Annotated in this window: 34 protein-coding genes (1 of these 34 only partly in view); 22 read left to right on the top strand and 12 right to left on the bottom strand. The window is 72.3% G+C overall.

The window, feature by feature from the left end:
- Nucleotides 1-226: 226 nt before the first annotated feature.
- Nucleotides 227-751 (top strand): flavodoxin domain-containing protein, encoded by a 525-nt coding sequence (locus ACIBUY_RS25305; RefSeq protein WP_399153791.1) that lies wholly within the window; start codon nucleotides 227-229, stop codon nucleotides 749-751.
- An 82-nt stretch (nucleotides 752-833) separates the two neighbouring features.
- Here ACIBUY_RS25305 and ACIBUY_RS25300 read toward each other — a convergent pair whose 3' ends face one another.
- Complete coding sequence (locus ACIBUY_RS25300; RefSeq protein ID WP_399153790.1) at nucleotides 834-1,916, bottom strand: ABC transporter substrate-binding protein; 1,083 nt, start codon at nucleotides 1,914-1,916, stop codon at nucleotides 834-836.
- Nucleotides 1,917-2,134: 218 nt separating this feature from the next.
- Between ACIBUY_RS25300 and ACIBUY_RS25295 the strand changes: the two genes are divergently transcribed.
- The 3 genes from ACIBUY_RS25295 to ACIBUY_RS25285 are packed head-to-tail and all read left to right on the top strand — an operon-like array spanning nucleotide 2,135 to nucleotide 6,877.
- Nucleotides 2,135-3,031 (top strand): oxygenase MpaB family protein, encoded by an 897-nt coding sequence (locus ACIBUY_RS25295; protein WP_399153802.1) that lies wholly within the window; start codon nucleotides 2,135-2,137, stop codon nucleotides 3,029-3,031.
- Nucleotides 2,992-5,283, top strand: coding sequence for a tetratricopeptide repeat protein (locus ACIBUY_RS25290; RefSeq protein ID WP_399153789.1), 2,292 nt, complete (start codon nucleotides 2,992-2,994; stop codon nucleotides 5,281-5,283). The genes ACIBUY_RS25295 and ACIBUY_RS25290 overlap by 40 nt, the downstream gene beginning before the upstream one ends.
- A 37-nt stretch (nucleotides 5,284-5,320) precedes the next feature.
- Complete coding sequence (locus ACIBUY_RS25285; RefSeq protein WP_399153788.1) at nucleotides 5,321-6,877, top strand: phytoene desaturase family protein; 1,557 nt, start codon at nucleotides 5,321-5,323, stop codon at nucleotides 6,875-6,877.
- Nucleotides 6,878-6,880: 3 nt separating this feature from the next.
- Here the strand turns inward: ACIBUY_RS25285 and ACIBUY_RS25280 are convergent, their stop codons facing one another.
- Nucleotides 6,881-8,674, bottom strand: coding sequence for a serine hydrolase (locus ACIBUY_RS25280; RefSeq protein WP_365579624.1), 1,794 nt, complete (start codon nucleotides 8,672-8,674; stop codon nucleotides 6,881-6,883).
- A 170-nt stretch (nucleotides 8,675-8,844) separates the two neighbouring features.
- On the opposite strand from ACIBUY_RS25280, the gene ACIBUY_RS25275 reads away from it, so the two are divergent.
- Together ACIBUY_RS25275 and ACIBUY_RS25270 are read left to right on the top strand one after the other, a co-directional pair.
- Entirely contained in the window at nucleotides 8,845-9,951 is a 1,107-nt protein-coding gene (locus ACIBUY_RS25275; protein ID WP_365579626.1) for a nitronate monooxygenase family protein, read from the top strand.
- Nucleotides 9,952-10,164: 213 nt separating this feature from the next.
- Complete coding sequence (locus tag ACIBUY_RS25270; RefSeq protein WP_399153787.1) at nucleotides 10,165-11,721, top strand: acyl-CoA synthetase; 1,557 nt, start codon at nucleotides 10,165-10,167, stop codon at nucleotides 11,719-11,721.
- Nucleotides 11,722-11,751: 30 nt separating this feature from the next.
- On the opposite strand, the gene ACIBUY_RS25265 is transcribed toward ACIBUY_RS25270, so the two are convergent.
- On the bottom strand, nucleotides 11,752-14,166 hold the full coding sequence (locus ACIBUY_RS25265) for a penicillin acylase family protein (protein WP_399153786.1): 2,415 nt from the start codon (nucleotides 14,164-14,166) through the stop codon (nucleotides 11,752-11,754).
- Nucleotides 14,167-14,283: 117 nt separating this feature from the next.
- On the opposite strand from ACIBUY_RS25265, the gene ACIBUY_RS25260 reads away from it, so the two are divergent.
- On the top strand, nucleotides 14,284-15,795 hold the full coding sequence (locus ACIBUY_RS25260; protein WP_399153785.1) for an acyl-CoA synthetase: 1,512 nt from the start codon (nucleotides 14,284-14,286) through the stop codon (nucleotides 15,793-15,795).
- A 6-nt stretch (nucleotides 15,796-15,801) separates the two neighbouring features.
- Here ACIBUY_RS25260 and paaK read toward each other — a convergent pair whose 3' ends face one another.
- The 3 genes from paaK to ACIBUY_RS25245 all read right to left on the bottom strand — a co-directional run bounded on the left by paaK (nucleotide 15,802) and on the right by ACIBUY_RS25245 (nucleotide 18,843).
- Nucleotides 15,802-17,103, bottom strand: coding sequence for a phenylacetate--CoA ligase PaaK (gene paaK, locus ACIBUY_RS25255; protein WP_365579634.1), 1,302 nt, complete (start codon nucleotides 17,101-17,103; stop codon nucleotides 15,802-15,804).
- A 419-nt stretch (nucleotides 17,104-17,522) separates the two neighbouring features.
- A complete protein-coding gene (locus ACIBUY_RS25250) occupies nucleotides 17,523-17,930 on the bottom strand; it encodes a YciI family protein (RefSeq protein ID WP_365579636.1) in 408 nt (135 codons plus the stop codon).
- 118 nt (nucleotides 17,931-18,048) lie between these two features.
- Nucleotides 18,049-18,843: a GNAT family N-acetyltransferase gene (locus ACIBUY_RS25245; protein WP_399153784.1), complete on the bottom strand. Its 795-nt coding sequence runs from the start codon at nucleotides 18,841-18,843 to the stop codon at nucleotides 18,049-18,051.
- A gap of 53 nt (nucleotides 18,844-18,896) precedes the next feature.
- Between ACIBUY_RS25245 and ACIBUY_RS25240 the strand changes: the two genes are divergently transcribed.
- The 4 genes from ACIBUY_RS25240 (at nucleotide 18,897) to ACIBUY_RS25225 (ending at nucleotide 23,142) form a co-directional block, all read left to right on the top strand.
- A complete protein-coding gene (locus tag ACIBUY_RS25240; protein ID WP_399153783.1) occupies nucleotides 18,897-19,697 on the top strand; it encodes a class I SAM-dependent methyltransferase in 801 nt (266 codons plus the stop codon).
- A 165-nt stretch (nucleotides 19,698-19,862) separates the two neighbouring features.
- Nucleotides 19,863-21,020 (top strand): aKG-HExxH-type peptide beta-hydroxylase, encoded by a 1,158-nt coding sequence (locus tag ACIBUY_RS25235; RefSeq protein ID WP_399153782.1) that lies wholly within the window; start codon nucleotides 19,863-19,865, stop codon nucleotides 21,018-21,020.
- Nucleotides 21,013-21,291, top strand: a complete 279-nt coding sequence (locus ACIBUY_RS25230; RefSeq protein ID WP_365579644.1) for a hypothetical protein — start codon at nucleotides 21,013-21,015, stop codon at nucleotides 21,289-21,291. Before ACIBUY_RS25235 ends, ACIBUY_RS25230 begins: the two co-directional genes overlap by 8 nt.
- A gap of 294 nt (nucleotides 21,292-21,585) precedes the next feature.
- A complete protein-coding gene (locus ACIBUY_RS25225; RefSeq protein WP_399153781.1) occupies nucleotides 21,586-23,142 on the top strand; it encodes an FAD-dependent monooxygenase in 1,557 nt (518 codons plus the stop codon).
- 10 nt (nucleotides 23,143-23,152) lie between these two features.
- Here the strand turns inward: ACIBUY_RS25225 and ACIBUY_RS25220 are convergent, their stop codons facing one another.
- Nucleotides 23,153-24,775, bottom strand: coding sequence for an acyl-CoA synthetase (locus tag ACIBUY_RS25220; RefSeq protein WP_399153780.1), 1,623 nt, complete (start codon nucleotides 24,773-24,775; stop codon nucleotides 23,153-23,155).
- 182 nt (nucleotides 24,776-24,957) lie between these two features.
- Here ACIBUY_RS25220 and ACIBUY_RS25215 point away from each other — a divergent pair, with 182 nt between their 5' ends.
- The 6 genes from ACIBUY_RS25215 to ACIBUY_RS25190 all read left to right on the top strand — a co-directional run bounded on the left by ACIBUY_RS25215 (nucleotide 24,958) and on the right by ACIBUY_RS25190 (nucleotide 30,708).
- Complete coding sequence (locus ACIBUY_RS25215; RefSeq protein ID WP_365579650.1) at nucleotides 24,958-25,758, top strand: crotonase/enoyl-CoA hydratase family protein; 801 nt, start codon at nucleotides 24,958-24,960, stop codon at nucleotides 25,756-25,758.
- 269 nt (nucleotides 25,759-26,027) lie between these two features.
- A complete protein-coding gene (locus ACIBUY_RS25210) occupies nucleotides 26,028-26,993 on the top strand; it encodes an OB-fold domain-containing protein (RefSeq protein ID WP_365574463.1) in 966 nt (321 codons plus the stop codon).
- Nucleotides 26,994-28,070 (top strand): thiolase domain-containing protein, encoded by a 1,077-nt coding sequence (locus ACIBUY_RS25205; protein ID WP_399153779.1) that lies wholly within the window; start codon nucleotides 26,994-26,996, stop codon nucleotides 28,068-28,070. It begins immediately after the preceding gene.
- Nucleotides 28,070-29,236, top strand: a complete 1,167-nt coding sequence (locus tag ACIBUY_RS25200) for a thiolase domain-containing protein (RefSeq protein WP_365574468.1) — start codon at nucleotides 28,070-28,072, stop codon at nucleotides 29,234-29,236. The genes ACIBUY_RS25205 and ACIBUY_RS25200 overlap by 1 nt, the downstream gene beginning before the upstream one ends.
- Nucleotides 29,237-29,342: 106 nt before the next feature.
- Complete coding sequence (locus ACIBUY_RS25195) at nucleotides 29,343-29,585, top strand: DUF397 domain-containing protein (protein WP_365574471.1); 243 nt, start codon at nucleotides 29,343-29,345, stop codon at nucleotides 29,583-29,585.
- 205 nt (nucleotides 29,586-29,790) lie between these two features.
- Entirely contained in the window at nucleotides 29,791-30,708 is a 918-nt protein-coding gene (locus ACIBUY_RS25190; protein WP_399153778.1) for a universal stress protein, read from the top strand.
- A gap of 6 nt (nucleotides 30,709-30,714) precedes the next feature.
- Here ACIBUY_RS25190 and ACIBUY_RS25185 read toward each other — a convergent pair whose 3' ends face one another.
- Nucleotides 30,715-31,452 (bottom strand): leucine-rich repeat domain-containing protein, encoded by a 738-nt coding sequence (locus ACIBUY_RS25185; protein ID WP_399153777.1) that lies wholly within the window; start codon nucleotides 31,450-31,452, stop codon nucleotides 30,715-30,717.
- A gap of 86 nt (nucleotides 31,453-31,538) precedes the next feature.
- Between ACIBUY_RS25185 and ACIBUY_RS25180 the strand changes: the two genes are divergently transcribed.
- From ACIBUY_RS25180 to ACIBUY_RS25165, 4 genes are all read left to right on the top strand, one after another.
- A complete protein-coding gene (locus ACIBUY_RS25180) occupies nucleotides 31,539-32,171 on the top strand; it encodes a CGNR zinc finger domain-containing protein (RefSeq protein WP_399153776.1) in 633 nt (210 codons plus the stop codon).
- Between the two features lie 100 nt (nucleotides 32,172-32,271).
- Entirely contained in the window at nucleotides 32,272-35,175 is a 2,904-nt protein-coding gene (locus tag ACIBUY_RS25175) for an AAA family ATPase (protein WP_365574483.1), read from the top strand.
- 87 nt (nucleotides 35,176-35,262) lie between these two features.
- Nucleotides 35,263-35,760, top strand: coding sequence for a hypothetical protein (locus tag ACIBUY_RS25170; protein ID WP_365574486.1), 498 nt, complete (start codon nucleotides 35,263-35,265; stop codon nucleotides 35,758-35,760).
- A gap of 145 nt (nucleotides 35,761-35,905) precedes the next feature.
- Entirely contained in the window at nucleotides 35,906-38,233 is a 2,328-nt protein-coding gene (locus tag ACIBUY_RS25165; RefSeq protein WP_399153801.1) for a glycosyl hydrolase family 95 catalytic domain-containing protein, read from the top strand.
- Nucleotides 38,234-38,309: 76 nt separating this feature from the next.
- On the opposite strand, the gene ACIBUY_RS25160 is transcribed toward ACIBUY_RS25165, so the two are convergent.
- Complete coding sequence (locus ACIBUY_RS25160; protein WP_399153775.1) at nucleotides 38,310-40,289, bottom strand: N-acetylmuramoyl-L-alanine amidase; 1,980 nt, start codon at nucleotides 40,287-40,289, stop codon at nucleotides 38,310-38,312.
- Nucleotides 40,290-40,581: 292 nt separating this feature from the next.
- A complete protein-coding gene (locus tag ACIBUY_RS25155) occupies nucleotides 40,582-41,733 on the bottom strand; it encodes an aminoglycoside phosphotransferase family protein (protein WP_365574491.1) in 1,152 nt (383 codons plus the stop codon).
- A gap of 233 nt (nucleotides 41,734-41,966) precedes the next feature.
- Between ACIBUY_RS25155 and ACIBUY_RS25150 the strand changes: the two genes are divergently transcribed.
- On the top strand, nucleotides 41,967-43,457 hold the full coding sequence (locus tag ACIBUY_RS25150) for a hypothetical protein (RefSeq protein WP_365574494.1): 1,491 nt from the start codon (nucleotides 41,967-41,969) through the stop codon (nucleotides 43,455-43,457).
- A 36-nt stretch (nucleotides 43,458-43,493) separates the two neighbouring features.
- Here ACIBUY_RS25150 and ACIBUY_RS25145 read toward each other — a convergent pair whose 3' ends face one another.
- Both ACIBUY_RS25145 and ACIBUY_RS25140 read right to left on the bottom strand, forming a co-directional pair.
- Nucleotides 43,494-44,924 carry a SpoIIE family protein phosphatase gene (locus ACIBUY_RS25145; RefSeq protein WP_365574497.1) on the bottom strand — a complete coding sequence of 477 codons (1,431 nt, stop codon included), beginning with the start codon at nucleotides 44,922-44,924 and terminating at the stop codon, nucleotides 43,494-43,496.
- A 245-nt stretch (nucleotides 44,925-45,169) separates the two neighbouring features.
- On the bottom strand, nucleotides 45,170-46,223 hold the 3' portion of the coding sequence (locus ACIBUY_RS25140) for a CARDB domain-containing protein (RefSeq protein WP_399153774.1). Its footprint extends 1,937 nt past the window's final position; 1,054 of the gene's 2,991 nt are visible here — the last part of the coding sequence; the start codon falls outside the window, past its right edge — the gene reads right to left on this strand; the stop codon is at nucleotides 45,170-45,172.

Raw genomic sequence — 46,223 nt, 5'->3', positions numbered from 1 at the left:
CGTACTGGATGTACTTGGGTCTGCGCCCGGTGAGGCGAGAGTGCGTGCCAGGCGTCGCGGGGCAGGAGGGATCTGAGAGACAGGCCCTAGGCGGCACCTCCCGCCTCTCTGCCGCCCCGACGTGCTGCGACCGGGGCCCGGGACGTGCCGCCCGCGCCATCGGCTCGATCTCACGGCGCTGGTCACCGACAGCTGACAGTCGTGGCTGCGAAGGGAGTTGATCCGCATGCATGAGCACATCGCACGTGTTCTGGTCACCTACGGTACGGCGAACGGCTCGACGCCGCAGATCGCCGGCGCCATCGCCGACGTCCTGAACAAGGCCGGGCTGCGGGCCGAGCCGCGCCTGGCCCGTTTCGTGGCGAGCGTGGAACCCTATGACGCGGTGGTCCTGGGCAGCGGGTTGTACGCCGGACACTGGCACCGGTACGTGCGGCGCTTCGTCCGACGCCATCGCCGAGCCCTGTCCGAGCGCCCGCTGTGGTTGTTCAGCAGCGGACCGCTCGACGACTCGGCGTCGCGGGGCGACATCCCGCCGACTCCGAGCGTGCGCCGGATCGCCGACCAGCTGCACGCCCGTGAGCACGTCACCTTCGGCGGTTGCCTCAAGGAGAACGCGCAGAGCCGGGGCGCCCGCATGCTGGTGCGGTCCGGCAAGGGCGGCGACTTCCGGGACTTCCCGGCGATCGAGCAGTGGGCGGAGCACGTGGCCGACGAGATCCTCCTCGCCTCCTGGCAGCGAACGCGCTAGCTCGTCAGGGAGCGACCACCACCGGGCACCGGCTGTGCGCGAGAGGCGCGTGCCACCCATGGCGAGGGCACACGGACCCTGCTCACCCGGTGCGCAGGACGCGGAAGCGGCCGGGCGCCGCCGGATCCCGGTCGACGACCTGGACCGGCGGTCCCGCCCACTGCCACACGCCGTCGCCCGGCGCCCGGGAGAACCGGATCCGTCCCCGGGTCCCCTCGACGGCCACCTGCGGCCAGGCCGCGGCGACGCGCTCGCGGTCCGTGCCGTGGGCGCGCAGCACCGCGGCGAGCACGGTGACCGTGTCGTACCCCTCGAGGGCGACGAAGGAGGGCGCCGCGGCCAGCCGTTCGCGCAGGGCGCTCTCGACGCGGGCGCCGAGCGGGCCGAGGTGCTCGGGCAGATAGCGCAGGAACGGGATCGCGGTCCCGTCCGTGCCCAACTGCGTCGCCCAGGCGGCGAACTCCGGCTGTCCGGCCGGAGCGCCGATCAGGACGTCCGCCAGGCGCGGATCGCTGCGCACGGACGTCACGATCGGCACGGCCGGTTCCGGCTGGCCGACCAGCAGCAGGAGGGCGCTCGCGCGCTGCTCGACGAGCGCGTCGCAGACGGCCCGCGGGGTGAGCGCACGCATGTCGAGCTCGACGAGGCAGCCGCCGCGCGCGGCGAGCCGGTCCCGCAGGATCCGCGTCCCGCAGGCCCAGTAGACACTCGGCTGGGTCGCCACGGCCACGCGGCGGTGGCCCGCGTCGAGCAGGAAGTCCGCGTAGACCCGCCAGCCCCGGGACTGCGGCGGGGGCAGCCGCGCGACCCGGGGCGTCGGCCGCTCCGTGAGCGCGTCGAGCACCGCAGACGAGCAGAGGTACGGCACACCGAGCGCGTCGGCCCGGTTGGCGGCGGTGCGCGCGACGACGCTGTGGTACTCGCCCGCCAGCGCGACCACGCCCGCACCCGCAAGCTCGTCCACGGCCGTCGCGGCCCGCTCCGGATCCGCCGCGGTGTCCCGGACCAGCAGCTCCAGCGGGCGTCCGCCGATCCCGCCGCCGTCATTGACGTCGCGGACGGCCAACTCCATTCCCGCGAGCAGGTGTTGACCGGCCTCGACCCAGCCGGGCGGCGTCAGCGGAGCGAGCGCGCCGATCCGGATCGGCGAGAGAGACGTACTCATGTCCGGTGTATGGAGGTCCGGCGTCTTCATGTCCTGTCCCGCCGCGCCGGGGACATCGGGCATACCTGGGTGATCATGCCGGACATTGCATCCGCCCCTGCCGCCGCCGGGCAAACGAATATCCTGGTCATCGGGGAGACGGCGACGGGAGGCGCGACGTGGCGCAGGCGGGAGCGGCGGACCCGGGTCTCTTCGGGCCCGATTCGGTGACGTGGCAGATGCACGCCGACCCCATGATGTGGGTCGCGGGCGTACGGGCCCTCTACTTCCAGGCGCTGCACCCGCGTGCCGTGCGCGGCGTGATGCAGAACTCCGACTTCCGGCGCGACGCGTGGGGTCGCCTGATGCGCACCGCGAGCTTCGTCGGGACGACGACGTACGGCACCGGCGAGGCGGCCGAGAAGGCGGGCGCGCGGGTACGCAAGATCCACCGCATGCTGGGGGCCACCGACCCGGACACGGGGGAGCGCTACGGCGTCGACGAACCCGCGCTGCTGCTGTGGGTGCACTGCGCCGAGATCGACTCCTATCTGCACGTCGCCCGCCGCTCCGGCTTCCGCCTCACCGAGGCGCAGGCCGACCGGTACGTCGCCGAACACCGCACCAGCGCCCGCCTCGTCGGCCTCGACCCGGCCGAAGTGCCGGGCAGCCAGGCCGAGTTGGTGGCGTACTTCGACACGGTGCGGCCCGAGCTCGCCGCGGGCCCGGAGGCACGCGAGGTCGACGACTTCCTGCAACGGCCGCCGACCCACCCCCTGTTGATCCCGGCGCGCGAAGCGATCTGGCGGCGCGTGGCGAACCTGGCGTACGCCTCCCTGCCGCCGTACGCCCATGAGCTGTACGGGCGGCGCGCTCCCGCCCCCGCCGTGGTCACCCGCCGCCTGCGCGTCACGGGCACCGCACTGCGCTGCGTCCCCGCCCGTGTGCGCTGGCAACTGCCCCCGAAACACATCCTGCGCGCCATGGCACGACTCGGTCCCGACACCCGCCCGGCACCGTACAAAGTCGGCAGATGGGTAGCCATACTGGACGAGCCGGGGAGGGCGCAGCGAGGCGACGGGGGCGACAGCGGGACATGGCGGAGCCGGGGGACACGCGGGACGACATCAGGCTGATCCACGGGCGGTACCGGCTGCTCGATCTGATCGGCCGCGGCGGCATGGGCGAGGTGTGGCGCGCCCGCGACGAATCGCTCGGGCGGCACGTCGCCGTGAAGTGCCTCAAGCCGCTCGGGCCGCAGCGCGACCAGTCCTTCACCCGGGTGCTGCGGGAGCGCTTCCGCAGGGAAGCGCGCGTGGCCGCCGCCCTCCAGCACCGCGGGATCACCGTCGTGCACGACTTCGGCGAGTACGAAGGCATCCTGTACCTCGTGATGGAGCTCCTCGAGGGCAAGAACTTCAGCCAGCTCCTCGAGGAGAACCGCCACCACCCGCTGGCCGTGGACGACATCGTCGACATGGCCGAACAGATCGCCGCCGCCCTCGCCTACACCCATGAACAGGGCATCGTGCACCGCGACCTGAAGCCCGCGAACATCGTCCGCCTCGCCGACGGCACCGCGAAGATCTGCGACTTCGGCATCGCCCGCCTCGGCCACGACATCGGCTTCACCGCCCGCCTCACCGGCACCGGCATCGCCATGGGCACCCCGCACTACATGTCGCCCGAGCAGATCGGCGGCACACACGTCGACCAGCGCAGCGACCTGTACTCGCTCGGCTGCGTCCTGTACGAGATCGCCACCGGCGCACCCCCGTTCGACCTCGACGACGCGTGGGCCGTGCTCGTCGGACACCGCGACACCCTGCCCGAGCCGCCGCGCAGCCACCGGCCCGAACTGCCCGCGTACGTCGACCGGATCATCCTCGACCTGCTCGCCAAGGACCCCGAGGAACGGCCGCGCGACGCACGGGAGTTGGGCAGGCGCATCGCCGCCGGACGCGGTTCGCGCGGACTGTACGTGCCCACGGTCCGCGCCCCGCAGGTCGCACCGCCGCGCACCGACACCCAGGTCGTCGCCGAACAGCCGGGATCGCGCGAGCCGCGGCTGCCGTCGTGGACCCGCGGCATGACCACGGGGCACAAGGCCACCGGCGGCACCGGGCTGCGCGCCACGCCGCCCGACGCCGCCTCCGGACTCGCCGGGGAGTGGATCCCCCGGCCCGCCGCGAGCGCCCGGCACCGGACGACCCCGGCCGGGAGCGGCGAACGGCCCACACCCGCACCGGAGTTGCTCACCCGGCTCGCCTCCCGGCACAACGCGGGCCTCAGCCTCGGCCGGCTCGGCCGCTGGGCCGAGGCGGGCGAAGTGCACCGCGCGGTCGCCGCCGAGCGGGAGCACGCGCTCGGCCCCGATCACCCCGACACCCTCGCCAGCCGCTACGAGGTCGCCTTCACCCTCAGCCGCACGGGGCGCGCCGCCGACGCACTGCGCGAGTACCGCCGGGTCGTCGACGGGCGGGAGCGGGTCCTCGGCCCCGACCACCCCGAGACGCTCGGCGCCCGGCAGGAAGTGGCGTACGTCCTCGGGAAGCTGGGCCGCCACTTCGAGGCCCACGAGGCGTACACGGCGGTGCTCGCCGCCCGCGAGCGCGCCATGGGGCCCGAGCATCCCGACACGCTGCGCTGCCGCCACAACCTCGCCTTCAACCTCAGCCGCCTCGGCCGCCTCGAGGACTCGTACCGGATGGCGAGCGAGGTCGCCGACGCGCGCGCCCGCGTCCTCGGCCCCGATCACCCCGACACCCTGGTCACGCGGTGCGAAGTCGGCTACACGCTCGGCCAGTTGGGGCGCTGGAGCGAGGCCCTGCGCGCGTACCGCGAAGTCGCCGTGGCGAGGTCCCAGGCGCTCGGCCCCGACCACCCGGACACCCTCGCCGCGCGCTACGAGGTGGGCATCAGCCTCGGGCGGCTCGGCCGCAGCGCGGAGGCGCTCACCCTCTACCGCGACCTGATCGACGACCGGACCCGGGTGAGCGGCCCCACCGACCCCGAGACCCTGCGGGCCCGGCACGGGCTCGGCGTGAACCTGGGGCGGATGGCCCGCTGGGAAGAGGCCCTGGCCGAGGCGCGCGACGTGTGCGCGATCCGGGAGCGGGTGCTCGGCCCCGAGCACGTCGACACCCTCATCAGCCACCGGGAGGTCGCGGTCGGGCTCGGCTGGCTGGGGCGGTGGCAGGACGCGCTGGTCGAGTACCGGACGGTGGCCGCGGCCAGGGAGCGGGTCCTCGGGGCGAGCCATGCGGACACTCTGGCCAGCCGTAACGACGAGGCTCATTGTCTGGAGCAGCTGGGGCGGGGGACCGAAGCTGTTGAGTTGTACCGCCGGGTCGCCGCGTTGCGGCAGAGCGGCCAGAGCCGGGGCTGAGGGCTTGCTTTTGCCGCGGGGCGTGTTACCAAGAGCCATGCGCACAAGGGATCAGTACGACGTCGTCATCGTCGGCGGTGGGCACAACGCCCTGGTCGCCGCCGCCTATCTCGCCGGCGCCGGCCGCACCGTCGCCGTGCTGGAGCGGCTCGGGAACACCGGGGGCGCCGCCGTCTCCACCCGGCCCTTCCCCGGTGTGGACGCCCGCCTGTCCCGGTACTCGTACCTGGTCAGCCTGCTTCCGCAGAAGATCGTGAGCGACCTGGGGCTCGAGTTCGCGGTGCGCAAGCGGACCGTGTCCTCGTACACGCCGGACGTGCGGGGCGGCCGGGCGACGGGCCTGCTCGTCGGCGGCGGGCAGGCCCGCACGCGCGAGGCGTTCGCCCGACTCACCGGCGGGGAGCGGGAGTTCGAGGCGTGGGAGCGGTTCTACGCACGCACGCGCCACGTCGCCGAGCGCGTCTTCCCCACCCTCACCGAACCGCTGCCGAGCCGTGCCGCGCTGCGTGAGCGCGTCGGTGACGAGGAGGCCTGGCGGATGCTGTTCGAGGAGCCCATCGGGGTCGCCGTCGAGGAGCACTTCGCGGACGACCTGGTGCGCGGCGTCGTTCTCACCGACGCGCTCATCGGGACCTTCGCCGACGCCCACGACCCGACCCTCGCCCAGAACCGCTGCTTCCTCTACCACGTCGTCGGCGGCGGCACGGGCGACTGGGACGTGCCCGTCGGCGGCATGGGCGCGCTCACCGACGCCCTCGCCGGGGCCGCCCGGGCGGCGGGCGCCCACCTCGCCACCGGGCACGAGGTGACCCGCGTCGCGACCGACGGACAGCGCGCCGAGGTGACGTACAGGACTGCGGACGGCGAGGGCACCGTCGCCGCCCGGCACGTGCTCGTCGGCGCGTCCCCGCAGGAACTCGCCCGGCTCCTCGGCGACGTCCCGCCGTCCCCCGCCGAGGGCGCCCAGCTCAAGGTCAACATGCTGCTGAAGCGGCTCCCGCGGCTCAAGGACACGTCCGTCGACCCGCGGGAGGCCTTCGCCGGAACCTTCCATGTCGCCGAGGGGTACGGGCAGTTGGCGACCGCGTACGCCGAGGCGGCCGCGGGCTCCCTGCCGAGCGCGCCGCCCTCGGAGATCTACTGCCACTCCCTGACCGACCCGACGATCCTCGCCCCCGACCTCGTCGCCCGCGGCTTCCAGACGCTGACCCTGTTCGGACTCCACACCCCGGCGCGGCTGTTCACCCGGGCCGACGACCACGACAGCGCCCGTGCCGCCCTGCTCAAGGCGACCCTCGCGCAGCTCGACGCGCATCTCGCCGAGCCGATCGAGGACTGCCTGGCGACCGACGCCGACGGCCGCCCCTGCATCGAGGCGAAGACCCCGCTCGACCTGGAGCGGGACCTGCGCCTGCCCGGCGGCAACATCTTCCACCGGGCCCTCGCCTTCCCGTACGAGCAGGAGGGCACCGGGCGTTGGGGTGTGGAGACCGCCCACGCGAACGTGCTGCTGTGCGGGGCGGGAGCCGTGCGCGGCGGTGGCGTCAGCGGCATCCCCGGGCACAACGCCGCGATGGCCGTCCTCGGGAGGTAGCCGTCAGTCCTGCGACGGGGTCCAGCCCACCGCCTCGATGCGGGAGGAGTCGGCCGGGCGGGCCTCGTCGAAGACGACGCGGTGGCCGTCGGTGACGCGGACGCCGTCCACGTAGACCCCGCGGCCCACGTACAACTGATCCGTCGTGTAGCGCCAGCGCACCCGCGTCGACGCCGCGGCGAAGCCGGAGAGGTCCGCGGTCAGACGGTGCCAGGTGCGGCCCGCGTAGCCGTCCGCCGAGCCCGTCGGATGGGCGTCGTCCCGGTCCGTGGCGAAGGGGAGCGCCTTCCAGGTCGAGCCGCCGTCCGTCGACACCTCCAGGAAGAGGAAGTCGGAGTGCGGCTCGGTGTCCCACCACAGCGCGCACGTCAGACGCGCGTCGGACGCGGTCAGTCGCACGTCCGGCAGCGTCAGGGTGGCCGACGCGGCGCTCGCCATGCCCGAGAACCAGGCGGTGCGCCCGTGCGCGGGACGGACCGCGACGGCGCGCGCCATGTTGTTGCCCGCGGCGACCCGGGGAGCGGAGCCGGATCGCCAACTGCGCACGGGGTGGACGGAGTTGCCGAGCACGATGAGGAAGGAGTCGGTCGTCGGGTCGAGCACGAGGGACGTGCCGGTGAAGCCCGTGTGGCCCGCGGTGCGCGGCGTGGCCATCGCGCCCATGTACCAGTGCTGGTAGAGCTCGAAGCCGAGGCCGTGCTCGTCGCCGGGGAACGCCGTGTTGAAGTCGGTGAACATCAGCTCCACCGACTTCTCGGTCAGGATGCGGGACCTGCCGTACACCCCGCCGTTGAGCAGGGTGCGGCCGAGGACCGCCAGGTCCCACGCGCAGGAGAACACCCCGGCGTGGCCCGCGACGCCGCCGAACCCGAACGCGTTCTCGTCGTGCACCTCGCCCCACACCAGGCCCCGGTTCATGCCCGACCACGGCGCCCGCTCGTCCTCCGTCGCCGCGATCTTCGGCTTCCAGGAGGCGGGCGGGTTGTAGCGGGTGCGCGTCATGCCGAGCGGCTCGGTGACCCGCTCGCGCAGCAGGACGTCGAGGGCCTTTCCGGTGAGCTTCTCCAGGACCAGCTGGAGCGAGATGAGGTTGAGGTCCGAGTAGAGGTAGACCTTGCCCGGCGGGTTCTGCAGCGGCTGCTTCCAGATGAGCTGCACCTGGGCCTCGTGCGTGGGCGCGTTGTACAGCGGGATCCACGGGGTGAACCCCGAGGTGTGGGTGAGCAGTTGACGGATGGTCACGTCCTGCTTGCCGCCGCCGGCGAACTCCGGCAGGTACGAGGCGACCTTCGCCTCCAGTTCGAGCGCGCCGCGCTCCATCTCCTGCACCGCGAGGATCGACGTGAACAGCTTGGACACGGAGGCCAGGTCGAAGACGGTGTCCTCGGCCATGTCGATCTGCTGGTCCGCGGGGAACTCGACGCCGGTGTCGGTCGCCTCGTCGTAGTGCGAGTAGCGCACCGCCTTGCCGATCGGCTGGTGCAGCGCCACCGTGCCGCCGCGGCCCGCGAGCAGCACGGCGCCCGCGTACCACGGGTGCTTGGGGCCGCCGGGATAGGGGGCGAGGAACTTCTCGGCGTCCACGACCAGTTGGCGCAGATGCCCGGCCAGCAGACCCGCCCGCTCGGGGGAGCCGCGGCGCAGGGTCGGGCGGTGCCGCGGCTGCTTCTCGGCGGCGGCCGCGGGACCCGCGGGGAACGGGGCGAGGGCGAGCGCGCCGCCCAGCGCGAGCCCCGCCGCGCCCAGTCTGCGCCGGGTGAGTCCGCCGCGTGATCTGTCCTGGTCCCCTGCGCTCATGAACAGGCCTCCTGAAAGTATCTTTCGGGATCTCGATCGACGGGTGAAACTTTCATGTCAGAGCTGCCGCGTGTCAACCACCGGGCGCCGCGTGATCGGCGCGTGAAGAATCTGACGCTGCATCAGAAAACCTCTTCCGTCGGCAGGTTGACTGCGGCATCCTGCGCCCTATGCAGACGGAGCTGAGCAAGAAACTGGGGATCGAGCACGCCGTCTTCGGCTTCACGCCGTTCCCTGCGGTGGCCGCCGCCATCAGCAGGGCGGGAGGCTTCGGAGTGCTCGGTGCGGTCCGCTACACGGCACCCGACGACCTCAAGCGCGACCTGGACTGGCTGCACGCGCACGCCGAGGGCCGTCCGTACGGGCTCGACGTCGTCATGCCCGCGAAGAAGGTCGAGGGCGTCTCGGAGGCCGACGTCGAGGCGATGATCCCGGAAGGCCACCGGCAGTTCGTCACGGAGACCCTCGCCAAGCACGGGGTGCCCGAGCTCGCCGAGGGCGAGGCGTCCGGCTGGCGCATCACCGGCTGGATGGAACAGGTCGCCCGGAGCCAGCTCGACGTCGCCTTCGACTACCCGATCAAACTCCTCGCCAACGCGCTCGGTTCGCCACCCGCGGACGTCATCGCCCGCGCGCACGACCATGACGTCCTCGTCGCCGCCCTCGCGGGCAGCGCCCGGCACGCGCGCAAACACGCCGACGCGGGGATCGACATCGTCGTCGCCCAGGGGTACGAGGCGGGCGGCCACACCGGGGAGATCGCCTCCATGGTGCTCACCCCCGAGGCCGTCGATGCCGTCGACCCGCTGCCCGTGCTCGCCGCGGGCGGCATCGGCAGCGGGCAGCAGGTGGCGGCCGCGCTGGCGCTCGGCGCGCAGGGCGTGTGGCTGGGCTCGGTGTGGCTGACGACGACCGAGGCCGACATGCACTCCGAGGCCCTGACCCGCAAGCTCCTCGCGGCGGGCTCCGGCGACACGGTGCGCTCCCGCGCGCTCACCGGGAAACCCGCTCGGCAATTGCGTACCGAGTGGACGGACGCCTGGGACGACCCGGCGGGGCCCGGCACGCTGCCCATGCCGTTGCAGGGGCTGCTGGTCGCCGAGGCGGTCTCGCGGATCCAGAAGTACGAGGTCGAGCCGCTGCTCGGCACTCCCGTGGGGCAGATCGTGGGCCGGATGAACGAGGAGCGCAGCGTCCAGGCCGTGTTCGACGACCTGACCCGGGGTTTCGAGAAGGCGATCGACCGGCTCAACCGGATCGCCGGGCGGGGCGCCTGAGCGTCGCAGGTCAACCGGTCTCGTGGCGGGTGCCGCGCCGTGGTGGCTGGTCGCGCAGTTCCCCGTGCTCCTGAGATGGCGCACTTCGTGCGCCATCTCAGGAGCACGTACCGGGGAGGGCGGCGGCGCAGCCGCGACGAGGGCCGCACTCGGCAACGACACAGGAATCGGCAGACGAGAAGCCGTACGCACACCCACCAGAAGGGACGCACCATGCCCGATCAGAACCCCCCGAACGGCTTCTGGGCCCAAGCCGCGGCCGACCCCGAGCGCACCGTCCTGTTCGCCCCGGGAGGGGAGGAGTGGAGCGCGGGGCGCCTGCACGCGGCCGTCAACAAGATGGTGCACGGCCTGCGCGAGGCCGGGATGGAGCGCGGGGACGCGTTCGCCGTCGTCCTGCCCAACGGGGTCGAGTTCTTCACCGCCTACCTCGCCGCGTCCCAGGCCGGCTTCTACCTCGTCCCGGTCAACCACCACTTCGTCGGCCCGGAGATCGCCTGGATCGTCGCCGACTCCGGGGCGAAGGTGCTGATCGCGCACGAGCGGTTCGCCGAGCAGGCGCGGCTCGCCGCCGACGAGGCGAAGCTGCCCGCGACGCACCGGTACGCCGTCGGGGACATCGACACGTTCCGGCCGTACGACGAACTCCTCGACGGGCAGAGCGAGTTGCCGCCCGCCGACCGGACCCTCGGCTGGGTCATGAACTACACCTCGGGAACGACAGGACGTCCCCGCGGCATCCGCCGCCCGCTGCAGGGCAAGCTCCCCGAGGAGGCGTACCTCGGCGGCTTCCTCGGCATCTTCGGCGTCAAGCCCTTCGACGACAACGTGCACCTCGTCTGCTCGCCGCTCTACCACACGGCCGTGCTCCAGTTCGCGGGCGCCTCGCTCAACATCGGGCACCCCGTCGTCCTCATGGACAAGTGGGCGCCCGAGGAGATGCTGCGCGTCATCGACACGTACAAGTGCACGCACACGCACATGGTGCCGACCCAGTTCCACCGCCTGCTCGCGCTGCCGCAGGACGTCAGGGACCGCTACGACGTGACCTCCATGCGGCACGCCATCCACGGCGCCGCGCCCTGCCCCGACCACGTCAAGCGCGCCATGATCGACTGGTGGGGGACCTGCGTCGAGGAGTACTACGCGGCGAGCGAGGGCGGCGGTTCGTTCGCCACCGCCGAGGACTGGCTGAAGAAGCCGGGCACGGTCGGAAAGGCCTGGCCCATCAGCGAGTTGGCGATCTTCGACGACGACGGGAACCGGCTGCCCGCCGGTGAACTCGGCACCGTCTACATGCAGATGAAGACCGGCGGATTCTCGTACCACAAGGACGAGACGAAGACGAAGAAGAACCGCATCGGCGACTTCTTCACCGTCGGCGACCTCGGCGTCCTCGACGAGGAGGGCTATCTCTTCCTGCGCGACCGCAAGATCGACATGATCATCTCCGGCGGCGTGAACATCTACCCGGCCGAGATCGAGTCGGCGCTGCTCACGCACCCCGCCGTCGCCGACGCGGCCGCCTTCGGCATTCCGCACGACGACTGGGGCGAGGAGGTCAAGGCCGTCGTCGAGGTCGTCGAGGGGCGCGAGGCGTCCGAGGCGCTGGCCGCGGAGATCCTCGCGCACTGCGAGAGCCGGCTCGCGGGCTACAAGCGGCCCAAGAGCGTCGACTTCATCGAGACGATGCCCCGCGACCCCAACGGCAAGCTGTACAAGCGGCGGCTGCGGGACCCGTACTGGGAGGGGCGGACGCGCACCATCTGACGCCGCCCCTCCGCATGGGTGCGCGGCGTGTCAGCCGCGCACCCGCACCACCCTCAGCGCGGGCGAGCGCAGGATGTCGCGCTCGCAGAACCGTTCCGTGACCCACTTCTTCCGGGAGAAGAGGCGCGTCTGGTCGCTGTAGTGCGGCGAGTCGGGGTTCGAGGACTGGGAGTACGTGAGCAGCGTGCGTGCCACCGGGCACCGGCCGCCGTCCCAGCCGACGGCCTGGATGTAGCTGGAGCCGGCCACGACCTCCGTGTACCCCCCGGCCTTCGGGTCCCACGTCGGCTCGACCTTGTTCCACACGCCGAGTGACTCGGTGCCGCCGTGCACCGGGATGCGGTCGGCGCCGCGCGTCACGAACTGGTTCTCGCCGAGCCTCGCGTCCAACGCGATGCCCGCGGCGCGCAGTTCGGACACCGCGTCGGCGAGCGCCCTGGTGAATCCGGGCTGTGTCGTGTCGAGGGTGTTCGGGGTGCGGACGGGGTCGGCGGCCGAGAACGGCACCTTCCACAGCTTGTCCGCGCCCACCGCCGCCGTCAGCTTGCGCCAGAACCGGTCGAAGAGCAGGGCCCCCCGGCTGTCGGTGCCCATGGTGTGGTCCCACGCGGCGAGGACCGTGCAGGCCGCCGACACGTCAACTGCCGTGCCGTCACTGCCCGTTGCCGTACCCCCGGGCAGCGCGGCGCAGGCCTTCGCGGTGTCCGCGGCCGCCAGGTCGGCGGCCGGCACCCGGTCCGCGAACTGCTGCTTCTGCAGGTCCGCGACCGTCAGACCGCCGCGGCCCGCCATCGCCGCGACGTCCTCGACCGCGCCCCGCGTCCGCATCGAGCGCGGCGTGCCGACCGTCCCGAAGACCCGCTCGTACCCGGTCAGCGGCCGGTCCGTATTGGCAAGCCAGGCACTGTCGTTGGAGTTCTCCGCGTACGGGGCGTCCTTGAGGACCGGCATCTTCGAGGGACCGAAGATACCCGGCTGCACCGCGTCCTTGTCCCGGCCGAGCGCACAGTCACCGCGCGAACCGTCAAGGACGGCGACGCCCGATGCCGGATACGTCACCTTGCCGAGCGGCGTCGAGCAGCGCGCGGCCAACTCGTCGGTGATGCGCGGCAGTACTTGTGACTGCGTGAACAGCGAGTGCCCGCGCGAGTCCGCCGCGACCGTGTTCACCCACGGAATGCCCTGCGTGCGGCGCAGCGCCCGCAGGATGTCGTCCGTCGACCGTGCCTTGCTGAAGCCGAGGGCGGTGTCAGAGGCCCGCAGGTTGAGCGCGTTCGGGTCGTTCAGCGCGTACGCCGTCGTCGCCGTCCAGGGCAGCGGCAGCTGGGCGCCGAGCGAGGTGACGACCGGGCCGTAGCGGGTCCACCACTGGGTCCGCGTCACGTCGGCGCCGCCGCTCACCGGTACGGTCACGGTCCGCCGCGTCATCCGCTCCCGCTTGCCGTCGACGACGTACGCCGTCGGGTCGGACGGGTCGAGGGTGAGCTGGTGCAGGTTGAGCGTGACGCCCGTCGCGACCGTGTGGCTCCACGCGACGCTCGCGTTGTGCCCGATGGAGACGCCGACGGTGCCGAGCAACGAGCCGCCCATGACGTCGAGTTCGCCGGGGATCGTCTGCTGCGACTGCCAGAAGCGTCGGCCGCCCTGCCACGGATAGTGCGGATTGCCGAGCAGCAGCCCGCGCCCGTTCGCCGTCGCGGCGCCGCTGAACGCCACCGCGTTCGAGCCCATGTCGGAGGACTCCTGGGAGAACAACGCACGCGCGGCGTCCGCCAGTCGGGACGTGTCGGCGGGCGCCGCAGCGGGCGTCCCCGTCGTCGGCGGCTGCGCGGCCGTGATGCCGTCGATGCCGCGCCCCTGCCCGCCGAGCACCGAGATCGCGAAGCCGCGCGCCGCCACGTCGAGCGTCGTCACCGGCTTCACCCAGTCCGCGCCCCTGCACGCCGGGTCGGTGATGCGGTTCTGCTTCAGCCACGCGTTGTACCCGGCGGCCCAGCCGCGCATCGCGTCCCTGACGTCCTTGCCGGGACCGGCCGGAGCGGGCGTGGCGAGCAGCTTCTCCACCGTGCGGGTCTCGCGCACGCCGCGGAAGTACAGGTCGCTGGAGAGGTTCTTCGTCGCCGACGACAGCGAGCCGTCGGGCGCCGCGTCCGGCCCGAACCAGCGCGAGCGCTCGCCCCGTACGGTCAGGAACCCGTCGGCGAGCGTGCACACCTGGTCCGCGGCCTGCGCCCAGCCGGTGCCGAAGCCCAGGTTCGCGTAGTCCTTGGCGAGGATGTGCGGAATGCCGTACTCGGTGTAGCGGATCGTGGCGGACAGGCCGCCGCCGTGCGGGTGCTCGGGCCGGCCGGCCGCGGCCGACGGCAGCGAGGCCGTGGCGGTCAGCGCGGTCAGCAGAGCGATCCCGACGACCGCGAGGCGCCATTGTCTCGGGCGGGTGCGCATCGTGCTCCCAACTGCAGTACGGACAGAGGCGGTTGAGCGTACCAAGCGGTATGTCGCCTGCCGAGAGCCCGGCGCAGGCGTCTTGACCTGGCGTCCGGCGACGCACAGGATCACGCCATGGCGAGGAATCCGGCAGCCGAAGCAGCGGGCAGCACCGTCGACTCCGTGCTGCGGCGCAGTGCCCGCCGCACCCCGGCGCGGGTCGCGCTGCGCTACGGGCCGCGCACCTGGACGTACGAGGAGCTGGACGACGCCGTCTCCCGCGCGGCCGGCGTCCTGCGCGGGCTCGGCCTCGCGCCGGGCGACCGGGTCGGCGCCTACGGGCACAACTCCGACGCGTACCTCATCGGCTTCCTGGCCTGCTCCCGCGCCGCACTCGTGCACGTCCCGGTCAATCAGAACCTGACCGGCGACGACCTCGCCTACCTCGTCCACCAGTCGGGCAGCGCGCTCGTCCTCACCGACCCGGACCTGGTGCACCAACTGCCCGACGGAGCCCGCTCGTTGGCGCTGCGCGACGCGGACGACTCGCTGCTCGCGCGGCTCCCGGCGGCCGCACCCTACGACGGTGCGCCGCCGCACGCCGACGACCTCGCACAGCTCCTCTACACCTCGGGGACCACGGCACTGCCCAAGGGCGCGCGGATGTCGCACCGGGCCCTCGTCCACGAGTACGTCAGCGCGATCCACGCGCTGGACCTGAAGGACACCGACCGCCCGGTCCACTCGCTGCCGCTCTACCACTCGGCCCAGATGCACGTGTTCCTGCTGCCCTACCTGGCGATCGGTGCCACGAACACGATCCTGGACGCGCCCGACGCCGGACGGATCCTCGCGCTCGTGGAGGCGGGGGAGGCCGACAGCCTCTTCGCGCCGCCGACGGTGTGGATCGGCCTGTCCCGGCACCCCGACTTCGCGAGCCGTGACCTCGGCGGGCTGCGCAAGGCGTACTACGGCGCGTCGATCATGCCGGTGCCCGTCCTGGAACGGCTGCGCGAGCGGCTGCCGCACCTCGCCTTCTACAACTGCTTCGGGCAGAGCGAGATCGGCCCGCTGGCCACCGTGCTCGGGCCCGACGAGCACGAGGGGCGGATGGACTCGTGCGGGCGACCGGTCCTGTTCGTCGAGGCGAAGATCGTCGATGAGGAGGGCAAGGACGTGCCCGACGGCACGCCCGGCGAGGTCGTCTACCGCTCCCCGCAGCTGTGCGACGGCTACTGGGACAAGCCCGAGGAGACCCAACAGGCCTTCCGTGACGGCTGGTTCAGGTCCGGGGACCTCGCCGTGCGGGACGGCGAGGGCTACTTCACCGTCGTCGACCGGGTGAAGGACGTCATCAACTCCGGGGGCGTCCTGGTCGCCTCGCGGCAGGTCGAGGACGCCCTCTACACGCATCCGGCCGTCGCCGAGACCGCCGTGATCGGGCTGCCCGACGAGCGCTGGATCGAGGCCGTCACCGCCGTGGTCGTCCGCAAGGACGAAGTGACGGAGGCCGAACTCCTCGCCCACGCACGGGAGAAGCTCGCCCACTTCAAGGCGCCCAAGAGGGTCGTCTTCGTGGACGAGCTCCCGCGCAACGCCAGCGGGAAGATCCTCAAGCGCGAACTCAGGGACCGGTTCGCGGAGTAGGGCCCGTCAGTCCCTGCGCAGGTCCACGATCCGCTTGATCTTGCCGACCGAGCGCTCCAGCGTCTCCGGATCGACGATCTCGACCGCCACCGTCACCCCGACCCCGTCCTTCATCCCCGCCGCGATCGCCCGCGCAGCGGCCGCCCGGTCCTCGGGCGTCGCGTCCGCGCGGGCCTCCGCGCGCACGGTGAGCGCGTCCATCCGGCCCTCACGGGTCAGCCGCAGCTGGAAGTGCGGCGCGACGCCCGGCGTACGCAGCACGATCTCCTCGACCTGGGTGGGGAACAGGTTCACCCCGCGCAGGATCACCATGTCGTCGCTGCGGCCGGTGATCTTCTCCATGCGGCGCAGCGCGGGACGGGCCGTCCCCGGCAGCAGCCGCGTCAAGTCCCTCGTCCGGTAACGGATGACGGGCATCGCCTGCTTCGTGAGCGAGGTGAACACCAGCTCGCCGTGCTCGCCGTCCGGCAGCACCTCGCCCGTGATCGGGTCGACGACCTCCGGGTAGAAATGGTCCTCCCAGATGTGCAGCCCGTCCTTCGTCTCCACGCACTCCTGCGCGACACCCGGGCCCACCACCTCCGACAGGCCGTAGATGTCCACGGCGTCGATGCCGCACCGCTCCTCGATCTCGCGGCGCATCTCCTCCGTCCACGGCTCCGCCCCGAAGATCCCGACCCGCAGGGACGTGGAGCGCGGGTCGACGCCCTGGCGCTCGAACTCGTCGAGCAGCGTCAGCATGTACGACGGCGTCACCATGATGACCTCGGGCCGGAGGTCCTGGATGAGCCGGACCTGGCGCGCCGTCATGCCGCCGGACGCGGGGATGACCGTACAGCCGAGCCGCTCCGCTCCGTAGTGCGCGCCGAGTCCGCCCGTGAACAGGCCGTATCCGTACGCCACATGGACCTTGTGCCCCGGCCTGCCGCCCGCCGCGCGGATCGCCCGCGCCACCATGTCGGACCACATCGACAGATCGTCCGCGGTGTACCCGACGATCGTGGGCAGCCCCGTCGTCCCGCTCGACGCGTGCAGCCGCCGCAGCTCGGACTGGTCGACGGCGAACATCCCGAACGGATAGTTGTCCCGCAGGTCCGCCTTCGTCGTGAAGGGGAAGCGGGCCAGGTCGGCGAGCGTGGTGCAGTCCTCGGGACGCACCCCCGCCTTGTCGAACGCGGTGCGGTAGAACGGCACCCGTTCGTACACCCGGCTCAGCGTCCCGCGCAGCCGCTCCAGCTGCAGCGCCCGCAGCTCGTCCGCGCCCAGGCGCTCGCCGTCGTCCCACCACTGCGTCGTCGTCGACGTCATCGACCGCACTCCCGACCGATCATTCGGTTGCTCTGTGATCGTCAGTAATTCAAGGCGAGGCGGCCCACGTCAAGAGGTACGACGGACTCGGCGTCCCGCGCTGTCAGGGAAGCCGTCGACTCGGCGGCCCGGACCGTCAGATGGCGGCGCTCGGGCAGGCTCGCCGTGCGCGCGGCCGCGGCCCGGTAGTCGGCGCGCGCCCACGACGTCCCCGGCCGGCTCCCGCAGATGCGCCCGGACCGCGAACAGCCGGTGGTGCCCCGCGAGGCGGGCGTCCGACTCCAGGGGCCGCAGCGCGTCGAGGCCCGCCCCTGGCCCGTGCACCATCGCGGTGGCCACGACCCGGTTCAACGTGACGAAAGGGTTCGAGGAGATTCGCTCCAGGACCCCGTACAGGGCGAGGATCTGCGGCCAGCCGGTCAGCCCGGTGACTTCGCGGGCGCGGACAGCACCTGGCGCAGCTCGATCGGCATGTTCAGCGGACGGCCGCCGGGGCCGGGCGCCGCCGACACGTGCGCGGCCAGCTCCAGGGCCCGCTCGTCGCTCGCGCAGTCCACGATCCAGTACCCGGCGACGAACTCCTTCGTCTCCGGGAAAGGACCCTCCGTGATCACCGGCGCGTCCTTGCCGTGGGCCCGCACGATCCGCGCGGTGTCGGGCATCGCGAGCCCCTGGGCGTCGACGAACTCGCCGTTCTTCTCCAGCATCGCGTTCGTCTCGCCCATGAAGGCGATGTGCGCCTTGATCTCGTCGGGCGACCAGGTGTCGATCGCCGGGACCTCGTCCTGCTGCTGGGCGCTGAACTGCATCAAGAGCATGTACTTCATGGCGTTCTCCTCAAGGCCGGCGCCCGCTTCCCAGGTCGCTCCCGTGGCTGCCTCTCACGAGGAGGTAGAAGCCGGCGCCGCGCTTTCGACATCGCCGCGGGGATGTCCCCGAAAAAATCTAGCGGCCTGCCTCGCCGGCCGCCTCCAGAACGTACGGCGTGGTCGTCCCCAGGGCCTCGAACCCCAGCCGTTCAAGGATCGGCCTGCTGTACGGCGACGCGTCGACGTGCATGTACGAGAATCCGCGCTCGGCGGCGATCCGCACCCGGAACGCGACCAGCGACCGGTAGATCCCGCGGCCGCGCCACTCGGGCACCGTGCCGCCGCCCCACAGGCTCGCGAAGTCCGTGCCCTCGTTGAGCTCGAGGCGGGCGGCGCTCACCGGCTCGTCACCGTGCAGCGCGACCACGGCGGGCACGGTCTCGGGATCCTTGGCGAGCTGCGTGCGCAGCTGGTGCCCGATCGTGGTCCGCTCGTTCTCGAAGGCCAGGCGGTGCACCCGCTCCACCAGTTCGACCTGGGACTCGTCGGTGACGGGCAGCAGCCGGATGCCGTCCGGCGGTGCGGTGTCGAGCGGCAGCACGGCCGTCTCCGCGAACAGCAGCGTCTCCGTCTCCTCGGCGACGAACCCGGCCGCGACCAGGCGTGCCCCCAGGTCGGCGGGGCGGTCGTGCGCGTACGTCTTCCACTCGGCCTCGACGCCGAGGCCATGGAAGAACCGGGTCTGTTCGGCGATGGCCGCGTCCACGTCGTTCTCGTCGAGGTCCGACCACAGCACCCCGTTCCAGCCGGAGGGCGGGCCGACGTGCCGCAGCACGTTCCCCACGACCTCGACCTTCGCCCCCGCCTCGTCGGGGCGAGCCCCGCGCCGTATCTGCTGGTCGTACAGGTCGAGCACCGCTTGTCGATTCATGCGGACACCTCAACACCGGTGTGCGGGACCGGCAACCCAATTAGGGTGCGGACATGTCCGCGTCACGAAAGCAGGGGGCGTCCTCGGCGGTGCGCCGCTTCTACGACGAGCTCGCCACCGACTACCACCGGATCTTCCGCGACTGGGACGTCAGCATGGCCCACCAGGCCGAGGTGCTCGACCGGCTGCTCACCGACCGCCTCGGCCCCGGCCCCCACCGCCTGCTCGACTGCGCCTGCGGCATCGGCACCCAGGCGATCGGCCTGGCCCGGCTCGGGCACACCGTCGTCGGCAGCGACCTCAGCCCCGCAGCGGCTGCCCGTGCGGTCCGCGAGGCGGCGCTGCGGGACACGCACCTGTCGGCCGTCGCCGCCGACATGCGGGCGTTGCCGTTTGCACCTGGAACGTTCGACGCGGTCGTCTGCGCGGACAACGCCCTGCCGCACCTGCTCACACCGGACGACGTCAGGGCGGCCCTGACGGCGATGCGCGCCATGCTCGTCGGCTCCGGGCCGCTCGTCCTCACGGTGCGCGACTACGACGAGCTGCGACGCGACAGGCCCGCCACGACACCGCCGCAGCACCGCGTCACCCCGGACGGCGGCGAGAGCGTCACCGTCCAGTTGTGGCACTGGCACGACGACGGCGAACGCTACGACCTGCGCCACCTCCAGATGATCCGCGAGGGGTCCGACTGGCGGGTGCAGGAGCGCAGGACCACCTACTGGGCGCTGACGCGGGCGCAGCTGACCGGATTCCTGACGGACGCGGGATTCACAGAGGTCACGTGGCAAACACCCGAGTCGACCGGCTTCTTCCAGCCCGTGGTGACAGCTTCTGCCGGCTCACGATGACGGCTTCGGCCGGCTCGCGATTTCGGCCTCTTCCGGCTCGCGGTGACCGCCCGGTGACGGCGGCATGTCCGAAAACCGGTGGCTCAACTCCGCCTTGACGCTCGCTCGAGACCTTGTGTTTCATCAGGACTCGTTCGGATCGAACCTTTTACACAAGGGGGTTCCGTGTCCGTAGCAGACGACGACCTCGTCTCCGTCGAACGTGCGCTAGCGTCCCACCCCGAGTTCAGCGACGCCCCGGCCATCACCCTGAAGGCGGCCGAGTTCTACCGCTTCGCCGTCGACCTGCTGCGCGAACGCTCCTCCCTCGTGGACGAGTTGGCCCGCGCCGTCGTCGACGAGGCCGGCGAGATCCCCCTCGCCGTGGTCGAGGACCCCCTCGTGCGCGTCACCCTCGACGAGGCCGTCTCCCGGATCGAGCAGGGCTTCCTCGACGAGGCCGCGTGGACCGAGGTCGTCACGATGCTGCGGCTCGTCGGCGGTGCCCTCGACCGGCACGGCCCGCAGGCCCCGCCCACCGGCGCCGGCATCAGCGGCGGCCGCGCGCTCCGCGTCGCCCCGGGCCGCGATGCCTGGCTCAGCGGCAGCGGCGCCGACAGCACCGACGCCCTCGACCGCACGTTCCTCAACACCTTCGAGCGGGACTTCCTGCGCGGCGTCCCCGGCGACCTGCTGCACCCGACCGACGAGCAGGCGCGCCAACTCGCGCACGGATTCGACGCGTTGAACGCCTTGCTGCCCGAACTCGGCGCGAGCGTCTGCGCGCACTACGTCGGCGTCGGCGTCGTCGACGTACGCACCGAAGGCGAAACGTTCCTCGCCGGGAACGTCGGCCGCATTCCTGCCGTGGTCTTCTTCTCGCCCAACCGCATGGCCGCGCCCTGGCGGCTCGCCGAGACCGCGCTGCACGAAGGGCTGCACCTCAAGCTCTTCGACATCCAGCGCTCCGCGAGCATCTTCACCGCTCCCGAACGGCTCGCCGACGGGCCCAAGGTCAAGGTGCCCTGGCTCAAGTGGGCCTCCATGGTCGCCCCGAACGAATGGGCCCTGGACCGGGCGCTCGGTGCCTTCCACGTCTACGCCCACCTCGTGCTCTTCCGTGCGGCCCTGCGCACCCGCCTCACTCCCGAACTGCTCGACCGCTTCGGGCCGCCCGAGGAGTCGGACCCGCCGTCCCTGTACCGCTTCGGCGCGGAGCGCGCCCACTATCTGGGCGAGGAGATCCTGGCCCGCGGCGGCGACGAACTCACCGACTACGGGCGCCAGTTCGTGGCCTGGCTGCTGGAGACCGTCGACGCCGTGAAGGAACCCGCCGATGTCTGAGCCGCGCTACTTCAAGGCCCCCGACCTGCGCACCCGCCCGGTCGAGGCGGCCGGCTCCCTCATGGTGTTCACGCCCGAACGCCCCAAGGTGCACTGGCTGAACCTGTCCGGCTGGTACCTGTTCGAACTCAGCGAGGGCGAGAGCGGCGAGCGGATCGCCGCCGAGTACGCCGAGGCGGTCGCCGGCCAGGTACCGCGCGAGCAGGCCGTGGAGCAGGCCCTCGACTGCCTGGCCGACCTGGTCGCCCGCTCCATCCTCACCACCGGCTGAACGCCCGCGCCGGAACACCCAGTTGTCCTTCGGCCGTCCGGCCGGAGGTCTGGCTCCAGTACGCCGGAAAAGAGGTGAATCCCATGACCGAGCAGCTCAAGAAGAGGCTGGCCCGGGCGGAGAACGTCACCCCGCCGAAGGCCGCGGCCCCCTCCAGGGACCAGCGCCTGTGGCCCCCGTGGTACATGCAGAAGCACTGATTGAGCACTGAGTGAGCACTGAGTGCTGAACCCCGAACGACCGTGCGCCGGGCCGCCGTCGAGGCGACCCGGCGCGCACCTGCGGAGGCGGACCGTGCGACAGACACCCGTGCTCGTGGTGGGCGGCTCGCTCACCGGACTGAGTGCCGCGCTCTTCCTCGGCGTGCACGGCGTGCCCGCCCTGGTCGTGGAGCGACGCCCGGACGTGCTCGCCCATCCGCGGCTGCGCGGACTGCTGCCGCGCGCCATGGAGCTGTACCGGCAGGCCGGGATCGAGGCCGCGATCACCGCGGTCTGTCCGCCGGCCGAGGAGACGGGCCGGCTGGTGTCCGTGCACGCCGCCACGCTCGACGCCGAGCACGAGATCCTCGGGGAGGGGCCCGCCGACCACGTGGAGGACCCGGACGCGCAGCCGCTCACGCCGTGCCGTTTCGTGCCGATCGCCCAGGACGACCTGGAGCGGATCCTGGTGGAACGGGCCCGCAAGCTGGGCGCCGACATCCGCTTCGGCACCGAACTCCTCTCCCTGGACGACGACGCGGACGGTGTGACCGCACGCCTGCGCGGCCCCGACGGCGCGCAGGAGACGGTGCGTGCCCACTACGCCGTCGCCGCCGACGGGGCCGGGAGCCCCCTGCGTCGCGCACGGGGCATCGACTGGACCGGGCCCGGCACGCTGTTCCGGATGGCGACGATGTTCGTCCGCGCCGACCTGTCGGCGGCGCTGCGCGGCCGCGCCGTCGGCATGGCCTACCTCGACACCCCCGCCACCGGCACCACGCTCGGCCCGCTGGACAGCTCGGGACGCCACTGGTTCTTCGCCACGGCGATGACGCCCGGGACCGAACGCGCCGCGCCCGCCGACTGGGTGCGGGCCGCCACGGGACTGCCGGACCTGGACGTCGAGATCCTGGAACAGGCGCCCGGCACCGGGCAGGTCCTGACCTTCCCGATCGGCGCCCGCGTCGCCCGGCAGTTCGTACGGGGACGGGTGTTCCTCGCCGGGGACGCCGCGCACCTGATGCCGCCCACCGGCGGCCTGGGCGGCCTCACCGCGATCGAGGACGCGCACAACCTCGCGTGGAAACTCGCCCGGGTCCTGCGCGGCGACGCCGGACCCGCACTCCTCGCGACGTACGGGACGGAACGGCGGCCGGTGGCCGAGCGCGCCGTGCGCCAGTCCTACGCGCGCGGACGCACCCGGTGGCGCTTCACGGACCAGGGCGGCGAGGAGCCGCTGCTCGACCTCGACACGCTCATGTTCGCCACCCGGTACGGATCGGCGGGCGAACCCGCTCCTGATCCACGGGAGTTGAGGGGAATGCCGGGTACCAGGGCCCCGCACGTCCCCGTCTCGCAGGACGGCGACGAGCCGATGTCCACCCTCGACCTCTACGGGACGGAGCTGGTCCTCCACGTCGGCCCCGAGGGCGACGCCTGGGCCGCGGCGGCGGCGCGGGCGGCGCAGGACCTGGGGGTGAACGTGGACACGTACCACCTGGACGCGGACCTCGCCGAGCCGCACGGCATCGGCACGCACGGAGCCCTCCTGGTCCGCCCCGACGGCCATGTCGCCTGGCGGGCCGAGGGGGAACAGGAGGGCTCCGAGGGGCACTTCGCCCAGGTGCTGCGCGGCGTCCTGCACCGCTGAGGCGGGCCGGTCAGCCCTGCGCCGCCTCCGCGGCGACCGACTTGGCCCACCGGTAGTCCGCCTTGCCGCTCGGCGAACGCTGGATCCGGTCCGTCACCACCAGCTGGCGGGGGATCTTGTAGCCGGCGACGTGGGAGCGGCAGTGCGACTGGACGTCCTCCAGGGTCAACGCCGCGGCGCCGGGCCGCAGTTGCACCACCGCCGCCACGTGATTGCCCCACTTCTCGTCCGGGACGCCCGCGACGAGCGCGTCGTACACGTCGGGGTGCGACTTGAGGGCCTGCTCGACCTCCTCCGGGTAGACCTTCTCGCCGCCCGTGTTGATGCACTGGGAGCCGCGGCCGAGCACCGTGACGATGCCCTCCTCGTCGACCGTCGCCATGTCACCGAGCAGCACCCAGCGCTCGTCGCCCCGCTGGAAGAACGTCTCGGCGGTCTTCACGGGGTCGTTGTAGTAGCCCAGCGGGACGTGGCCGCGCTGGGCGATGCGGCCGATCTCGCCGACGGCGACCGGCTCGTGCGTGGCCAGGTCCACCACCTGCGTACGCGAGTTGACCTGCACCCGGAAGCCCGTCCCCGCGCCCGAGTTGTCGGTCGCCGTGCCGTTGAAGCCGGACTCCGACGAGCCGAAGTTGTTGAGCAGCATCACGTTCGGGACGAGCGCCTGGAACTGGGCGCGGACGGTGTCGGACATGATCGCGCCGGACGACGACACGCTGAACAGGGCCGAGCAGTCCGTGCCCTTCAGCGGGCCGTTCAGGGCGTCGATCAGCGGGCGCAGCATCGCGTCGCCCACCAGCGACACGCTCGACACCTTCTCCTTCTCGATCGTGCGCAGCACTTCCTCCGGCACGAACTTGCGGTGGATGACGATGCGTTGACCGAAGTTGAAGCCGATGAACGCGGTCAGCGTGGACGTCCCGTGCATCAGCGGGGGAGTGGGGAAGAACGTGAGGCCGTCACCGCCCGCCGCCACCCGCTCCGCGAGCTCCTCGGGCCGCGACACCGGCTCGCCCGTGGGCGCACCACCGCCCAACCCGGCGAAGAACAGGTCCTCCTGACGCCACATCACCCCCTTGGGCATGCCCGTCGTGCCGCCGGTGTAGATGATGAACTGGTCGTCCGCCGAGCGCGGCGCGAACCCGCGCCCGGGCGACGACGTCGCCTCCGCCTCGGTGAAGTCCACGGCCTTGAGCGGCGGCGCGTCCGGTGCCGGGGTCCCCACCCGCACCAGGTGGCGCAGCTTCTGAGTCCGCGGCAGCGCCGCCGCCACGCGCTCGGTGAACTCCGCGTCGAACACCAGGGCCGCGAGGTCCGCGTCCCGGTAGAGGTAGATCAACTCCTCCTCGACGTAGCGGTAGTTCACGTTGACCGGGACGATCCGCGCCTTGAGGCAGGCCAGCACCGTCTGCAGGTATTCGATGCCGTTGTACAGGTGCAGACCGAGGTGCTCACCGGGGCGCAGCCCGCTGTCGATCAGATGGTGCGCGATGCGATTGGCCGCCGCGTCCAGTTCCGCGTACGTCAGCCTGCGCTCCGCACCCGTGCCCGGGTGGTCGACGTAAATGAGCGCTTCGCGGTCGGGGACCACGTCGACCACCGACTCGAACAGGTCGGCAAGGTTGTACTCCACCGCTCCTCCTGACCCTGGCCGCATCTCGTGTGGCCGTCATCAGAACAGACGGGACAGCAAGGGGGAAGGGCCCTCGCACAAGAAATCTGACTGAGTGTCAGAAAACTCTTGAACTGGCCCGCCCCCTCCTGCAACCTGTTCTGGTCCTGAGGGTCTTGAGGCCAGCTGACTGGAGGGCAGTCATGGGTGGGACCGAACATCTCGACGTGCGACGCGAGGGCGCGACGCTCGTCCTCACGCTCAACCGGCCCGATGCCAAGAACGCGTTGTCGCTGCCGATGCTCGTCGGCCTGTACGACGGATGGCTTCAGGCCGACGCCGACGACACGGTCCGCTCGGTCGTGCTCACCGGGGCCGGCGGCTCCTTCTGCGCGGGCATGGACCTCAAGGCGCTGGCCGGCAACGGCATGGACGGGCAGCAGTACCGCGACCGGATGAAGGCCGACCCCGACCTGCACTGGAAGGCGATGCTGCGCCACCACCGGCCGCGCAAACCGGTGATCGCCGCCGTCGAGGGCTACTGCGTGGCGGGCGGCACGGAGATCCTGCAGGGCACGGACATCCGGGTGGCGGGGGAGTCGGCGACGTTCGGCCTGTTCGAGGTCAAGCGCGGCCTCTTCCCCATCGGCGGCTCCACGGTGCGGCTGCCGCGGCAGATCGCGCGTACGCACGCCCTGGAGATGCTGTTGACGGGGCGTCCCTACCCGGCGGCGGAAGCGGCGGCGATCGGGCTCGTCGGCCGCGTCGTGCCGGACGGCACGGCCCTCGACGTGGCGCTGGAGATCGCCGAGCGCGTCAACGCGTGCGGGCCACTGGCCGTGGAGGCCGTGAAGGCGTCGGTCTACGAGACCGCCGAGATGACCGAGGCGGACGGTCTCGCCGCCGAACTCAAGCGCGGCTGGCCGATCTTCGACACGGCCGACGCGAAGGAGGGGGCGCGGGCCTTCGCGGAGAAGAGGCCGCCGGAGTTTCGCCGGGAGTAGTGACCCGGCGCTGATCGTGCCGTTCGGGTTCCCGTCTGCCCGGTGAAGGTGCGTTGCCGTCCGCCGGCCGGTGGTCCTGCTTCGCGCAGTTCCCCGCGCCCCTGAAGCAGCGGCTTCGCCGCGCTTTTCCTGGGATGGCGCACGGAGTGCGCATCCCAGGGGCGCGGGGAACTGCGCGACCAGCCACGACGGCGGCGCACCCGGCAAGGCAGGCGCATCCGGCAGATGCGGAGCCGTCCCCAACCCCCTGCACCTCTAGAGGAGCCCAGATGACAACCACCCCCCAACCGGACGTACTCCGCGCACCCCTCGTCGTGGAGTTCCCCTTCACCCGCTCCCTGGGCCCCGTCCAGAGCGCCTTCCTCACCGGCCTGCGCCACCGCACGGTCCTCGGCGTGAAGACCACCGGGGGCAAGACCCTCGTCCCGCCCGTCGAGTACGACCCGGTCACCGCCGACGAGATCCGCGACCTCGTCGAGGTGGGCACCAGCGGCACCGTCACCACGTGGGCCTGGAACCCCGAACCCCGCCGGGGCCAGCCCCTGGACACCCCCTTCGCCTGGGTCCTGGTCCAACTCGACGGCGCCGACACCGCGTTGCTCCACGCCCTCGACGTCACGGGGCCCGAGGCCGTGCACACCGGGCAGCGCGTGCGGATCCGCTGGGCCGCGGAGCGGGTGGGCGCCATCACGGACATCGCCTGCTTCGAACCGGACCCGGCGGACGCACCCGAGGATGCCCAAGTCGCCCCGCACGACGGGCAGTTCGAGGACCCCGTCAGCGGCATCGTGGCGTTCGCCCGGCTCGACTACACCTACGGCCCCGGCGGCGCCCAGAGCCGCTACATCCACGCCCTCGCCGACCGCCGCACCGTCGGCGAGCGCTGCCCGTCGTGCCGCAAGGTGTACGTGCCGCCCCGCGGCGCCTGCCCCACCTGCGGCGTCGCCACGACCGACCAGGTCGAGGTCGGCCCGGCCGGCACCGTCACCACGTACTGCATCGTCAACGTCAAGGCCAAGAACCTCGACATCGAACTGCCCTACGTCTACGCGCACATCGCGCTCGACGGCGCGGACCTCGCCCTGCACGGCCGCATCGCCGGCATCCCCTACGACCAGGTCCGGATGGGCCTGCGCGTCGAACCGGTGTGGACCGAGGGCGGCCGCTACCCCGACCACTACCGGCCGACCGGCGAACCCGACGCCGACTACGACACGTACAAGGAGCTGATCTAGATGCGGCCGCCGATCCGGGACATCGCCGTCGTCGCCTTCGGGCAGACCGATCACCGGCGCACCACCGACGAACAGTCGGAGGTGGAGATGCTGATGCCCGTCCTGCACGAGGTGCTGGCCGCGACCGGGCTCAAGACCAGCGACATCGGCTTCACCTGCTCGGGCTCCAGCGACTACCTGGCCGGGCGCGCCTTCTCGTTCACCATGGCGCTCGACGGCGTCGGCGCCTGGCCGCCGATCTCCGAGTCGCACGTGGAGATGGACGGCGCGTGGGCGCTGTACGAGGCCTGGACCAAGCTGCTGACCGGCGAGGCCGACACCGCGCTCGTCTACTCGTACGGGAAGTCCTCGCCGGGCAGCGTCCGCGACGTGCTCACCCGGCAGCTCGACCCGTACTACGTCGCCCCCCTGTGGCCGGACTCGGTCGCGCTCGCCGCGCTGCAGGCGCAGGCCCTCATCGACGCGGGCGAGACCGACGAGCCCGCCCTCGCCGGGGTCGCCGCCCGCAGCCGCAAGGCCGCCGAGGGCAATGCCCACGCCCAACTGCGGGGCACGGTCCCGCACGGCGATTACGTCGTAAATCCGCTGCGCACCGGGGACTGCCCGCCGATCGGGGACGGCGCCGCCGCCGTGATCCTGGCCGCCGGGGACCGAGCCCGCGAACTGTGCGAGCGGCCCGCCTGGATCCGCGGCATCGACCACCGCATCGAGGCGCACAGCCTCGGCGTGCGCGACCTCACCGACTCCCCGTCGACGCGGCTCGCCGCGGAGAACGCGGGATTCTTCGAACGGCCCGTGGACACCGCCGAGTTGCACGCCCCGTTCACCTCCCAGGAAGTCGTCCTGCGCAAGGCGCTGCGCCTCGGTGACCCCGACGACGGGGTCAGCGTCAATCCGTCCGGCGGCGCCCTCGCCGCCAACCCGGTCATGGCCGCGGGCCTCATCCGCATCGGCGAGGCCGCCGCCCGCATCCACCGCGGCGAGTCCCGCCGGGCGCTCGCCCACGCGACCTCCGGGCCCTGCCTCCAGCAGAACCTCGTCGCCGTACTCGAAGACTCAGCAGGGGAGGGCCACTGATGTCCAAAGAACCCGTAGCCGTCGTCGGCATCGGCCAGACCAAGCACGTCGCCGCCCGCCACGACGTCTCCATCGCGGGACTCGTCCGCGAGGCCGCTCAACGGGCCCTCACTGACGCCGAGTTGACGTGGGCCGACATCGACGCCGTCGTCATCGGCAAGGCGCCCGACTTCTTCGAGGGCGTCATGATGCCGGAGCTGTACCTCGCGGACGCGCTCGGCGCCGTCGGCAAACCGATGCTGCGCGTGCACACCGCGGGCTCCGTCGGCGGCTCGACCGCGCTCGTCGCCTCGAACCTGATCGCCGGCCGCGTCCACGGCACGGTCCTCACCCTCGCCTTCGAAAAGCAGTCGGAATCCAACGCGATGTGGGGCCTCTCGCTCCCCATCCCCTTCCAGCAGCCGCTGCTCGCCGGAGCGGGCGGATTCTTCGCCCCGCACGTGAGGGCGTACATGCGACGCACCGGCGCACCCGACGGGGTCGGCTCCCTCGTCGCGTACAAGGACCGGCGCAACGCGCTGAAGAACCCGTACGCGCATCTGCACGAGCACGACATCACGCTGGAGAAGGTCCAGGCCTCACCGATGCTGTGGGACCCGATCCGCTACTCCGAGACCTGCCCGTCCTCCGACGGCGCCTGCGCGATGATCCTCACCGACCGTGCGGGAGCCGCCCGTTCGCCGAAGCCGCCCGCGTGGATGCTCGGCGGGGCGATGCGCAGCGAGCCGACTCTCTTCGCCGGTAAGGACTTCGTGTCGCCGCAGGCGGGCAAGGACTGCGCCGCCGACGTGTACCGGCAGGCCGGGATCGCCGATCCGCGCCGGGAGATCGACGCCGTCGAGATGTACGTGCCGTTCTCCTGGTACGAGCCGATGTGGCTGGAGAACCTCGGGTTCGCCGAGGAGGGCGAGGGCTGGAAGCTCACCGAGTCCGGCGTCACCGAACTCGACGGCGACCTGCCCGTGAACATGTCGGGCGGCGTCCTGTCCACCAACCCCATCGGCGCCTCCGGCATGATCCGCTTCGCCGAGGCCGCCCTCCAGGTGCGCGGACAGGCCGGGGAACACCAGGTCGATGGCGCCCGCAAGGTGCTCGGGCACGCCTACGGAGGCGGCTCGCAGTTCTTCTCGATGTGGCTCGTCGGCTCCGAACCGCCCACGCGATGAGCGTCCGCTGAGGCCTTGGTGACCTTCGGCCGCGGCCGTGGCCTGTGCGGGGCCCGGACCGATCGCTAGGCTGGCGCACGGACGACGAACCGGGAGGAGCACGGACGTGGCCGAGAGCACCATCGACCAGCACCCGCTCGCGGGGTGGGACAAGCCGGACCTGGACCTGAGCGGCGCGGACTGGCGATCCAGCAGCAGGGGCCTGGGCGATGTACAGATCGCCTTCGTCGAGGGCTTCATCGCGATGCGCAACAGCGAGAGCCCCGAGAGCCCGTCGCTGATCTTCACGCCGGCGGAGTGGGGGGCGTTCGTGCTCGGCGCCCGCGAGGGCGAGTTCGATCTGACGTAGGGGAGTTCCGACCCAGGGGGTGGGATGGGGAGTGCGGTGCGTGCGTCTCCTGAGCCGTAGGCGCATTCGCCGTTTTTGACGCTTGATTTCCGACACATGACGTTTGGCCCTGTCCTGTGGCCCTCGCGTGCGCGAGCCTGGCCACAAGGACAGCCGGTCTATGAGGGCACGTCCACGCGTGCCCGGTGTCGGAGGCGAATCAGTCATGAGCACGTCGCACCCCCAGCCCGTCGTCGCCGCGGTCGACGGGTCCGACGACAGCCGTCGCGCCCTGGAGTGGGCACTCGCGGAGGCGGCCCGGCGCGGCGCCGACCTGCGCGTCGTGCACGTACGGCAGTACGCGCCCTTCCTGCAGCCCGCGGTCCTCGTCGCGGGCCCCCTGGAAGGGGGTGCGACCGACGACGATCCCGTCATCGGCGATGTGCGCAAGGAGTTGGAGGGCCGCGAGGGGCTGCCCGCCCTGGAGTTCATCACGCGTGACGGGCTGCCCGCGGCGGTCCTGCCGGAGATGAGCACCGAGGCGCAGCTGCTGGTCCTCGGCTCCCGCGGCCGCGGCGGCTTCGCCAGCCTGCTGCTCGGCTCGAACGGGGTGGCCGCGGCCCGCGACGCCGCCTGCCCCGTCGTCGTGGTGCCCCCGCCGGGCCGCGAGGTCCACGGCGACACCCCCCTGCCGACCGGGCCGCGCGTCGTCGTCGGCCTGCAGAGCGACGACCCGGACGAGACGACGCTGCGCTTCGCCTTCGAGCACGCGGCGCGCACGGGCGCCCGGCTGCAGGTCGTCGCCGCCTACCCCTGGCCCGTACTCGCCTTCGGCGCGTTCGGCGACTTCACGCCGGCGCCGGTCACCGACCAGGACACCGTCGAGCGGGCGACGCTGGACGTGGCCGGTGCGGCGGTCGACTTCCTGCGCAAGGCCCACCCCGGGGTCGAGGTCGACCTCTGGGCGGCGCCCGGCGACGCGGCGGGCCATCTGGTGGCGAACTCGCGCGACGCCGAACTGGTCGTCGTCGGCCGTCACCGCCGTCGCCTCACCCGCCCCGCCCCGATGCTCGGTTCGGTCACGCAGGCGGTGCTGCTGCACGCGGCGAGCCCGGTCGCGGTCGTGCCGCCCGCCTCCGCGTAGCGCGCGTCAGCGCAGCACCACGCAGCCGCGTCCGGCCAGCTCCGCCAGCAGGCCGGGTGCGACGTCGACGTCGTTCCAGCGCAGGTCGAGCTTCTCCAGGGCGGGCAACTCGGCGATCCAGTACGGCAGTTCGCGCAGCCGGTTGCTCCGCAGGTCGAGCCGGCGCAGGCGCGGAAGGCCGCGCAGTTCCTGCGGTACGGACGTGAAGGCGTTCTCGCGCAGCTCCAGTTCCCGCAGCTCGCGCAGATCGCGTACGGAGGGCGGGAGCCGGTCGAGCCGGTTCCCGCGCAGCCACAGTTCCCGCAGCGCTCCGAGCGCACCGACGGAGTCGGGCAGCGCGGTCAACTGGTTGTGCTGGGCGCGCAGTTCGACGAGGCCGCTCATCGCGCCGAGGGTCACCGGCAGAGTGGTGAGCCGGTTCTCGCCGACGTTCAGGTACGCGAGCCGGTCGAGCGCCCCGAGGGTGTCCGGCAGCTCGGTCAGCCGGTTGTCGTGCAGATACAGGAAGCGGGTCAGGCCGGTGAGGTCCCCGAGCCGCGCGGGCAGCGAGGTCAGCCGGTTGTGGCCGAGGTCCAGGGTGTGCAGCCCGGTCAGCGTGCCGATGCGGTCCGGCAGGTGCGTGAGGCGGTTGTCGGGGAGCAGCAGTACTTCGAGGGCGGGGTGCGCCGGGTGCCGCCACACCTCGTCCGGTACGGAGTCGATCCCCGCCCGCCAGTAGTTGAGGGTCGTGCCGGTCCCGTCCATGGTTCGCCTCCCGCGTCACCCGGTGTCGCCCCGTGTCGCCACCGCGGAGGGCGCTAATGGTTGACGGCGAACCTATCATTAGGTCCATGCGCGACATCAGCTCGGCCGGACCCGACAGCACCCGGCTCTCCCTCGACCTCGCCCTCACCGTCCGCCACGACGGGACCGGGGGCGTGGCCGACGACCTCCTCGCCCCCGACGGACTCACCGCCTGGGTGCGCGCGCACGCCGACGCGCTGCCCCTGGACGCCGGATTCACCGGCGACGAGGAGACGCTGCGCCGCGTGCGCGAGGTGCGGGCCGCCGTGCGCGCCCTGTTCGCGCGGGCCGTGCGCCCGGGGGAGCCGAGCCCCGCCGACGCCGGCCGCCTGCTGCCCGTGCCCGAGGCCCTGTCCCGGCTCAACGCGGCGGCGGCCCTGGTGCCCACCGTCCCCGTCCTGCACTGGCCCGAGGTCGACGCGGCCCCGACCGTCCGGGAGGCGGCCACCGCGGACGCGTCCGCACCGGACCTCCTCGCCGCCGCACTGGCCCGCGCCGCGCTCGCCTTCCTCACCGGCGCCGACCGGGACCGGCTGCGCGCCTGCCACGCCCCGCGCTGTGTGCGCTACTTCCTCAAGGAGCACCCGCGTCAGGAGTGGTGCAAGCCCTCCTGCGGCAACCGGGCCCGCGTCGCACGCCACCACGAGCGTCACAACTCCCTTGCGCGGAAGGCCACATGACGCTCCGGACCGGCCGGTTCGGCGTAGGCTGAGACGCCTGGAACCCGCGGCGTGCACCGGCTCCCCGCGCCGGACGCAGCACCGCGGCAGGGGGTGCGCCATGGTGCAGCGCGGTGGCCGGGGCCTTCAGGGGCGGCGGACATTGTTGGAGCGCGAGAGTGAACTCGCCGTCGTGGACGAGGCGCTCAGCGAGCTGGCCGGGCTGCGCCCCGGCGACGTCGAACCTTCGGAGCGTCCGCACGGCGCGCTCCTCGCCGTCGCCGCGGCCGCCGGACTCGGCAAGACCACCCTCCTCGCCGAAGTGCGCCGCCGCGCCGCCGCCAAGGGCTGCACCGTCCTGTACGCCCGCGGCGGCGACCAGGAGCAGCGCGTCGCCTTCCACGTCGCGCGCCAGCTCGTCCAGCCCCAGCTCGCCGGGGTGCCCGAGTCCGAACTGCGGGCCAGGCTCGGCAGTTGGTACGCCATCGTCGGCCCCGCCCTCGGACTGTGCGCCCCCTCCGACGGAGCCCCGCCCGACCCGCAGGGCCTGCGCGACGGCCTCGACTGGGTGCTCACCCACCTCGCTCTGCAGCGCGCGCCCGTGGTCCTCGTCCTGGACGACGCGCACTGGGCCGACCCCGAGTCCCTCGGCTGGCTCGCCGCCTTCGCGCCGCGCGCCGAGGAACTGCCGCTGCTGCTCGTCGTCGCCTACCGGCCCGAGGAACTCCCCGACCACGCCGAGGCGTTGCGCGGTCTGCCCGGACGCGCGGGCCGCCGCCCGCTCGGCCTCGAGCCGCTCAGCGCCCCCGCCATCGCGCGGATGGTCCGCGAGTGGATCGGCTCGCACGCCGACGACGCGTTCTGCCGCGAGTGCTGGGCCGTCACCGCGGGAAACCCCTTCGAGGCCGTCGAGCTGACCGCGAAGGTGCGCGACCGCGGACTCGCCCCGAACGAGAACGGCGCCCATGTGCTCCGCGACCTCGCCGCCGCCGTCAAGGGCAGCGGCCTCATCGCCCGCCTCGAACGCCTGGGCACCTCCACCGTCCGCTTCGCCTGGGCCTGCGCCGTCCTCGGCACCGAGATCTCGCCCGAACTCGCCGCGTCCGTCGCCGGGGTGGGCGCCGAGGAGGCCGCCGACGCCGCCGACCGGCTGCGCACCGCCCGCATCCTCACCGGTGACGTCACCGCCGCGGGCACCCTGGAGTTCGTCCACCCGCTGATCGCCACCGCCGTGTACCGGGCGATCCCCGGCGGCGTACGCGTCGCCCTGCACGGACAGGCCGCCTGGACCGTCGTCAACGCGGGCCTCGGCCCGTCCGCGGCCGCCCGGCACCTCCTCGAGACGCACCCCGACGGCGACCCCTGGGTCGTGCAGCAGCTGCGCGCCGCCGCCCGCGAGACCGTCCGGGCCGGCGCCCCCGAGGCCGCCCGCCGCTACCTCGCCCGCGCCCTGCGCGAACCCCCGCCCTTCGACGAACGCGCCGTCGTCCTCTACGAACTCGGCAGCGCCTCCCTGCTCACCGAGCCCGCCACCACCGTCAACCACCTGCGCGCCGCCCTCGAGGAGCCCATCACCGACCCCGGCCTGCGCCACGGCATCGTCTACCGGCTGTCCCAAGTCCTCGCCCACAGCGACCGGTTGGCCGAGGCGTCCGAGACCCTCGCCCGTGAGATGCGGCTGACCAGCGACCCGCGCATCCGCCTTCGCATGCAGGCCGAACAGTTCATGTGGGACGCCTTCCGCGCCGACGAACCCGACTCACCGGCCCGCTCCCGGCGCCTGGCCCGCCTCGCCGACCGGCTCACCGGACGCGACCTCACCGAGCGCTACATCATCGGGCTGCGCGCCTGGGACGCCACGCTGCGCGGCGAGTGCGCCGCCACCGTCGTCCACCACGCCGAGCGTGCCCTCGAAGGCGGACTGCGCTGGGCCGCCGACGAGGACCGCGGCTTCGAGGTGCCCGTCCTCGTCGCCATGTCGTTCCTCTACGCCGACCGCCCCGGCCGCACCGAGGAGCTCTTCGTCGAGGGCATCGCCGACTTCGAGCACGCCGGCTGGCGCGGCGGCCACCTCTCCTTCGCGTACACGATCCTCGGCTACGTCCGCTACCGGCGCGGACGCCTGGCAGAGGCGGAGGACTTCGCCCGCGCGGGCCTGCGCCTGGCCGAGCGCGTCGGCCCCGGCACCCCCGCGCACTGGTACGCCGTCGGCACGCTCATCGAGGTGCTCCTCGCCCGCGGCCGCGTCCCCGAGGCGGCGGCCGTCCGCGACCGGTACGCGTTCGGGGCGCCGTTCCCCGCCGCAGTCGTCTTCCCCGACGCGCAGACCGTGTACGGCGAACTGCTCCTCGCCCTCGGCCACCGCAAGGACGCCCAACTCGAACTCGCCGCGGCCGGGCGCCGCCTCGACCCCCGCGGCATGCGCAACCCGTCCTGGTGCCCCTGGCAGCTGCACCTCGCCCGCGCCGAGGCGCACGACGCACCCGAGCGGGCCCTCGCCACCGCCCACGACGCCGTCGAGCGGGCCCGCCACTTCGGGGCGCCGTCCGCGATCGGCCAGGCGCTGCGGGTCACCGCGGAAGTCTCCTCGGGCGCGGCCCGCGCCAAGCTCCTCGAGGAGTCCGTCACCCACCTCGAACGCTCACCGGCCGGATATGAACTGGCCTGCTCGCTGATCGCCCTCGGCGCGGAGCTGCGCCGTACCGGCCGCGCCAAGGAAGCCGCCGACCAGCTGTACCGGGGCCTGGACGCGGCCGTCGCCTGTGGCGCGGACGGCCTCGTCGAGCGGGCCCGCGACGAACTCGCCGCGGCGGGACTGCGGCCCCGTCCCCTGCGCAGCGCCGAGACCGACGCGCTCACCGCACGGGAGCGGGCCGCGGCGGGCCGTGCCGCCCGCGGACTCGGCCCGGCGGAGATCGCCGTGGAGCTGCGCCTGGAGGAGGCGGAGGTCGTGCGGCTGCTCTCCGCGGTGTACCGGAAGATCGGCACCGACCAGGCCGGGCTCACCCGGGCACTGGGGGAGTAGGGGGCTCCCGTGGCCCGTGTGCCGGGCGGGACGGGCGGCGAAACCCCGGGGCGGGGCCATGGGCAGCGGCGACGTACCATGGGCCGCATGTCCTTCCTCCGCCGCCGCGCAGCGACCCCCGCGGGCCCCGACTTCGATGTCCTGGCCATGGATCCGGGCGACTGGCCGGGCAATCTCGGCGCGGGCCTGCTGCCCGCCCCCGACGGCAGCTGCCAGGGCGTGTTCCTGCGCTACGACCTGTTCGGCGGCCGCGGCCCCGCGATGATCATCGGCAACCTGCCCGAGGGGTCCCCGGCGCGCGAGACCGCCGAGGGCGAGATCCCCTTCGAGGTCGCCCAGCTGCTCATCGCATTGGAGAACGACGAGGAGGTCACCGTCACCGGCGTCGAGGACGTCCCGGTGATGCAGGGCGACAACCTCCTCATCGTGCGCCGCCTGAAGCTCTCCGAGACACGGATCTCCTGCGTCCAGTTCGACCGCAGTGACAACGTCCTGGTGACGATCGCCTCCTGGGACCGCCCCATCACGGACGACCTGTACGCGCTGCTCAAGCCGCTGCCCGCGGAGCTCTTCCAGCAGGGCTGACGTCAGGCTTTCCCCGGGCTTTCCCCGGGCTTCCCGCAGGGCCGACCCCTGGGCCATCACGCGTCCCGTGCACACCTCTTGCCGCAGAGTCATCGGACCTCTAGCGTGACGAGGCATGCCTTCTGGGATGACGCGAAGAACCACCATGAAGAGCGCCGCCGTTGGTGCGGTCGCGCTTGGCGCAGGGCTTGGATCGGTCGCCGGAGCAGACAGTGCCGCGGCGGCACCGGTGAAGCCCTCCGATGAATTGCTGCTCTGGTACAAGGCGCCCGCGGCCGACTGGGAACGCGAGGCGCTCCCCATAGGTAGCGGAGCGCTCGGCGCGATGGTCTTCGGGACCCTCGCCTCCGAGCAGCTCCAGTTCAACGAGAAGACCCTGTGGACCGGCGGCCCCGGCGCCCAGGGCGGCTACGACTACGGGAACTGGCGCAGCCCGCGCCCCGGCGTCCTCGCCGATGTGCAGCAGCGCCTGGACACGGACACCAGGCTCGACCCCGACACCGTCGCCGGCGAACTCGGCCAGCCGCGCCGCGGCTACGGCGCCCACCAGACCTTCGGCGACCTCCGCCTCGACGTCCCCGGCACACCCACCACCACCCCGGCCGACTACCGCCGCTCCCTCGACCTGCGCACCGCCCTCGCCACCGTCACGTACACCGACCAAGGCGCCGCCCACGGACGGGAGTTCTTCGCCTCGTACCCGGACCGGGTGATCGTCGGCCGGCTGTACGCCGACCGTCCCGGCGCCGTCACCTTCACCCTGCGGTACACCTCGCCCCGTACGGACTTCACGGCGAAGGCGGGCGGGGACCGGCTCACGGTGCGCGGTCAACTCGCCGACAACGGGCTGAAGTTCGAGGCGCAGATCCGCGTACGGCACGACGGCGGCACGCTCACCGCGAACGCCGACGGGAGCCTCACCGTCACCGGCGCCGACAGCGCCTGGTTCGTCCTCGCCGCCGGGACGGACTACGCCGACACCTATCCCGACTACCGCGGCGCGGACCCGCACGCGGCCGTCACCTCGGCCGTCGACGCGGCCGCGGCGAAGAGCCACACCACACTGCGCTCCCGCCACGTCCAGGACCACCGTGCCCTCTTCGAGAGGGTCGCCCTCGACATCCGGCAGACCCCGCCCGCCGACGTCCCCACCGACCAGCTGCTCAAGCAGTACGCGGGCGGGACCACGGCCGCCGACCGGGCCCTGGAGGCGCTCTTCTTCCAGTACGGCCGCTACCTGCTCATCGCGTCCTCCCGGCCCGGCTCGCTGCCCGCGAACCTGCAGGGCGTGTGGAACAACTCGACGACCCCGCCCTGGTCCGCCGACTACCACGTCAACATCAACCTGCAGATGAACTACTGGCTCGCCGAGGCCGCCGCGCTGCCCGAGACCACGGCGCCGTACGACCGTTTCGTCGCGGCGCTGCGGGCTCCCGGCGAGCGGACCGCCAAGGAGATGTTCGGCAGCCGCGGCTGGGTCGTCCACAACGAGACCAATCCGTACGGCTTCACGGGCGTCCACGACTGGTCCACGGCGTTCTGGTTCCCCGAGGCCGCCGCGTGGCTCACCGCGCAGCTCTACGAGCACTACCGCTTCGGCGGCTCCACCGACTACCTGCGCACCACCGCGTACCCGCTGATGAAGTCGGCCGCCGAGTTCTGGCTCGACAACCTGCGCACCGACCCCCGCGACAACACCCTTGTCGTCACGCCGAGTTACTCGCCCGAGCACGGAGACTTCACGGCGGGCGCCGCCATGTCCCAGCAGATCGTCCACGACCTGCTCACCAACACCCTCGAGGCGGCACGGACGCTGGGGGACACGCCCGCCTTCCGGCAGCAACTCACGGACACCCTCGCGAAGTTGGACCCCGGCCTGCGCATCGGTTCCTGGGGGCAGCTCCAGGAGTGGAAGACGGACCTGGACGGCCCCACCGACGACCACCGGCACGTCTCGCACCTGTTCGCGCTGCACCCCGGCCGGCAGATCGAACCCGGCAGCGCCTGGGCGGCCGCGGCGAAGGTCTCGCTGACCGCGCGCGGCGACGGCGGCACCGGCTGGTCCAAGGCCTGGAAGGTGAACTTCTGGGCCCGCCTGCGCGACGGCGACCACGCGCACAAGATGCTCTCCGAGCAGCTCAAGGCCTCGACCCTGCCGAACCTGTGGGACACCCACCCGCCGTTCCAGATCGACGGCAACTTCGGTGCCACGTCCGGCGTCGTGGAGATGCTGCTGCAGAGCCAGTTCGACGTGATCGAGATGCTGCCCGCGCTCCCGGCGAGCTGGCCCGACGGGTCGGTGCGCGGTCTTCGGGCCCGCGGCGGGGCCACCGTCGACATCGAATGGGCGGGCGGGCGCGCGACCCGGGTCACCGTCACCGCGAGCCGGACCCGTGAACTCACCCTGCGCAGCACGCTGTTCGGGGAGAAGAAGATCAAGGCCGTGGCCGGTCGCCGCTACGTCTTCGACTGACCGGGCCCGCGCAGCCGTCGGGCCCGGGTCCGCCCCCACGCGAACCCGGGCCCGACGGCCGTACCAGGAAAGCCGGTTACGACACCGTGGACGGCAGCACCCGCACGTCCGCCGCCCGCACATAGGCGACGCGGTGGCCGAACTGGATCTCGTAGTAGACGTCCTTGCCCTTGACCACCTTGTGCGGGGCCGTGTCGAAGGTCGGCGAGTAGAAGTACTCACCAGCCGTCCGCCCGCCGACCACATAGCGCTGGCCCGCCATGAGCTTGTACGGCAGCGGCGAGATCGCCTGCGGCGTCATCCCCGCCGGGTAGGCCGAGGCCTCCGGGTAGGCCCGCCCGTACACCGGGACGTCGCTCGCGCCCGCCTTCGGCTCGACGACAAGTCCCTTGGCGTTCACGGCAGTCGGCTGCTTCTTCGGGTTCTTGAACCAGGCCTTCTGGCCCAGGTACCAGATCGCCGTCCAGTCGCCCTTGCGCTCGGCGACCGCGTACTGCTGGCCCGTCGACACCCGCGACGCCACGTCGTTCACATCGATCGTCGAGTCCTGGCCGCCCGGCCGCAGACCGATGTCCTTGACCAGCGGTGCGTCCTCGCTCGGCGCCGTGTACACCCGCACCGCGCTCGAACCGTGCGCCACGCACGCCTCGCCCGCCTTGGTGCAGCCCGTGAACTCCGGCTGGTTCTCGGCGAATTGAGGATCGATCGTGACGACGCCGCCCCGCGCCCCGGCCGTCGGGTGGAACGGCTTGCCCATCAGCGAGAAGTAGTGCGCCCAGTCCCAGTACGGGCCCGGGTCCGTGTGCATCTGCGGAATGGTCGCCGTCGTCGGCCCCGGCACGTCCTCGTGACCCAGGATGTGCTGCCGGTCCAGCGGGACGTCGTACTTCTTCGACAGGTACGACACCAGGCGCGCCGACGACCGGTACATCTCCTCCGTGTACCAGGCGTCCGGATCGGCGAGGAAGCCCTCGTGCTCGATGCCGACCGACTTCGCGTTCACGTACCAGTTGCCCGCGTGCCAGCCGACGTCCTTCGCCTTGACGTGCTGCGCGATGTGGCCGTCCGTCGAGCGGAGCGTGTAGTGCCAGCCCAAGTACGTCTTGTCCTGGACCAGTTTGAGCGACACGTCCCACGACCCCTCCGTGTCGTGGATGACGATGTAGTCGATGCTCTGGTCCTTCGGGCGGTCCGCCAGGTCGTGGTTGCCGTAGTCGCCGTCGCCGAACTCCTCGTACGGTGCCGGGATCCACTCGCACGACACGGTGCGCGGGCACTCGGTGTCCGCGCCGTCGACCTTGCGCAGGCCCATCTTCTCGAGCTGCGCCGCCTGCGGCCGCGCGGCCGGGTCCGCGGCGAGCCGCACGTCCTGACCGGCGTCCGTGGTGCGCTGCTCGCCGTCGCGGATCACCGCGAAGACGTCGTTGGCGTACGTCGCCGCGGTCGCCGAGTCGTCCGCGCCGGAGAACGCCGCGATGGCGCCGTACCAGTCCGCCGGGTTCTCGCTGAGCGGCTTGCCGAGCCGCTTCTGCGCCGCGGCGAGCAGGGCCGCGCCACCGCGTACGTTCGCCGCCGGATCGCTGCGCAGCCGCTCGGCCGGGATGCCGGTCAGGTCCGCCGCCCGCGGCAACGTCCTTAGCCGCGCCGGGAGTTGGCCCTCGCTCGGCACGGCGTCGGAGACCTTCAGCGGGGCGCGCGAGTCGTCGCCACGGGCGTCGCCCTCCGCGTGGCTGTGCGCCACCGTGTTCTCGATGGCGGTGCGCGCGTCGGTGAGGTGCATGGGGCCGTAGCCGCCCGTGACGCTCGGCGCGCCGCCGTGTGCGTCCCACCGAGACTGCAGGTACGAGACGCCGAGGAGTACGCTCTGCGGCACCCGGTACGCGGCCGCGGCCGCGGCGAACGCGCCCTGGAGTCGGGCCGACGGCGCGGCCGCCGACGCCTGCGGAGGAGCCGCGCCGAGCAGCGGAAGGAGCAGCGCCGCCGTGGCGAGCGTGCCCGCCGCCCGCGCTCCCGCACGGGGACGTCTGCGGGCGATGTAACGGGTGGACCGGTGCAACGGTGCCTCCTGGGAGCGGTGGTGGTCGGATGGTCGCTCGGGGCGTGCGGGCCTGTCGTGCGTCAGTGGTATCGGCTCGCCGACCATCCGTCAATCATCCGACGGGCAACGGAATTTCCCAGGATTTCCCATGTCAGATGGCGTGTGCCCGGGTTTCCGGCGCGGTGGTGCGACCGCCTGCGGTGCGTCAGTGGCGTAGACCAATACCGCTGTCATTTCCGGATTTCCGGCACACGACAAAGATCCGCGGTGCGCCATGACCTCCCGGGCGCACCGCGGATCTTCGTCCCCGTCAGCGAGTGCCGACCGCCGCACGGACCGCCTTGCGGGCCATGTTGCAGTCGTCGTGCAGGCGGCGCAGCAACAGCCGCTGCTCCTCGCCGGACGGCGCAGCACCCGGGTGGGCCGGACCCGGAGCCGCCGGGGTCTGCTCGTGCAGGGAACGCTGCACGGCCGTCTCGTACGTACGGATCTCCCGTGTCAGTACGAGCATCAGGTTGACCAGGAACGCATCGCGCGCCGCGGGTCCGCCCGCCTGGGCAAGCTGGCTGATCTGACGGCGCGCCACCGGGGCGTCGCCGAGCACGGCCCACAGCGTCGCCAGGTCGTACCCCGGCAGGTACCAGCCGGCGTGCTCCCAGTCCACGAGCACCGGGCCCGCGGGGGAGAGCAGGATGTTCGACAGGAGGGCGTCGCCGTGGCAGAACTGCCCCATGCCGCCACGGCCCGACGCATGCGCGATGCCGTGCAGCAGCTTCTGCAGGTCACCCATGTCGCGGTCGGTCAACAGGCCCAGGTCGTGGAACTTGTTGATCCGCTGCGCGTAGTCCAGTGGCGCGTCGAAGGTGCCCGCCGGAGGCCGCCACTGGTTGAGCCGGCAGATCGCGCCGAGCGCGGCGCGCACGTCCGCCCGCGGCGGTGCCTCGGCCGGGTGGCGCTGCAGGGCCGCCACCCGGCCGGGCATCCGCTCGATCACCAGCGTGCCGTTGTCCGGGTCGGCCGCGATCAGACGCGGCACCCGCACCGGCGGCCGGTGTCGGACGAACGAACGGTATGCGGCTATCTCGTGCCGGATCCGCTCCGCCCACAGGGGAGAGTGGTCCAGTAAACATTTCGCGACGGCGGTGCTGCGCCCTGTCGTACCGACGATCAGCACGGACCGCGGGCTGCGGCGCAGCACCTGCACCGGATGGAACTCCGGGCAGATCCGGTGCACCGAGGCGATCGCCGTGCGCAGCTGGGCGCCCTGAGGGCCGGACAAGTCGAGTCTCCCGCTGAGGGGTTGCGTGCCGAGCCCCGGGGCGCGACGCGTCCGGCCGACGCCTCCGAGCGCCGTGGTCGCGGGCCGCACGGGGTCGAGGTACGGGCCGCTCGCGGGCACCGCCGGACGGGCGGGGCGCAGCGGCCGGGGCGGGGCGGACACGGAGGACGATGCTGCGTACATGGGTGATACAGATCCCTTCGTGTGCCGACGAGTTGCCTGCGCCGCCCGGCCCGGCCTCTTCGGTACACCCTGGGGAATGCCCTGCGGGGACCGGGTCGGGGTGGCGCATTCCTACCTGACACCTCAGGGCCACGAGCACAACAGCTGGCGCACCCTGGCGAACCCTGGCGAATAGTCGCTCAGCAACTGACAGAGGGCTACTGTCGATTTCAGCCGAGAACCTGGGGGCTTACGTGAGCGGACAACCCAACACCCGCCTGAACGACCTGTTCGGCCTGGCCGGCTGGTCCAAGGGCGAACTCGCGCGACTCGTCAACCGGCAGGCGGCGGCCATGGGCCACCCCCAACTGGCGACGGACACCTCGCGGGTGCGGCGTTGGATCGACATGGGAGAGATCCCGCGCGATCCGGTACCGCGGGTGCTGGCGGCGCTGTTCACCGAGCGACTCGGCCGTGTCGTGACCATCGAGGACCTCGGTCTCGTCCGACACGGGCGCGTGGGTAAGCGGCAGGGCGGCGGGGGCCTGGAGCAACAGGGCCCCGACGGAGTGCCGTGGGCGCCCGATCGGACAGCTGCGGTCCTCACCGAATTCACGGGAATGGACCTCATGCTCAACCGACGCGGCTTGGTGGGCGCGGGTGCCGCGCTCGCCGCAGGATCCGCACTCAGCAGCGCCATGCACGACTGGCTGCACACCGACCCGGCCCTCGCGGCCGACGCTCCCAGGACCGACGATCCCCTGCACGCCGACCCCGCTGGGTTCGACCGCTACGAGGCCGCCCCCATCGGGTCGCAGGAGATCGAGGAACTGGAGCGCTCGGTCGAGGTCTTCCGGGCCTGGGACGCTTCCCGCGGCGGCGGGTTGCAGCGCAAGGCAGTCGTGGGCCAGCTCAACGAAGTCGGCGGAATGCTCTCCTACCGCCACCCCGACCATCTGCAGCGGCGCCTGTGGGGCGTCGCCGCCAATCTCGCCGTCCTCGCGGGCTGGATGTCGCACGACGTCGGCCTGGAGCCCACGGCCCAGAAGTACTTCGTCATCGCCGCGCACGCCGCGCGCGAGGGAGGCGACCGGCCGCGGGCCGGCGAGGCCCTCTCGCGGGCCGCCCGGCAGAAGATCCACCTGGGCGCACCCGACGAGGCGCTCGACCTGATGAAGCTAGCCAAGTCCGGTTCGGGCGACGAGGTGCTGCCGCGCACCAAGGCCATGCTCTACACCATCGAGGCCTGGGCACAGGCGTCCATGGGCAAGGGGCAGGCGATGCGCCGCACACTCGGCGAGGCGGAGGACCTCTTCGTCTCCGACAAGGGGGACGTGCCGCCACCGAGCTGGATGCAGATGTTCGACGAGGCGGACCTGCACGGCATGCAGGCCCTCGCCTACCGCACCCTCGCCGAGCACGAGCCGGGCGCCGCCGTCATCGCCCAGCGTCATGCCAAGCAGGCCCTCGCCCTGCGGGTGGGCGGCCGTGACCGCTCCAAGATCTTCGACCACCTGTCCCTGGCGTCGGCCTGCTTCATCGCCGACGACCCCGAACAGGCGGACCGGTACGCGCGGTTGGCCCTGAACTCGATGGGGTCGAACTCGTCCCATCGCACCTGGGACCGGCTGCGCGAGATGTACCGGCTCACCGGTCAGTACGCCGGGTACCCGAAGATCGAGGACCTGCGCCACGAGATCAAGCTGGCGCTGCCCAGGTCGACGGGGAAGCGCATGCAGGCGTAACCACACCACACCCGCACCACAAGATCCGGTACGTCGTCAGGAGCCGATCCGGGCGACGAGCACACAGGCGTCGTCCTCGCGCTCACTCGCGCCGAACGCGTCCACGATCCTGCCCACGCACTCCTGTGCGTCGTCGGCCGTGGCCAACTGCGGTACGAGGGCGAGCAGTCGGTCCGTGGCGGTGGGACCGCCGCGTCGCGGGACGAGTCCGTCGGTGTACAGCACCAGGACGTCGCCCGTGCGCAGCGGCTCCTCGGCCCCCGCGTAGTCGGTGCCGGCGGCCGCGCCGAGCAGCGCGCCCTCGGGCGGCGTGAGCGCACGCCCCGTCCCGTCGCGCAGCAGCAGCGGGGCGGGGTGTCCCGCCTGCGCCCACGCCAGTGTGCGGGCCGCCGGGTCGTACCGGCAGCACAGGGCGCTCGCCAGGGAGGGCCCTGCGGAGGTGTCCAGGAGGTGGTTGACCTGCGTGAGGAGGTCGGCCGGTGCGGTGCCGCACGAGGCCATGCCGCGCACCGTGCCGAGCAGCATCGCCATGCCCGAGGCCACCGCTGCGCCGTGGCCGGCGAGATCACCGACCGCCAAGTGCACGCGGCCGTCCGGTAGTTCGAGTGCGTCGTACCAGTCGCCGCCGATCAGCGCGCTGGTCGCGGAGGGGAGGTAGTGGGCGGCCACGTCGAGTGCGCCCGGGGCGTCGGGCGCGCTGCGCGGGAGCCGCAGGGAGCCACGCCACGGCGGTAGCACGGCTTCCTGCAGCTCGACCGCGAGCCGGTGCTCGGTCTGCGCGATGTGCCGCTGGCGCTGGAGCGAGTCACGGGTCTCGCTCACCGCGCGTTGGCTGCGGCGCAGTTCGCTGACGTCGCGCACGACCGCCCACATGGAGGCGGTCGAGCCGTCGGCGTCGAGCACGGGCTCGCCCATCATGTGCACCGTGCGCACGGACTCGTCCGGACGCACGACGCGGAACTCCCCGTCGATCGGCTTGCCGTCGATCAGACAGTCGGTGACCATCGCGGTCAGCTTTGGCTGGTCGTCGGCGTGCACCAGGGCAGGCAGCTCGTCGAGGGTCAGTGCGGGGGAGGCCGGGTCGCGGCCGAGGATCTGGTACAGCTCCCCGGACCAGGTGGCATCGTCGGTGAGCAGGTTCCATTCGGCGCTGCCGACGCGGCTGAGCAGGGAGCCGGGCCGCGGGTCGACGGAGGTGCGCGGGGAGGGGGGCCCGGTGCGCGTCGCAGGACCGTCGCGCAGTTGGGCCAAGTGCCGGTCCAGGTCGTTGAGTTGATGCACCGCCAGCTCGTAGAGCGCGCGCTGCCAGCGTGTCTCGGGGTCTGTCTGCGCGCCCGTGTCCGCGGTCTCGCGCCGCACCGCGTCGACGTCGCCGAGCAGTCGGCGCGTCTGCGAGATCAACGCGTCGACCGAGCCACGCTCCGGCGGCTGGCCGGCGGGGCGGTCCGCGAAGACATGGGGGGACATGAAGAACTCCGATGCAGGCACAGATGCGGGCCACGGCTGACGGAAGGACCGGTTACGACTGTCGCACAGGCCGCCTGGCCTCGTAAGGGATTTGGCCATACACGATGCGGTGGTGCACCTGGCATATGCCTTTGTCCTCCGGGTCCTGCGGTTCTCCGGTTCCTGCGCTCCGGCCGGCCCCTGCGGCGGACGGCACGCTGCCCGGACCCCGTCGTGCGGGATCCGGGCAGCGCGGGAATCGTTCCCTACATTCCTTGTCGTGTGCCGGGGGCCGCCGAAGTGGTGCGCAGCGCACCGGAGTTGATGACGAACTGGGAACCCGGCTCGACGAGGATGTCCCCGTCGCGCGAGTCGGTGATCGTCACGTGAGAGAGCGTGGCGCTGCCGCGCGCCCCGCCCATGGCGAGGATGCCGGAGCCGTTGTTGGACTTGGAGATCGTCACGTTGCTGATCTGTACGTCCGGCATGGCGCCGCCTCCTGTCTTGAACTGGATGCCGTCGTACGTCGAGTCGTGGATGTCGGTGTCACGGATGGTGACCCCGGGGATGCCCTGCCCCTGCGCGAACAGCGTGATGGCGCCGAACTCCTGGTCCTCGTTCCAGAACGCCCCGCCCGTGCGGTACAGACCGTTGTTCGCGATCAGGGTCTGCCCGCTGAACGGCACCGGGTCGTGGTCGGTGGCCAGCATGATGCCGGGGTAGTTCATGGTGTCGTACACCAGGTTGTTCTCGATCGTGTTGCCGTAACCGCCGTACACCGCAATGCCGTTGGCCCGCCACGGCAGCTGCACCGTGTTGTTGCGGAAGACGTTGTCGTGCCCGATGTCGACCGACGGGTCCTTCACGTACTTGCTGGCCCACACCGCGAGCGCGTCGTCGCCGGTGTTGCGGAACGAGGAGTTGAAGACGGTCGAGTCGTGGGTGCCGTTGGTGAAGTTGATGCCGTCGGCGTAGGTGTCGCGGATCCGCATGCCGCTGAACTCGAGCCCGTCACCGGGACCCCACAGCTCCGGGATGTTGCTGTAGTCCCGGCCGACCCAGACGCCGACGTTGGCGTGCTCGATCCAGACATTGCTGATCTTGGTGTTCTTGCCGAAGCGGCCGTTGAGGCCGACGCCGCCCTCGGCGTTGCCGTCGCCGCCGCGGATGGTGCCCGAGCCGAAGACGGCGAGGTCGGAGATCTTCGTGTTGTCGTCGATGTCGAAGCCGAAGTTGCCCTCGTGCGGGTGGTTGATGCCGCCCGCGTCCTGCGGCGGGGTCAGCGTGTAGAGCTGGGAGTGCCACATGCCGGCGCCCTTG

This window comes from Streptomyces sp. NPDC050085 (genome assembly GCF_044460595.1).
Taxonomy (GTDB): Bacteria; Actinomycetota; Actinomycetes; order Streptomycetales; family Streptomycetaceae; genus Streptomyces.
Note: the sequence above shows the minus strand (reverse complement) of the source record. Positions and strands in the feature narration are given on the sequence as shown.

Excerpts from the sequence above, each read along its gene's own strand:
- ACIBUY_RS25305 (WP_399153791.1), top strand. The coding sequence starts at position 227 with ATGCATGAGCACATCGCACGTGTTCTGGTCACCTACGGTACGGCGAAC.
- ACIBUY_RS25300 (WP_399153790.1), bottom strand. The coding sequence starts at position 1,916 with ATGAGTACGTCTCTCTCGCCGATCCGGATCGGCGCGCTCGCTCCGCTG.
- ACIBUY_RS25295 (WP_399153802.1), top strand. The coding sequence starts at position 2,135 with ATGCACGCCGACCCCATGATGTGGGTCGCGGGCGTACGGGCCCTCTAC.
- ACIBUY_RS25290 (WP_399153789.1), top strand. The coding sequence starts at position 2,992 with ATGGCGGAGCCGGGGGACACGCGGGACGACATCAGGCTGATCCACGGG.
- ACIBUY_RS25285 (WP_399153788.1), top strand. The coding sequence starts at position 5,321 with ATGCGCACAAGGGATCAGTACGACGTCGTCATCGTCGGCGGTGGGCAC.
- ACIBUY_RS25280 (WP_365579624.1), bottom strand. The coding sequence starts at position 8,674 with ATGAGCGCAGGGGACCAGGACAGATCACGCGGCGGACTCACCCGGCGC.
- ACIBUY_RS25275 (WP_365579626.1), top strand. The coding sequence starts at position 8,845 with ATGCAGACGGAGCTGAGCAAGAAACTGGGGATCGAGCACGCCGTCTTC.
- ACIBUY_RS25270 (WP_399153787.1), top strand. The coding sequence starts at position 10,165 with ATGCCCGATCAGAACCCCCCGAACGGCTTCTGGGCCCAAGCCGCGGCC.
- ACIBUY_RS25265 (WP_399153786.1), bottom strand. The coding sequence starts at position 14,166 with ATGCGCACCCGCCCGAGACAATGGCGCCTCGCGGTCGTCGGGATCGCT.
- ACIBUY_RS25260 (WP_399153785.1), top strand. The coding sequence starts at position 14,284 with ATGGCGAGGAATCCGGCAGCCGAAGCAGCGGGCAGCACCGTCGACTCC.
- paaK (WP_365579634.1), bottom strand. The coding sequence starts at position 17,103 with ATGACGTCGACGACGACGCAGTGGTGGGACGACGGCGAGCGCCTGGGC.
- ACIBUY_RS25250 (WP_365579636.1), bottom strand. The coding sequence starts at position 17,930 with ATGAAGTACATGCTCTTGATGCAGTTCAGCGCCCAGCAGCAGGACGAG.
- ACIBUY_RS25245 (WP_399153784.1), bottom strand. The coding sequence starts at position 18,843 with ATGAATCGACAAGCGGTGCTCGACCTGTACGACCAGCAGATACGGCGC.
- ACIBUY_RS25240 (WP_399153783.1), top strand. The coding sequence starts at position 18,897 with ATGTCCGCGTCACGAAAGCAGGGGGCGTCCTCGGCGGTGCGCCGCTTC.
- ACIBUY_RS25230 (WP_365579644.1), top strand. The coding sequence starts at position 21,013 with ATGTCTGAGCCGCGCTACTTCAAGGCCCCCGACCTGCGCACCCGCCCG.
- ACIBUY_RS25215 (WP_365579650.1), top strand. The coding sequence starts at position 24,958 with ATGGGTGGGACCGAACATCTCGACGTGCGACGCGAGGGCGCGACGCTC.
- ACIBUY_RS25210 (WP_365574463.1), top strand. The coding sequence starts at position 26,028 with ATGACAACCACCCCCCAACCGGACGTACTCCGCGCACCCCTCGTCGTG.
- ACIBUY_RS25205 (WP_399153779.1), top strand. The coding sequence starts at position 26,994 with ATGCGGCCGCCGATCCGGGACATCGCCGTCGTCGCCTTCGGGCAGACC.
- ACIBUY_RS25200 (WP_365574468.1), top strand. The coding sequence starts at position 28,070 with ATGTCCAAAGAACCCGTAGCCGTCGTCGGCATCGGCCAGACCAAGCAC.
- ACIBUY_RS25190 (WP_399153778.1), top strand. The coding sequence starts at position 29,791 with ATGAGCACGTCGCACCCCCAGCCCGTCGTCGCCGCGGTCGACGGGTCC.
- ACIBUY_RS25185 (WP_399153777.1), bottom strand. The coding sequence starts at position 31,452 with ATGGACGGGACCGGCACGACCCTCAACTACTGGCGGGCGGGGATCGAC.
- ACIBUY_RS25180 (WP_399153776.1), top strand. The coding sequence starts at position 31,539 with ATGCGCGACATCAGCTCGGCCGGACCCGACAGCACCCGGCTCTCCCTC.
- ACIBUY_RS25175 (WP_365574483.1), top strand. The coding sequence starts at position 32,272 with ATGGTGCAGCGCGGTGGCCGGGGCCTTCAGGGGCGGCGGACATTGTTG.
- ACIBUY_RS25170 (WP_365574486.1), top strand. The coding sequence starts at position 35,263 with ATGTCCTTCCTCCGCCGCCGCGCAGCGACCCCCGCGGGCCCCGACTTC.
- ACIBUY_RS25165 (WP_399153801.1), top strand. The coding sequence starts at position 35,906 with ATGAAGAGCGCCGCCGTTGGTGCGGTCGCGCTTGGCGCAGGGCTTGGA.
- ACIBUY_RS25155 (WP_365574491.1), bottom strand. The coding sequence starts at position 41,733 with ATGTACGCAGCATCGTCCTCCGTGTCCGCCCCGCCCCGGCCGCTGCGC.
- ACIBUY_RS25145 (WP_365574497.1), bottom strand. The coding sequence starts at position 44,924 with ATGTCCCCCCATGTCTTCGCGGACCGCCCCGCCGGCCAGCCGCCGGAG.